The organism is Limnovirga soli (assembly GCF_013106755.1).
GTDB lineage: Bacteria > Bacteroidota > Bacteroidia > Chitinophagales > Chitinophagaceae > Limnovirga > Limnovirga soli.
In genome coordinates, this window is the sequence record NZ_WHPF01000006.1 from 173014 (window position 1) to 230684 (window position 57671).

General features: G+C 38.0%; 56 protein-coding genes and 1 other RNA gene (2 of these 57 only partly in view). 17 read left to right on the top strand and 40 right to left on the bottom strand.

What is annotated here, in order from left to right:
• From GD597_RS09685 to miaB, 4 genes are all read right to left on the bottom strand, one after another.
• A protein-coding gene (locus GD597_RS09685) for a hypothetical protein (protein WP_171607649.1) crosses the window boundary here: on the bottom strand, positions 1 to 1068 show its 5' portion. The gene continues 108 nt to the left of window position 1, outside the view; only the first 1068 of its 1176 coding nucleotides appear in the window; it begins with the start codon at positions 1066 to 1068; the stop codon falls past the left edge of the window.
• Between the two features lie 20 nt (positions 1069 to 1088).
• Positions 1089 to 1679, bottom strand: a complete 591-nt coding sequence (gene lptE, locus GD597_RS09690) for an LPS assembly lipoprotein LptE (protein WP_235954252.1) — start codon at positions 1677 to 1679, stop codon at positions 1089 to 1091.
• Complete coding sequence (locus GD597_RS09695; RefSeq protein ID WP_171607831.1) at positions 1663 to 2943, bottom strand: sigma 54-interacting transcriptional regulator; 1281 nt, start codon at positions 2941 to 2943, stop codon at positions 1663 to 1665. Before GD597_RS09695 ends, lptE begins: the two co-directional genes overlap by 17 nt.
• Positions 2944 to 3012: 69 nt before the next feature.
• The gene (miaB, locus tag GD597_RS09700) at positions 3013 to 4437 is read right to left on the bottom strand and encodes a tRNA (N6-isopentenyl adenosine(37)-C2)-methylthiotransferase MiaB (RefSeq protein WP_171607650.1); all 1425 of its coding nucleotides are present in this window, start codon (positions 4435 to 4437) and stop codon (positions 3013 to 3015) included.
• Positions 4438 to 4858: 421 nt separating this feature from the next.
• On the opposite strand from miaB, the gene GD597_RS09705 reads away from it, so the two are divergent.
• Positions 4859 to 5815, top strand: a complete 957-nt coding sequence (locus tag GD597_RS09705) for a DUF3078 domain-containing protein (RefSeq protein ID WP_171607651.1) — start codon at positions 4859 to 4861, stop codon at positions 5813 to 5815.
• Here the strand turns inward: GD597_RS09705 and GD597_RS09710 are convergent.
• The 5 genes from GD597_RS09710 to GD597_RS09730 form a co-directional block, all read right to left on the bottom strand.
• The gene (locus tag GD597_RS09710) at positions 5805 to 6191 is read right to left on the bottom strand and encodes a VOC family protein (RefSeq protein ID WP_171607652.1); all 387 of its coding nucleotides are present in this window, start codon (positions 6189 to 6191) and stop codon (positions 5805 to 5807) included. The two genes, GD597_RS09705 and GD597_RS09710, sit on opposite strands and share 11 nt — an antisense overlap.
• 9 nt (positions 6192 to 6200) lie before the next feature.
• Positions 6201 to 6716, bottom strand: coding sequence for a hypothetical protein (locus GD597_RS09715; protein WP_171607653.1), 516 nt, complete (start codon positions 6714 to 6716; stop codon positions 6201 to 6203).
• Between the two features lie 109 nt (positions 6717 to 6825).
• Positions 6826 to 7605: a (Fe-S)-binding protein gene (locus tag GD597_RS09720; protein WP_171607654.1), complete on the bottom strand. Its 780-nt coding sequence runs from the start codon at positions 7603 to 7605 to the stop codon at positions 6826 to 6828.
• 195 nt (positions 7606 to 7800) lie between these two features.
• Positions 7801 to 8235 (bottom strand): FKBP-type peptidyl-prolyl cis-trans isomerase, encoded by a 435-nt coding sequence (locus GD597_RS09725; protein WP_171607655.1) that lies wholly within the window; start codon positions 8233 to 8235, stop codon positions 7801 to 7803.
• Positions 8236 to 8309: 74 nt separating this feature from the next.
• Positions 8310 to 9359, bottom strand: coding sequence for an NAD(P)-dependent alcohol dehydrogenase (locus tag GD597_RS09730; protein ID WP_171607656.1), 1050 nt, complete (start codon positions 9357 to 9359; stop codon positions 8310 to 8312).
• 283 nt (positions 9360 to 9642) lie between these two features.
• Here GD597_RS09730 and GD597_RS09735 point away from each other — a divergent pair, with 283 nt between their 5' ends.
• Entirely contained in the window at positions 9643 to 10146 is a 504-nt protein-coding gene (locus GD597_RS09735) for a YdeI/OmpD-associated family protein (RefSeq protein ID WP_171607657.1), read from the top strand.
• 67 nt (positions 10147 to 10213) lie between these two features.
• Here the strand turns inward: GD597_RS09735 and GD597_RS09740 are convergent, their stop codons facing one another.
• The 8 genes from GD597_RS09740 to GD597_RS09775 all read right to left on the bottom strand — a co-directional run bounded on the left by GD597_RS09740 (position 10214) and on the right by GD597_RS09775 (position 17190).
• Positions 10214 to 10498: an RNA recognition motif domain-containing protein gene (locus GD597_RS09740; RefSeq protein WP_171607658.1), complete on the bottom strand. Its 285-nt coding sequence runs from the start codon at positions 10496 to 10498 to the stop codon at positions 10214 to 10216.
• Positions 10499 to 10844: 346 nt separating this feature from the next.
• Positions 10845 to 11897, bottom strand: coding sequence for an agmatine deiminase family protein (locus tag GD597_RS09745; RefSeq protein ID WP_171607659.1), 1053 nt, complete (start codon positions 11895 to 11897; stop codon positions 10845 to 10847).
• Positions 11897 to 12772: a carbon-nitrogen hydrolase gene (locus GD597_RS09750; protein WP_171607660.1), complete on the bottom strand. Its 876-nt coding sequence runs from the start codon at positions 12770 to 12772 to the stop codon at positions 11897 to 11899. Before GD597_RS09750 ends, GD597_RS09745 begins: the two co-directional genes overlap by 1 nt.
• 246 nt (positions 12773 to 13018) lie before the next feature.
• Positions 13019 to 13879, bottom strand: coding sequence for a sugar phosphate isomerase/epimerase family protein (locus GD597_RS09755; RefSeq protein ID WP_171607661.1), 861 nt, complete (start codon positions 13877 to 13879; stop codon positions 13019 to 13021).
• 231 nt (positions 13880 to 14110) lie between these two features.
• On the bottom strand, positions 14111 to 14944 hold the full coding sequence (locus GD597_RS09760; protein ID WP_171607662.1) for an energy transducer TonB: 834 nt from the start codon (positions 14942 to 14944) through the stop codon (positions 14111 to 14113).
• A gap of 42 nt (positions 14945 to 14986) precedes the next feature.
• Entirely contained in the window at positions 14987 to 15535 is a 549-nt protein-coding gene (locus GD597_RS09765) for an ExbD/TolR family protein (protein ID WP_171607663.1), read from the bottom strand.
• A gap of 49 nt (positions 15536 to 15584) precedes the next feature.
• The gene (locus tag GD597_RS09770; protein WP_171607664.1) at positions 15585 to 16256 is read right to left on the bottom strand and encodes an ExbD/TolR family protein; all 672 of its coding nucleotides are present in this window, start codon (positions 16254 to 16256) and stop codon (positions 15585 to 15587) included.
• 70 nt (positions 16257 to 16326) lie between these two features.
• A complete protein-coding gene (locus GD597_RS09775) occupies positions 16327 to 17190 on the bottom strand; it encodes a MotA/TolQ/ExbB proton channel family protein (RefSeq protein ID WP_171607665.1) in 864 nt (287 codons plus the stop codon).
• 636 nt (positions 17191 to 17826) lie between these two features.
• On the opposite strand from GD597_RS09775, the gene GD597_RS09780 reads away from it, so the two are divergent.
• Positions 17827 to 20349 carry a zinc-dependent metalloprotease gene (locus GD597_RS09780; protein WP_171607666.1) on the top strand — a complete coding sequence of 841 codons (2523 nt, stop codon included), beginning with the start codon at positions 17827 to 17829 and terminating at the stop codon, positions 20347 to 20349.
• A gap of 365 nt (positions 20350 to 20714) precedes the next feature.
• Positions 20715 to 21236 carry a ribosome maturation factor RimM gene (locus GD597_RS09785; RefSeq protein ID WP_171607667.1) on the top strand — a complete coding sequence of 174 codons (522 nt, stop codon included), beginning with the start codon at positions 20715 to 20717 and terminating at the stop codon, positions 21234 to 21236.
• On the opposite strand, the gene GD597_RS09790 is transcribed toward GD597_RS09785, so the two are convergent.
• From GD597_RS09790 to GD597_RS09805, 4 genes are all read right to left on the bottom strand, one after another.
• A complete protein-coding gene (locus GD597_RS09790) occupies positions 21233 to 22360 on the bottom strand; it encodes a saccharopine dehydrogenase family protein (protein ID WP_171607668.1) in 1128 nt (375 codons plus the stop codon). The genes GD597_RS09785 and GD597_RS09790 overlap by 4 nt on opposite strands.
• Before the next feature lie 205 nt (positions 22361 to 22565).
• Positions 22566 to 23513, bottom strand: coding sequence for a phosphate acyltransferase PlsX (gene plsX, locus GD597_RS09795; protein ID WP_171607669.1), 948 nt, complete (start codon positions 23511 to 23513; stop codon positions 22566 to 22568).
• A 31-nt stretch (positions 23514 to 23544) separates the two neighbouring features.
• Positions 23545 to 23739, bottom strand: a complete 195-nt coding sequence (gene rpmF, locus GD597_RS09800) for a 50S ribosomal protein L32 (RefSeq protein WP_171607670.1) — start codon at positions 23737 to 23739, stop codon at positions 23545 to 23547.
• Positions 23740 to 23796: 57 nt separating this feature from the next.
• Positions 23797 to 24348: a YceD family protein gene (locus GD597_RS09805; RefSeq protein WP_171607671.1), complete on the bottom strand. Its 552-nt coding sequence runs from the start codon at positions 24346 to 24348 to the stop codon at positions 23797 to 23799.
• Positions 24349 to 24525: 177 nt separating this feature from the next.
• Between GD597_RS09805 and GD597_RS09810 the strand changes: the two genes are divergently transcribed.
• Complete coding sequence (locus tag GD597_RS09810; RefSeq protein WP_171607672.1) at positions 24526 to 25605, top strand: DUF3810 domain-containing protein; 1080 nt, start codon at positions 24526 to 24528, stop codon at positions 25603 to 25605.
• A gap of 238 nt (positions 25606 to 25843) precedes the next feature.
• On the opposite strand, the gene GD597_RS09815 is transcribed toward GD597_RS09810, so the two are convergent.
• The 10 genes from GD597_RS09815 to GD597_RS09860 form a co-directional block, all read right to left on the bottom strand.
• On the bottom strand, positions 25844 to 28093 hold the full coding sequence (locus GD597_RS09815; protein ID WP_171607673.1) for a DUF5723 family protein: 2250 nt from the start codon (positions 28091 to 28093) through the stop codon (positions 25844 to 25846).
• Positions 28094 to 28554: 461 nt separating this feature from the next.
• Positions 28555 to 28914 (bottom strand): hypothetical protein, encoded by a 360-nt coding sequence (locus GD597_RS09820; protein WP_216368555.1) that lies wholly within the window; start codon positions 28912 to 28914, stop codon positions 28555 to 28557.
• A gap of 270 nt (positions 28915 to 29184) precedes the next feature.
• Positions 29185 to 30276, bottom strand: coding sequence for an alkene reductase (locus GD597_RS09825; RefSeq protein WP_171607674.1), 1092 nt, complete (start codon positions 30274 to 30276; stop codon positions 29185 to 29187).
• A 77-nt stretch (positions 30277 to 30353) separates the two neighbouring features.
• Positions 30354 to 30581, bottom strand: coding sequence for an SHOCT domain-containing protein (locus tag GD597_RS09830; RefSeq protein WP_171607675.1), 228 nt, complete (start codon positions 30579 to 30581; stop codon positions 30354 to 30356).
• A gap of 34 nt (positions 30582 to 30615) precedes the next feature.
• Positions 30616 to 31104 carry a Dps family protein gene (locus GD597_RS09835; protein WP_171607676.1) on the bottom strand — a complete coding sequence of 163 codons (489 nt, stop codon included), beginning with the start codon at positions 31102 to 31104 and terminating at the stop codon, positions 30616 to 30618.
• Between the two features lie 451 nt (positions 31105 to 31555).
• Complete coding sequence (locus GD597_RS09840) at positions 31556 to 32395, bottom strand: DUF6600 domain-containing protein (RefSeq protein WP_171607677.1); 840 nt, start codon at positions 32393 to 32395, stop codon at positions 31556 to 31558.
• 4 nt (positions 32396 to 32399) lie between these two features.
• A complete protein-coding gene (locus tag GD597_RS09845) occupies positions 32400 to 32627 on the bottom strand; it encodes a hypothetical protein (RefSeq protein WP_171607678.1) in 228 nt (75 codons plus the stop codon).
• A gap of 57 nt (positions 32628 to 32684) precedes the next feature.
• Positions 32685 to 32837 carry a lmo0937 family membrane protein gene (locus GD597_RS09850; RefSeq protein WP_171607679.1) on the bottom strand — a complete coding sequence of 51 codons (153 nt, stop codon included), beginning with the start codon at positions 32835 to 32837 and terminating at the stop codon, positions 32685 to 32687.
• A gap of 34 nt (positions 32838 to 32871) precedes the next feature.
• Positions 32872 to 33195, bottom strand: coding sequence for a cupin domain-containing protein (locus GD597_RS09855; protein ID WP_216368556.1), 324 nt, complete (start codon positions 33193 to 33195; stop codon positions 32872 to 32874).
• Between the two features lie 518 nt (positions 33196 to 33713).
• Complete coding sequence (locus GD597_RS09860) at positions 33714 to 34274, bottom strand: helix-turn-helix domain-containing protein (protein ID WP_171607681.1); 561 nt, start codon at positions 34272 to 34274, stop codon at positions 33714 to 33716.
• 523 nt (positions 34275 to 34797) lie between these two features.
• On the opposite strand from GD597_RS09860, the gene GD597_RS09865 reads away from it, so the two are divergent.
• The 5 genes from GD597_RS09865 to GD597_RS09885 all read left to right on the top strand — a co-directional run bounded on the left by GD597_RS09865 (position 34798) and on the right by GD597_RS09885 (position 37316).
• Positions 34798 to 35271 (top strand): Dps family protein, encoded by a 474-nt coding sequence (locus GD597_RS09865; RefSeq protein ID WP_171607682.1) that lies wholly within the window; start codon positions 34798 to 34800, stop codon positions 35269 to 35271.
• Positions 35272 to 35348: 77 nt separating this feature from the next.
• Complete coding sequence (locus GD597_RS09870) at positions 35349 to 35732, top strand: hypothetical protein (RefSeq protein ID WP_171607683.1); 384 nt, start codon at positions 35349 to 35351, stop codon at positions 35730 to 35732.
• Between the two features lie 184 nt (positions 35733 to 35916).
• Positions 35917 to 36528: a YceI family protein gene (locus GD597_RS09875; protein ID WP_171607684.1), complete on the top strand. Its 612-nt coding sequence runs from the start codon at positions 35917 to 35919 to the stop codon at positions 36526 to 36528.
• A gap of 89 nt (positions 36529 to 36617) precedes the next feature.
• On the top strand, positions 36618 to 36803 hold the full coding sequence (locus GD597_RS09880; protein ID WP_171607685.1) for a CsbD family protein: 186 nt from the start codon (positions 36618 to 36620) through the stop codon (positions 36801 to 36803).
• A 48-nt stretch (positions 36804 to 36851) separates the two neighbouring features.
• Positions 36852 to 37316 (top strand): sll1863 family stress response protein, encoded by a 465-nt coding sequence (locus tag GD597_RS09885; RefSeq protein WP_171607686.1) that lies wholly within the window; start codon positions 36852 to 36854, stop codon positions 37314 to 37316.
• Between the two features lie 140 nt (positions 37317 to 37456).
• Here GD597_RS09885 and rnpB read toward each other — a convergent pair.
• The 5 genes from rnpB to GD597_RS09910 form a co-directional block, all read right to left on the bottom strand.
• Positions 37457 to 37807: RNase P RNA component class A (gene rnpB, locus GD597_RS09890), an RNA gene on the bottom strand.
• 66 nt (positions 37808 to 37873) lie between these two features.
• Positions 37874 to 38899, bottom strand: a complete 1026-nt coding sequence (locus tag GD597_RS09895; protein WP_171607687.1) for a Smr/MutS family protein — start codon at positions 38897 to 38899, stop codon at positions 37874 to 37876.
• Between the two features lie 130 nt (positions 38900 to 39029).
• Positions 39030 to 40415: a serine hydrolase domain-containing protein gene (locus GD597_RS09900; protein ID WP_171607688.1), complete on the bottom strand. Its 1386-nt coding sequence runs from the start codon at positions 40413 to 40415 to the stop codon at positions 39030 to 39032.
• Positions 40416 to 40430: 15 nt separating this feature from the next.
• Positions 40431 to 40871, bottom strand: a complete 441-nt coding sequence (locus tag GD597_RS09905; RefSeq protein WP_171607689.1) for a DinB family protein — start codon at positions 40869 to 40871, stop codon at positions 40431 to 40433.
• A 164-nt stretch (positions 40872 to 41035) separates the two neighbouring features.
• A complete protein-coding gene (locus GD597_RS09910) occupies positions 41036 to 42733 on the bottom strand; it encodes an APC family permease (RefSeq protein WP_171607690.1) in 1698 nt (565 codons plus the stop codon).
• 496 nt (positions 42734 to 43229) lie between these two features.
• Here GD597_RS09910 and GD597_RS09915 point away from each other — a divergent pair, with 496 nt between their 5' ends.
• On the top strand, positions 43230 to 45509 hold the full coding sequence (locus GD597_RS09915) for a glycosyltransferase family 4 protein (protein ID WP_171607691.1): 2280 nt from the start codon (positions 43230 to 43232) through the stop codon (positions 45507 to 45509).
• A gap of 309 nt (positions 45510 to 45818) precedes the next feature.
• Here GD597_RS09915 and GD597_RS09920 read toward each other — a convergent pair whose 3' ends face one another.
• Both GD597_RS09920 and GD597_RS09925 read right to left on the bottom strand, forming a co-directional pair.
• Complete coding sequence (locus tag GD597_RS09920; RefSeq protein ID WP_171607692.1) at positions 45819 to 46352, bottom strand: DinB family protein; 534 nt, start codon at positions 46350 to 46352, stop codon at positions 45819 to 45821.
• A 44-nt stretch (positions 46353 to 46396) separates the two neighbouring features.
• Positions 46397 to 47362: a polyprenyl synthetase family protein gene (locus GD597_RS09925; protein WP_171607693.1), complete on the bottom strand. Its 966-nt coding sequence runs from the start codon at positions 47360 to 47362 to the stop codon at positions 46397 to 46399.
• Between the two features lie 154 nt (positions 47363 to 47516).
• Here GD597_RS09925 and GD597_RS09930 point away from each other — a divergent pair, with 154 nt between their 5' ends.
• Together GD597_RS09930 and GD597_RS09935 are read left to right on the top strand one after the other, a co-directional pair.
• A complete protein-coding gene (locus GD597_RS09930; protein ID WP_171607694.1) occupies positions 47517 to 48419 on the top strand; it encodes an SAM hydrolase/SAM-dependent halogenase family protein in 903 nt (300 codons plus the stop codon).
• Positions 48420 to 48578: 159 nt separating this feature from the next.
• Positions 48579 to 49028: a DUF1569 domain-containing protein gene (locus GD597_RS09935; RefSeq protein WP_171607695.1), complete on the top strand. Its 450-nt coding sequence runs from the start codon at positions 48579 to 48581 to the stop codon at positions 49026 to 49028.
• 66 nt (positions 49029 to 49094) lie between these two features.
• Here the strand turns inward: GD597_RS09935 and GD597_RS09940 are convergent, their stop codons facing one another.
• On the bottom strand, positions 49095 to 49535 hold the full coding sequence (locus GD597_RS09940; RefSeq protein ID WP_171607696.1) for a hypothetical protein: 441 nt from the start codon (positions 49533 to 49535) through the stop codon (positions 49095 to 49097).
• 200 nt (positions 49536 to 49735) lie between these two features.
• The gene (cphA, locus tag GD597_RS09945) at positions 49736 to 52360 is read right to left on the bottom strand and encodes a cyanophycin synthetase (protein ID WP_171607697.1); all 2625 of its coding nucleotides are present in this window, start codon (positions 52358 to 52360) and stop codon (positions 49736 to 49738) included.
• A gap of 534 nt (positions 52361 to 52894) precedes the next feature.
• Here cphA and GD597_RS09950 point away from each other — a divergent pair.
• The 4 genes from GD597_RS09950 to GD597_RS09965 form a co-directional block, all read left to right on the top strand.
• Positions 52895 to 54757 carry a glycoside hydrolase family 130 protein gene (locus GD597_RS09950; RefSeq protein ID WP_171607698.1) on the top strand — a complete coding sequence of 621 codons (1863 nt, stop codon included), beginning with the start codon at positions 52895 to 52897 and terminating at the stop codon, positions 54755 to 54757.
• 267 nt (positions 54758 to 55024) lie between these two features.
• Complete coding sequence (locus GD597_RS09955) at positions 55025 to 55915, top strand: cyanophycinase (RefSeq protein WP_171607699.1); 891 nt, start codon at positions 55025 to 55027, stop codon at positions 55913 to 55915.
• Positions 55916 to 55927: 12 nt separating this feature from the next.
• Positions 55928 to 56728, top strand: a complete 801-nt coding sequence (locus GD597_RS09960; RefSeq protein WP_171607700.1) for a glycoside hydrolase family 16 protein — start codon at positions 55928 to 55930, stop codon at positions 56726 to 56728.
• A 103-nt stretch (positions 56729 to 56831) separates the two neighbouring features.
• Positions 56832 to 57671: the 5' portion of a glycoside hydrolase family 125 protein gene (locus tag GD597_RS09965; RefSeq protein ID WP_171607701.1), read on the top strand. The gene runs 582 nt beyond the window's last position; 840 of the gene's 1422 nt are visible here — the first part of the coding sequence; its start codon is at positions 56832 to 56834; its stop codon lies off the right edge, out of view.

Below are 57671 nucleotides of genomic sequence, written 5' to 3' on the forward strand. Positions count from 1 at the left end.
TTTTGCCAATACCTGGGCCATAGTTTCGGTAATAACCTCTTTTGTTTCGTTAGAAGTTTGGGCAATGTTTTCTATAATACGCTCTGTATCGGCATCTGTACCTAAATCGGTAGGTTGTTGGTTTATGCGTTTCATTTGTTTTAGCCATTCGGTAAAACTTTTTACTTTATTAGCCAGTTGGTCTTGCTGCTGCCCTCCCTGTAATAATTTAATTCCCTGCGAAGCAAAATAATCTATGGTATGAAAGGGGTTTGGTTTATCAGCTACAGGTGCTTCTGAGTTAATAGTTTTTTGAAATTCCTTCAATTGCTGCTCTACCAGCTTGGAAAGATGATCACTCAGTTCCACACTTAATTCTCCCTCAGGTTCGGGTTCATCCAACGGCAAATCACCTTCATCAACCTGGTCTGTAACCTCCTGTGGCTGGTTGTCGGGCTGAATTACTTCGTTTACCAAAGCTGGCTCTATTAGCAGCTCTATTTTAGTTTGGGGTGCTTCTATTTCAGTATGTAATACAGTTTCGGGTACACTGTCTTCAGCAGGCTCCACAACCGCAATACCTTCAACATTCTGTTCAGGTACAACTTTTTCTACCTGTTGCTCTGGTTCATTAGCTATTTCAGGCTCTAATTGTTCAGCTTCTATTAGCGTATCTGCTATAAGTTCCTGCGCTGGTTCAATGTCTGTTTCTACTATTACCTCCGGTTCTTCTTCTGTTCCTGTATTTGTTGCCTCAAATATGGAAGCAGCAATATTTTCCTGAATAGCTGCTATTGCGATATTTTCCTCTGGTAAATTTTTCACTTCTTCAGGCTGATCAATCAACCTACCTTCCGGATTAACCAGGTACTGCAGCCAAAGGGTATCATTAAAGTATAAGGCTGTTTTTTTCCATTGAGCATTTGCCTTAATATCAGAGGTAGCTTGTTCCTGCTGCGCTAGTAGTAATTGACCAAAGGCAAAATAGGGATGGTTTGCCAATAAAGCAGTTAACTTATCATACTCAATATTGTGTAATGATAGTTGCTCTGATAGTTCCTGTATGATATCCTGCCCGGCTTTTATCATTTGGTGAAAATACAATTCTGTTACCAGTTAGAAAAAATACGGTTAAAAATTTCATCTGTTACATTCTTGATGATATCGTCCAGTAACTGATTTTCGGCCTGCTGTAAACTTAGTCCTGCAGAGAAATCAAAATCCCTGCTTACATCATATTCCTGAGATTTGCCATCCAATGAATTAAATAAAGTAATATGAACTGCTACTGTTAATCGGTTGGTAGCAGCCTGCTGCCTGGTGGTACCACCCTGACTGCTTAAACCTGCCGTGCTTACGTTATAGCTACTGATATAACCGCTAATCTGATAATGGGCATCGTCTTTATTGGTACGAATTAAGCGGGTTTGGTTAGAAATTTTTTGTTGCAATTGATCCGTTAATCTTGGGCTTAACTGTGGGTTTTTATAGCTGGCCCTGTTTTCAAGAAAGCTAATCTTTACTGTTTTTACCTCAGGCGGAATAGTAACATCTTTAAATGTGTATACCCCACAGGAGCTTAGAAAAAATACCATGCCAAGCACTAATAAAAAAACCACCTGCCTTCTAAACATATTAACGGTAATTATAGTTCTTTGAAGTTGCATTATTGATGGAAAGCTATTATTCTTCAATGTCATATTCTTTTAGTTTTCTGTATAATGTTCTTTCACTAATGCCCAAATCCGACGATGCATCTTTTCTTTTACCCTTATGTTTTTTCAAGGCTTTTATAATCAATTCCTTTTCCTTATCCATAATATTTAGCGATTCTTCCACATCCTCGTGTTGATGAATATCATTTTCATGTGTAAAAATTACTGGTTGTTGGGTAACCTGCGCCTGTGGCGAATATGCATTGTGTACTACTGCAGGCATAATTTGCGGCTGATAGTCATTATTGTTGTGCCCGTTATAATCATTTACCAGTGACTCTTGCGTAAAATTGGCGGCCTGGCCTGCCAATGCAGGGTTTTGCAAAATTTCAAGGAACATTTTTTTCAACTCGGTAACATCCTTTTTCATGTCGAAAAAAAGTTTGTATAGAATTTCTCTCTCATTGGAGAAATCATTATTTGCAGCCGGTGTTGGTTGATTAGCCAAAACAGGCAATCGATAGAAATTTTTCTCGGGCAAAAATTTTCTCAACTCTGGCGCTGTAATAAATGATTGGACACTTAATACAGAAATCTGCTCTGCAATATTCTTCAATTCCCTAACATTACCGGGCCAGGGATAGTTAATTAACAGGGCTTTTGCTTCTTCATCCAGTTGCACCGGTGTGGTTTTATACCGCTCTGCAAAATCAACTACAAATTTTCTGAATAGGATAGGTATATCCTCTTTTCTGTCTCTTAAAGAAGGTACCCGAATGGGTACGGTACTTAACCTGTAATACAAATCTTCCCTAAACTTACCGGTTTGGGTAAATTCCAGTAATTCGCGGTTGGTAGCGGCAATTACCCGCACATCCGTTTTTTGCACTTTTGATGATCCAACCCTGATAAACTCACCTGTTTCAAGCACCCTTAACAACCGAGCCTGTGTTCCAATAGGCATCTCCCCTATTTCATCCAAAAAAATAGTGCCGCCACTCACTGTTTCAAAGTAACCTTTTCTGCTATCTACTGCACCGGTGAAGGACCCTTTCTCATGGCCAAATAATTCTGAATCAATTGTGCCCTCGGGTATTGCACCACAGTTTACGGCAATAAAATGATTATGCTTGCGGGAAGATAATGCGTGAATGATTTGCGAAAAAACTTCCTTACCAACTCCACTCTCACCAACAATTAACACACTTAAATCCGTTGAAGCCACTTGTATAGCTGTATTCAATGCATTATGCAATGCAAGCGAATTACCAATAATGCCAAATCGGTTTTTTATACTTTGTATATCCATTGTTTTAGAATTAAACATTACCCGTATTTACATTCTCGGGTAATTATTGGCCTGCCTTACATGTTACTTTTAAACCACTGCTTCACCAATTAAGGTTGCTTTTGAACACTCATGCACTTTTACATCCACATAATCTCCTTTTGTAAGTTGTAGGTTTGCCTTAGGAAAAATAATTACTTTATTGTGAGAGGTTCTGCCTAGCCAATCCAGGTTACTACGTTTACTATCGCCCTCAATTAATACCTTATAAGTTTTGCCAACTTCAATAATATTGCTTTGATAAGATAACTGATATTGCAGGTCTACAATTTCCTGCAGCCGGCGTTTCTTGGTTTCCAATGATACATCATCTGTAAACCTACGTTCAGCAAGGGTGCCGGGGCGTTCACTGTAAAAATAAGTATAGCTTAAATCGTATTTACTATAGCTCATTATATCCATGGTTTGCAGATGATCTTCTTCCGTTTCTGTACAAAAACCAGCAATGATATCTGAACTAATACCACAATCTGGAATAATTTTTCTAATCTGGTCAACCTTGGCCATATACCATTCCCTGGTATAGGTTCTATTCATTAATTGTAATATTCTGTTACTGCCACTTTGTACAGGAAGATGTATATAGTTACAGATATTCTCATATTTTGCAATGGTGTGTAATACATCATCCGTTATGTCCTTAGGGTGCGAAGTGCTAAACCTTACCCTTAATTCAGGGCTAACCAAGGCAACTTTTTCCAACAAATTGGCAAAGTTGACAATAGTGGTATTATCATTGGCTACCCAGTAATAACTGTCAACGTTTTGCCCTAGTAAGGTTACATCCTTAAAACCGCGGTTAAATAGGTCTTTGGCCTCTTCTACTATTGAATCAGCATCACGGCTGCGTTCACGGCCACGGGTAAACGGTACCACGCAAAAACTACACATATTATTGCAGCCGCGCATAATAGATATAAATGCATTTACGCCATTACTTTGTAATCGTACCGGCGATATATCAGCATAGGTTTCATCCCTGCTTAATAATACATTCACTGCTTTTTGGCCGGTTTCGGCCTCTTCAATTAGGCCGGGTAAACTGCGGTACGCATCGGGGCCCACCACCATATCCACCAATTTCTCTTCCTCCAGCAATTTACTTTTTAAGCGCTCTGCCATGCATCCCAAAACGCCAACCAACATACCTGGTTTAGCCTGTTTTAATTTTCTAAATTCGGTAAGGCGCTTACGTACTGTTTGCTCAGCTTTTTCTCTTATAGAGCAGGTGTTTACAAAAATCAAATCAGCTTCCTCTGTGTTTAAGGTGGCGCCAAAACCTTCTTTATGTAAAATAGAAGCTACAATTTCACTATCGCTAAAATTCATGGCGCAACCATAACTTTCTATATAGAATTTTTTTCTGTAGCTGTTTTCATCTAGGGCAAATGGCGCAAAAGCTTCACCTTGCCTGGCTTCATCATGTTCTTTGGCAGTTATTTGCAGCGTATCCATTTATAAAAATCCTTGTTTTAAAATATTTGTTTATTTATTTGGTTGCCGGCTATGGTTCCATATCGGCTTTTGTTGTGTCACTCACTTGTACTCCATATCAATTTGCAGCAAAGCCTAATTGTTATTGTAATAATTGGTATCGGCCAGTGATAACAGTCTGCAAAAATATATAAAAATTGTTGTACTGACTGTTTGACAGTTTATTAACATTATTATAGGAAGCCCAAAGTAAATTTGCGGTCAAGAATAGCGTTATTCGTTTTCAGGTAAAGTATATCTTAGTGTTATGAATTTGTTGGATAGTGTTGTATTTTTTGCCGAGGCATAGGAGAACGATGCTGTGTGCGACGCAAGTAAAGCTGATAATAGAAGAATAGCCGGGTTCATAATAATAATGTGCATGTAAACCTTAAATAATCACATGAGTAAACACGCTTTATTAAGCATTGTATGTTTTGCAATGGTATTTATGTCGAGTGCGCAGGATTATATACCTGTAAAAGTGCTGCCTTCAGAAATTTTTAAAACAGTAAAAAAAGACCAGAACGATACTGCCAAATGGACCTGGAAACGGGGTGGTATGGTAAACCTGAATGTGGCCCAGGGATCGTTAAGTAACTGGGCATCGGGCGGTGATAATTTTACAATTGCAGTGGCTTCGTACCTGAATTATCATATTTTAAATAAAGGGCCCAAGCATAATTGGGACAATAGTGCCGATTTTAATTTTGGGTATATTAATACCACATCGCTTGGCAGCCGTAAAAATGATGACAGGCTTGATGTTTTGTCTAAGTATGGTTATAGTATTGATAGTACCGGAAAATGGTATTTATCTGCCTTGTTTAATTTCAGGTCGCAGTTTTTTGATGGTAATTCTTACAGTAATAATGTGGCCACTTTAAATTCTACTTTATTATCGCCGGCTTACTTATTTCTGGCCGCTGGTTTTGATTTTAAACCTTATAAACATTATTCCCTGTTCTTTTCCCCGGTTACAGAACGTATGACAATTGTAGCCAGCAAAAGACTTTCTGACAAAGGCTTATACGGTGTACCAGCCGGCAGCCATTCTATTAACCAGATTGGTGCTTTTGCTTCTACTACATTTACTTCTCCGGTGTTTAAAAATGTTGTGTATAAAGGCAAGATGGATTTGTTTAGCGATTATGGCCACAACCCGGAGAATGTTGACATGTATTTTACCAACTTCTTTAATTTCAAAATAAACAAGTTTTTATCTGCCACCTATAACCTGGATCTTATTTACGATGACGATGTAAAGTTATTTGGTAAAAACAGCGATAGTCCGGGGCTGCAATTAAAAAGCCTGATTGGCATTGGGTTTTCTATGCCATTTAATGTAATTATGAATTAGGTAAGGCAGTATTATTTAGCAGGTCTTTACCAAATTGCAGAATGTATCCATTATTATCTTTTATGGCAAATTCCCGCATGCCATATTCAAAATCTTCAATTGGATAGTAAATATGCGGCGTGTCTTTTACTTTTTCCCATAATTCATCTATATCATCGGTATAGATATAAAATGTACCAGTAAATACTGGTTTTTCGTATGGCGTGTGTTCGTTGGGCACTGCGAACATGAAATCTACGCCATCTTTACGCATATGACACCAGCCCCATTCTTCGTTGAGTTCGCTAATTTCAAAAGCAAGTTGTAACTGGTAAAATGCTACAGTAGCTTTTAAATCGCTGGTCCACAACATAGGGGTAAGGTATTTATAATGCATCCGGTATTTTTAGGCTATTTCAGGAAAACTAATCCGGTTGGCTAACCAACTTTTGCTTACCGGCTGCAACCAGTTTTGTAATAACTCCTTTTTGGTTGCTACCAGGTTATTAAAATATAAAGTGGTTGGCAAAACAAATCCATTATCAACGGCATATTTTAATTGTGCCATAGGTAATAATTGTACTTTATCTTTTATTACAAAAGCTAAAGACTGCCTGTCGAACATATTTACGCCAGAAAGCGATTCAATTTGTTTGATAATTCTAACCGAACTATCCGTACTACATCCACTTACTCCGGTAACAGTTTCATCAGCCATGATAATTACAAACTGGCCGAATAACAAATTTGCATATCCTTTAACCGGAGTGCCATGTGTTTGCCAATCCTTTACAAAAGCGTCCAGTATTTCTTCTATTTGTAACGCTTCCTGCAGGGTAAATAAACGGCTGCTTTGGTAAATCCAAACTCTTGACAAATCGTGAAAATCTTCGGGTATATGTATTTGATAGTCAAAATTCATATTCAAAATTTAAAACGGAAAATAAAATTGTTGTTGTATGGCTGCAAATGTACAACAGATAAAACCCAATTATATAACAGGCCATAATTGAATGTAAAATCTTGTGTTATTATGCTAAACTGGCTGCAATTAATTCGGCAATATCAAGCACTTGTACATCGGCTTCTTTCTCCCGGTTTTTAACACCATCTGTTAGCATGGTATTGCAAAAAGGGCAACTGGATGCAATTACCTGTGGTTGTAAAGCCAACGCCTCATCAGCCCTTTCGATATTTATTCTTTTATCGCCGGGTTCATCTTCTTTAAACATTTGGGCGCCACCGGCACCACAACATAAGCCATTACTGCGACAACGTTTCATTTCTACCAGTTCGGCATCTAATACTTCCAGTACCTTTCGGGGTGCTTCGTAAATATGATTGGCGCGGCCCAAATAGCAACTATCATGAAATGTTATGCGCTTTCCTTTAAAGTCGCCACCTTCCTTTAGCTTTATTTTACCATCATCAATTAACTGTTGCAAAAAACTGGTATGGTGTATTACTTCGTAATGGCCACCTAATTCGGGGTATTCGTTTTTAAGGGTATTAAAACAATGCGGGCATGCTGTAACAATTTTTTTTATACCATAATTATTAAGTACCTGTATGTTTTGATAAGCCATCATTTGAAACAAAAATTCGTTTCCGGCCCTTCGTGCCGGGTCGCCGGTACAGGTTTCTTCCTTACCTAAAATAGCATATTTGATGCCTACCTTATCCAGTATTAAGGCAAAGGCTTTGGTAATTTTTTGGGCCCGTGCATCAAAACTTCCTGCGCAACCTACCCAAAATAAAATCTCGGGGGTTTCTCCGTTCATCATCATTTCGGCCATGCTGGGAACTTTCATATCAAAACATTTTTTCAAAATTAGGGCAAAATAAAATGGAAAAGCAACTGCCTTTCTACCGCTGATTTTTTTACCGAAAGTACAAGTGTGCGACGCAAGTAAAGCCCCATTTACCCACTTTAGTTGGGCTAAAAAATGGATTATTAAAACAAAAAGGGCATATTGCTATGCCCTTTTAAAAAATATATTTAAATATTAGCTTATGCCTAATAATTCCACATCGAAAATAAGGGTGCTATTGGGGCCAATTTGCGCACTTACCTGACGATCGCCATAACCAAGATGTGGTGGAATAAAGAAACGCCATTTGCTGCCCACGCCCATAAGTTGCAGACCTTCTGTCCAGCCCTTTATTACCATGTTTAAAGGAAACGTTGCAGGTTGGCCACGTTGAACCGAACTATCGAAAACAGTACCATCAATTAAAGTTCCGTGATAATGACAGGTTACTTTTTGTGTGGATGTTGGTTTTGCTCCGGTACCCTCGGTTAATACCATGTATTGTAAGCCACTGGGTAATGCTACCACTGCTTCATTGGCTGTATTGGCGGCTAAAAACTCCTGACCAGCCTGTAAATTGGCAGCCGCTTTTTCATTTTTTAAATTGAATAATTTATCTGCGATACTCATGCTATTTTTTTTGCAATATTAGGTGATAAAAAGAAAATTTCCAGCAAAACACCAGTGCTTAACAATTACTGTGATTATGATTTTAGAGATGCAATATCAATTACAAACCTGTAACGCACATCGCTTTTTAAAATGCGTTCATATGCTTCATTTATGTAATCTATTTTAATCACTTCCACATCAGAAGCGATATTATGGGCTGCGCAAAAATCAAGCATTTCCTGGGTTTCTTTTATACTGCCAATTAATGAGCCGATAATACTTCTGCGTTTCATGATTAATGGAAAAGCATGTATTTGAACCGGTGTTGGTGGTACACCAACAACAATCATAGTACCATTTGTTCTTAACAAATTTAAATAAGGAATATACTCGTGCTGTGCAGATACGGTATTAAGAATTACATCAAAATGGTTTTGTAAGCCCTTCATCGTTTCTGCATCGCTGGTTAGCGCGAAATGATGCGCCCCAAGGCGGGCAGCATCTGCAGCTTTAGATGGCGAAGTACTTAACATGGTAACTTCTGCGCCAAATGCTACTGCAAATTTTACAGCCATATGGCCCAGGCCTCCCAAACCAAGTACAGCTACCCTATCTCCCTTTTTTACACCAACATGTTTTAAGGGTGAATAGGTGGTAATGCCCGCACAAAGTAATGGAGCCACACCTTCTAATGGTAATGCATCCGATACTTTAAGCGTATAATTTTCATCTGTAACAATTACAGTTGAATAACCGCCCTGACTAATGGTAACACCATCTTTTTCGTAGCCATTATAAGTGCCAGTCATCCCTTTATCGCAATACTGTTCATCGCCAGATTTACAATTATCGCATTCGCGGCAAGAATCAGTAAAACAGCCAACGCCGGCTAAATCTCCAACTTTAAACTTGGTAACATGTGCGCCTACTTTAGTAATTCTGCCAACAATTTCATGGCCGGGTACCATGGGGTAAATAGAATTGCCCCACTCATTACGTACCTGATGAATATCAGAATGGCAAACGCCGCAATACAAAATATCCATTTGAACATCGTGCGGCCCCACCTCCCTGCGATTAAAATTAAAAGGTGTTAACTGTGAAGTTGCAGACTGCGCTGCATATGCATTTGTATGTGACATGTTTATTTTTTTTAAGCTAAAACAAAAATATACTATTGAACATGGATTATGTTCTATTTATTAAATATTGATGGCTAATAACAATATATTACCTGATTCGTAAAAAAAAAATACAATTGAATGGAATATTGGCCAGGCATTTGTAAATAATGAGGCTTTACTTGCGTCGCACTCTTGTACAACAGAAATTTTACTCAGCTTTATACTCAATATCCGTAAAAAATAATTTAAGCCTTACATTTATACAGGCAATTTGCAACAATAATCAGTAGTAAAAAGGTATATGCAGCAATTCACGACTATTATACTAAAATTTGAAGAAAAGGGTGAAAAGACCGGTTGGACTTACATTGAAATCCCTACTGACATTACTGAGGCACTTTTACCGGGCAATAAAAAATCGTTTAGGGTAAAAGGAAAGCTGGACGAGTATAGCTTTAAGCAGGTAGCCCTATTACCCATGGGTGATGGAAAATTTATTATGCCCTTAAAGGTGGATGTAAGAAAAGCCATCAAAAAACGCAAAGGAGCTATGGTGCAGGTTTCACTAATATTGGATGAAACACCATTTATAATTTCTGAAGATTTATTGGTATGCCTGGAAGATGAGCCGATTGCACTTCAAAACTTTAATAAATTACCGCTAAGCCATAAAAAGTATTACACCAAATGGATTGAGAGCGCTAAAACTGCCGAAACAAAAGCAAGGCGCATAGCCGTTTCCGTTATTTCGCTTGCCACAGGGAAAACTTTTGGCGAAGCCATGAAAGCCATTAACATTAAATAAAAAATGGGAGTTCATTGCTGAACTCCCAATATTATAACAGATTAATACTAATACTGTTTTGTAACAACTACCAACGGTTGTTAGAATAAGCAGGCTTCTTAGGACGATCTTCCTTAGGTCTTGCTTCGTTTACTTTAATGGCACGGCCATCAACTGTAGCGCCATCAAGTTCTTTGATTGCTTTTTCAGCGCCTTCTTTATCAGCCATTTCTACAAAACCAAAGCCACGGCTACGGTTAGTAAATTTGTCCATGATAACTTTAGCAGATGTAACTTCACCATACTCTGCAAAAAAACCTCTTAAGTCTTCGTCTTGTACTGCGAAGCTTAAATTTGAAACATAAATGTTCATACTAAATAATTAATAAAATAAAAATGCTTGAGAAAAAACAGGCGTAACGTAACTGACTAACTATTTATTAAATATGCGTAGCAGAAATATCGATCACTAAACTGTAGAACTCAAATTGACAGTGCAAATGTAAGCTTATTACCGCAGACTGTTGGTATTATTTTTTTAAGCAGCTAAAAACAATACAATATTATCAGTATGGTTCTGAGTTGGTAATTACTACATTAACCATTTTCTATCGGATTAAATACATAACAAGTGCTTATGCCCAGATATATTCTTAAAGTACAAGAGTGCGACGCAAGTAAAGCCCTTTTCTTGTACTTCTGCAGGGCTAGTAATAAAATTACACTGCGGGCTCTTGCTGACTAAGACAATGAAAGCTACCAAGGCCCCAAATTATTTCTACTGAATCGATACCAATTACCTGTTTGTTTGGGAAACATGTCTGAATAATTTGTAATGCTTTATCATCTTTTGGGCACCGGTAAGTGGGCACAATAACAGATTGATTAGCTATGTAAAAATTGGCATATGATGCCGGAAGCCGTTGATCCTCATAAATTACCGCATCGGGCATGGGTAGCTCTACAATATTTAACTGGCGGCCATTAAGCAACCTCATTTGCTGCAACTGATGAAGGTTGTTTTGCAACAAATGATAGTTTTCATCCAGTTTATTTTCTTCTACAACCGTAATAACGGTATCATCATTTACAAAACGCACAGTATCATCAATATGCCCGTCTGTATCATCGCCAACAATACCATCGTCTACCCAAAGCACTTGCTTAACCCCGTAATAATTATATAAATACTGCTCAATCTGCTCCTGATTTAAATGCGGGTTTCGATTCTTGTTCAATAAACAGGCTTTAGAAGTAACCAATGTGCCTTTTCCATTAAACTCTACTGAGCCTCCTTCCATAATTATACCGGGATAGTACACCGGAATATTATAGTGTTGGGCAATTTTGGTTGGTATAATATCATCCAAATCGTAGGGGGGATATTTACCGCCCCAGGCATTATAATTCCAATCAACTACCACTTTTTTTATTTCAGCTTCGGGATTAATTAAAAAAGCAGGACCATGATCCCTACACCAGGCATCATTGGTAGGATGCATAAAAAATGATACATTCAACATATTGGCTCCAGCATGCTCAATATGCTTAGTGGCAAATGCCTGCATAACAGCATCTACTACATTTATACATACTCTTTCATGTTTAGCCAATTCTTGTATAAATTGGCAATAGTATGGGTAAATAGCATCTATTTTACCAGGCCAGGAAGCTTCTTTATGAGGCCAGCTTAACCAGGTGGCAGTATGCGGGGCAAATTCTGCGGGGAAATAATACCCTAAATCAGCAGGTGTGTTGGATAACGCTGTCATTAATCTTCGTCTATAAATCTTTTAGTAATAGGTTGGTAAGAATCAATTCTTCTGTCGCGCATAAAAGGCCAGTGTGTGCGGTAACGATCAGTTAATTGCAGATCTAATTCCTGCACATGTATTTCTTCTGTGGTATGTGAAGCCTTATACAATAAAGTACCAAAAGGATTAGCTATAAAGGAGCCACCCCAAAATTGCATAGAACCATCCTGCTCATAACCACATCTATTTACACTTACTACATGTAAACCATTGGCTACGGCATGGCTGCGCTGAATGGTTTGCCATGCGTTGTATTGTTCAGTATTAGTAGCTTCATCCTGTGTTTTATGCCAGCCGATAGCGGTAGGATAAAATAAAATTTCGGCACCCATTAAAGCAGTAATTCTTGCAGCTTCCGGATACCATTGATCCCAGCAAATTAACACCCCGATTGTAGCAAATTTTGTTTTAAACACTTTATAACCAAGGTCGCCTGGAGTAAAGTAGAATTTTTCGTAATAAGAAGGGTCATCAGGTATATGCATTTTGCGATATTTACCCAAATAAGTACCATCCGCGTCTAGAACAGCCGTAGTATTATGGTAAATACCCTGGGTTCTTTTTTCAAATAAGGAGGCTATAATAACTACTCCTAACTCGGCAGCCAGTTTACCCAATGCATCTGTTGAAGGTCCGGGAACGGACTCGGCCAAATTAAAATTATCGTAATCTTCTACATCACAGAAATATAGAGAAGTAAACAATTCCTGCAAACAAATAATTTGGGCTCCTTTTGCAGCAGCTTCTTTTATTTTTAATACCGCTTTCTCAAAATTTGAAATTTTATCAGCAGTGCAGTTCATTTGAACCAAACCTACCCGTACTTTATGCATATTTCACTTTTTTAAAACCTTGCAAAAATACATGAAAATGGCTTTTCCAAAAGGGAAATAACAGTTAGTACATTTTGGAGGTGGGCTTTAGTAAGTAATGCAACTATACTTGCCACGCTCGGTTCATCGTTCCGATTCTTTGTGGCATCATAAAAAAGCCAGGAATTAGTGCAAGAATTATCCAATCTTAGCATTCTTAAAAAAAAAAGGGTAGCTATTGCTACCCTTGCGATGATATTAGATTACTTACCACTTTTTAGTTTTAACATAATCCCGGCTCATTCTGATACTATCAAAAGGATCGCCTTTACAAACATCCTGTTCTACAAACCAGTGTTTTAATCCGGCGGTTTTTCTTGCAGCAAAAATGCGGTCAAAATCAATATCACCATTACCCACTTCTGCAAAAGCACCACTAGTTCTGTCTTTATCTTTCACATGCCATAGAGGAAAACGACCAGGGTTTGCCTCAAATAATGCCACAGCATCTTTTCCAGCCTTACTTACCCAATATAAATCCAATTCCATTTTAACTTTATTGCTATCAGTTTGATTCAAAAGCAAGTCATATGGCATGGAACCGCCTACATTTTCAAATTCAAAGTCGTGGTTATGGTAACAGAATTGCATATTTGCTTTGTTACAAACCTCGGCTGAGCTGCTTAGCAAATCTGGTAAAGGTTTATATAATTCTGCTGTTCTTTCTGCTGGTGGCAACCAGGCGCAAACCATATATTCCAATTTTAATTCTGCGGCATCATCTACCGCCTTTTGCCAGCCATTTGTTAGCGTAGCAGTTGCATTAGTAGTTCTGCCAGTAACATAATGTGAACTAATAGGTTTTAAACCCAGGTTGTTGCAAATAGTAGCGAATTCTTTGGCTGTTTTACCAAAAAAAGTTCCGTTATATCCAAATAACTCTATTTCGTTGTAACCCAGTTTGCTTAATTTCTCCAAAGAACCGGTTACGTCTTTGGCTAAAGCATCACGAAGTGTATACAATTGAATACCCAGTGCTTTCTTTTTGGGTGCAGCCAGCAATGTAGATGATAAACCAATACCTGCAGCAGTAAATGCAAGTGATTTAACAAATGTTCTCCTTTCCATATAGTAAGTTTTATGGACTGAATATAGTGCTTATTATTAAACAAAACGATTAGAAATGAATAAATTAATAATCCATTTTATTCATTGCTGCCATAAATGAGGAACGATGCAGTGAGTGACACAAGAGAAGATGAGTAAAGGATCAATTGCATGCCATATAAATAATACCAATAGATTGATAAATAAAAAAGCCTCCATCATGTGGAGGCTTTTTATTTATTTAAGTTTAGATTACCCTTCAGAAACCTGGAAAGTAATGCTTTGCTTTTGACGGTAAATTACGTTTCTACCATTTTGAACTGCAGGAGTCCAGGCTGGTCCTTTTTTGATAACACGTACTGCTTCTTCTTTGGTACCATAACCTGGGTCATTAAGTGCTTGTACCTCAGAGATATTTCCGTTTTTATCTACAAGAAATGAAACAATAACAGTATAGTTGGCAGGAGGTGCTCCATTATCAACTGGCACGTTACTATTTAAATTTCTTTCCAGATATTTTGTCCAGGCACCAGATCCACCTGGAAATTTAGCTTCAATTTGCACAGTTTTGAACTCTTTATCATAGTCTTCTACTTGTGCTTTTGGGGCTTCTACCTGTCCGGTACTTTGTTCTACCGGAGGTGCGATTACATCGGACTTTTCACCTTCCTGATTGATGGTACCAATTTTAGTATCATCCAATTTATCTTGTTCAGGTGGCTTTTCATCTGGCTTAACCTCTTCATCTTTTACAATTTTAGGAGGTGTAAACTTTGTAATCTCCACTTTTGGTGGTTCCACTTTTGGTGGTGGTGGAGGTGGTGGTGGCTCAGGTTTTTTCTCATCCTGCTTTACGTCAGCAAGAGAAACATCTTCCACCAGAATTTGAGTCTGTTTTTCCGGCACAACGTATTTGGCCAAAACACTTCCTAAAAAAACCAATAAACAAATGGCAAGCATGCTTGTCACTGATATGATTAGTCTTTTTTTGTAGGTTTTACGCAGGTCGTATGCCCCATACTCTTTATTTCTACCCTCGAAAATTAAATCGAGGATATCTGCGGTTAAAATTTTATTTATGTCCATTGCTCGGGAATTAATTGATTTAATTGAAATCCTGATAATATCCTAATTACCAGAACTTTGTTCTGTTATTTTAATCAACTGATCTTCATCAGGAGAGATATCAACAAGTGCATATCTTTTAATAACGTTAATTGACATTTCATCAAGAATATCAATTACATTTTTATAAGTGCTTTCATCACTTGGCTTGATAACTACCACCATATCAGAAGTATCTGTTGATTGCTTTTTTTGGATAAGAACGTCTCTGATATCTTTAAAATTAGATGCTTTGAAGTTTGTTCCAGTAGCATCTGCTTTTAAAATTCCCTCATAATAGAACACATTATTATCCTTTCCCAGCAAAATGGTAAGCGCACCAGATTCTTTAGCCTTATTCTGCTCTTCCGGAGTAGCTCTGTCATCCGGCAAGTTCAGCTTCATTGCTGTTGGCTGGCTCATTGTAGTAGTAAAGATAAAAAATGTTATCAGCAGGAAACCTAAGTCCACCATTGGAGTAAGGTCTACCCTAGTTGACATTTTTTTCCCTTTCTTGACGCCGGGGCCTTTCTTATGTTTCCCCCCGCCGCCCGAGGTATCCATTTCTGCCATGATAAAACATTTAAATTTTTAAAAATATATTTCTATTATTCAATAAAAGCTATTCTTCAGATTTTGCATCCTTACTCATTGACTGTTTCCAAAGGTCTGATCCTTGTGGAACACTCTCAGGGTTGGTAACCATTTGAAATTTAAAGAATTCATTCTTTTTAAATGCAGTAATTACATTTTTAAAAGATGGATACTTTGCAATGTTATCTCCTTTGAGCAATAAGTTAGGCTTTTGTCCTGCATAAACTGTAGCTACAGCTCTCATCCAATCTATCAATTCATTATTAGACGTGTCTTTACAAGGAATACCCGGTAAAGTTTGGTCTGTCATTTTATCAACAGGGATGGTAGCTTGCTGCTTTAATTGATTGATGGCAACCCCAATAAAAGGCGCTTTTACCAAAGCGGCTATTTCAGCATCAGTTAGTCCAAGATTTTTGGAGCTATTAATTGTAGAAATAATTTCCTTTTTATTTGCCTTATCGATGGAATTATCCCCTGTAGAAAGGAAAACTTTTCCATCTTTATTCAAAGTAATAAGTACCACATCCTTTTCAGGTGCAACTTTAGAAGCAACTGAGTTAGGTGTGCTTACCGGAACAGCCTCAGAAGGCTTAAACTTTGTAGTAAGAATGAAGAATGATAACAGCAAAAAAGCAACATCGCACATCGCAGTCATATCGACACTCGTACTTTTTCGTGGTAATTTAGGTCTTGACATTATGTAAATATTTTATAACTTCTGATAAGTAGATGCAACAACCTTTATATTCCACAAATAAATGTTCAATTTATTTGTAGTTAGCTGCGAAGCTTTGTGTTAAGGTAAAACCTGATTCATCTATACCAAAAGTGATAGAATCAATTTTAGTGGTAAACACGTTGTACATAATAATTGCAATTGCAGATGTACCAATACCTAATGCAGTGTTATACAATGCCTCAGAAATACCTTGAGAAAGTTTCTGAGCAGCTTCACCACCACCACTCTCACCAAGAGCAGAGAAAGAACGAATCATACCCATAACCGTACCCAACAAACCTAATAATGTTGCAACAGAGGCAATAGTTGAAAGGAAAACCAGATTTTTCTCAAGCATTGGAAGTTCAAGAGCAGTAGCTTCTTCAACCTCTTTCTGGATATTTAACACCTTTTGCTCAGTTGTTAATTCACCATTTGAAATCATTTCTTTATACTTACGTAAGCCGGCTTTCATAACATTACCAACAGAACCTTTCTGTTTGTCGCATTCAGCCATAGCTTTATCAACATCTTTATTGGCAAGGTGGTACTGTACTTTGCGGATAAACTCGGCAATACTGCCTGTTCCTGTAGCTCTTGTAACAGTTAAAAATCTTTCAATTACAAATGTTAACACAGTCAACATCAATCCAATCAATAAAGGCACAATAATACCACCTTCATACATACGAGGGAAGTTTCCTTTAGGACCCTGATGATCAGGCCAAAATCCCCCTTCCATATCAGGGGCAGTGAAGTTACTTGAAGCACCGAGAACATAACGCCAGATAACATACCCAAGAATGATACAGGTAAGTGGCGCAATCCAGGAAATGGAATTACTCTTTTTTACTGGTTGTACAGAAGTTGTGCTTTTAATTGCCGCAGTTGCAGCTGGTTTTGTTTCAGCCATGACACAATTGATTTTTGGTTAAAAATTTTAAGATTACAATTCTAATGAAAATTCATTTGAAATAGCAAGTTTATTTCAAATAATTTGATTGGGTGCACAAATTAAAAACTTTATTTAACGCCACCAACATGATATTTTCTTTTTTATAAAAAAACCTGCTGTTTTTTTTTAATAAACCCTTTATTGTGAACAAATCGCTTCTAATCAGTCACTTTTCTTCGAAATTTTCAGAAACCCCTATTTTAATGCGTAAATTTTACAGAATGAGCAAATCTGTAAATAACAGCTTTATTTTTTAATACCTGCAATATGGAAAAAAATTATCAGGATTCTTTTATAAAAACCATTTACTTCAATCTATTTATCAGCACTGTACCTAAACATTCTTATGCAAACGTTTGCGTTGTGATTAAATTTATTTACCCGAATAAATTTTTGTTTTTTTATTAGTTAGTCTGTGCCATAAACCTCAAGAAATGAATTGCCGGCAATATTCAAATGCGGTAGTAAACATATAAAGATTTACGAAATTTAAAACTGATTAACCGCTTAACAAATATTGCATGGGTTAATGGATTCGAAATAGCAGTATTACAATTATTCCAGTACATTTATTCTTTAAACTATTAATCATTTATGAAGAAAGTACTGCTATCTATTTTGGTTTTAGCTACTGCTACTCTCACTTTTGCGCAAAAAAAGAAAGAGGTAGTTCCCATTGTAAAATCAGATTCAATTCCACCAAAACCTGCAAAACCTCCTACCGGTCCAAAAAAATATCAGGATCTTATTACAGAAAAAGCAATTTCAAAGCCCGGTTTATTCACCGTTCATAAAATTGATGAGAAATGGTATCTGGAAATACCTGATTCAATTATGAAAAGGGAAATTATGGCAATCACCAGATTTAGTAAGGCTGCCGGCGGTGGAAATATTTATGGCGGCGAAGAGGCGAATGAACAAACTATTTCATGGGAAAGAGGACCAAAAGACAATGTTTTTCTAAGGGTTATTACTACCATAAGTGTAGCAGATTCTACCAATCAAATTTATAAGGCTGTTACCAACTCAAATTTAAATCCAATTGCTGCTGCTTTTGAAATAAAAGCATTGGGAAAAGACTCCACCAGTGTTATTATTGATGTTACTGATTTCTTTAATGGTGACAATCAGGTTATTAATATTGACCCCAGTGGTAAAAAATTCCTGAATCTGGCTAATTTGGCCAGTGACAGAAGCTATATTAAAACAATAAACAGCTACCCTATTAATATTGAAGTAAAAACAGTAAAAACCTATAATTCTTATCCCAATTTAGGTTTTGGCAGCTCACCCTTCCCATCAGCTACATTGCCTGCGGCATACGCAGCGGGCGCTGTTACATTTGAAATGAATACCTCTTTTATACTGTTGCCTAAAACGCCCATGACAAGAAGATATTTCGACCCAAGGGTAGGGTATTTTGCTGATTACTATACAGTTTTTTCCGACAATCAGCAGAAAGTTCAGGAAGATGTTTTTGTTACAAGATGGAGACTGGAACCCAAAGAGGAAGATTTGGATAAATTTAAAAGAGGTGAATTGGTTGAGCCAAAGAAACCTATCATTTATTATATAGATCCAGCTACTCCCAAGCAATGGAGACCATACCTGATTGCCGGTGTAAATGACTGGCAAAAAGCATTTGAAAAGGCTGGCTTCAGAAATGCAATTATGGCAAAAGAATGGCCGGAAAATGATACCACTATGAGTTTGGAAGATGCCAGATACTCTGTTTTACGCTATTTTGCTTCTGATATAGAAAATGCCTATGGCCCCAATGTACACGACCCACGTAGCGGAGAAATTCTGGAAAGCCATATTGGATGGTACCATAATGTAATGCAATTATTGCACGATTGGTATTTTATTCAAACCGCGGCTGTTGACCCCAAAGCAAGAACCATGAATTTTGATGACAGCCTTATGGGACAACTAATCCGTTTTGTATCTTCCCATGAAGTTGGCCATACCCTTGGTTTAAGACATAATATGGGTAGCAGTAGTAAAACCCCCGTTGAATTATTAAGAAATAAAGCCTGGGTTGAAGCAAATGGGCACACTGCCTCTATTATGGACTATGCCCGCTTTAATTATGTAGCTCAGCCCGAAGACAATATCTCAGAAGTAGGGTTATTCCCCCGTATAGGAGCCTATGATAAATGGGCTATTCAGTGGGGGTACACACCTACCAATGCCAAAGATGCTAAGGAAGATGCAAAAATTACCAATAAATGGATAATTGATAGCTTAAGCGCCAATCCACGACTTTGGTTTGGAACAGAAACCAATCCATTCGATCCGCGTTCCCAAACAGAGGACCTAAGCGATAATAATGTAAAAGCCAGCGAATACGGTATTAAAAATTTACAACGCATAGTGCCCAATTTAAATACATGGACAAAAGAGGAAGCTGATAAATACGACAACCTGTACAATATGTACAACCAGGTTACCACTCAATTTAGCCGCTATATGGGCCATGTACTTAAAAACGTTGGCGGAATTTACGAAACACCCAAAAGCGTAGAACAACAAGGCGATGTATATGAACCAACGCCTAAAACCATGCAACAGGATGCAGTAGGCTTTTTAAATAAGCAATTATTTACAACACCAAACTGGCTGTTAGATAAAAGCCTTCTAAATAAATTTAGCAATCCGGTTGCTGCAGAAACTGTTGGAAATATTCAAACCAATATTTTAAATAGTTTAATCAGCTCTTCCAGGTTAAACAGGTTAGCCATTACTGCCAACCGCTTTGGTGCAGCTAATACCTATGCTGCTGAAGATTTGCTAAACGATGTTAAAAAAGGTGTTTGGAGCGAACTTAGCACCAAAAAGCCAATTGATAATTTACGCCGTAACCTGCAAAAGTCATATGCAGAAACACTAATGGCTATTATTAACCCGGCCACACCAGCTGCCAGTGGCTTTACATTGGCGGGTTTTGGTAGCATAAACATCAAAAACACGGATATCCCATCTATTGTTAGGGCGCATTTAACCAGCCTTAGAGCAGATATTCTTGCCGCTATTCCAGGCACTACTGATAAGTTAAGCAAGTATCACCTACAAGATGTTGCAGAGCGTATTAAAAGAGCACTTGAACCAAAATAATCATACTTTTATTTTCATAAAAAGCACCCAAAAAAGGGTGCTTTTTTTTTGCTTGCAATGGCACGATTTAAGCATTTTCTCTGAGCCAGACAATTGTAGTATCTGGCAGCTTTACTTGCGTCGCACACTTGTACTTTCTGATTAAAAGGCAACAATAAAAATGTATTTGATTGATTCTAACATTATACCAATTGTAAATTCACGTGCTGTTATAATGTTTTTACTGCCCGGCAATAGGCGAACTCATAAGTGTGCGACGCAACGGATGCTTAATTATTAATCAGCTGCCTGGCTAATCATATGCATTTGTATAAACCATTTTAAAAATTATGCTACATGCCAACAAGCATTTAGTTTTGCAACCTATGAGCGATTATATTAACATTGGTAAGCTGGCAGCTGTTTTTGGGGTAACAGGTGAACTAATATTAAAACATGCACTGGGTAAAAAAATTAGTTTTAAACCCGGCGAAGCCATTTTTGTGGAAGAGAAAAAGGATGCTTACCTACCCTATTTTGTAACATCGGCCAAAGCCAAAACAGAGGATGAAACCATATTACAAATTGAAGATATTGATTCAAGGGAAAAGGCAATGATATTATTAAGAAAACAAGTATGGTTGCCACAGGAAGATTTTAGAAAAATGGTGGCAAAAAATTCACCTATTGGCTTATTGGGCTATACCATTTTGGAGGAAGGAACTGCATTGGGCATTATTGAGGAAGTAATAGAACAGCCTCATCAGGTGTTACTTAGCTTTATAAAAGAAGAAAAAGAAGTTTTAATACCCTTGCATGATGCCACTTTGGTGAATATTGATCACAAAAAAAAGGAAGTACATGTAGTACTTCCTGATGGCTTGCTGGATGTTTATTTAAATGTTTAGTATTCTGTTTTTACCCAGTTTACATTTCTTTCTTTGAGGTAGTTGAGTATATAATTAAAACAACTCTCATACTTACCAACCAATTCGGGTGGAAAAACACCTTTATCGCTGAACAATCCTGCAGCAAATGCATTTACGGCTGCGGTACAGGTATACCCTGTTGTTCTGGACATTGAAGAGGTTTGTGTTGCAGTATCGTACCTGTCAAGCATATTATATTCAATTGTTTTTTTCACACCATTGGATTTACCTTTTACTACCACTTTCATAATGGTAAATTCTTCCTCGCCGGGTTGCAGTTTCCACTCGTTTAGCAAAATGGCAGAGGTATAATGCAAAGGAATTATTTCCTGGTTGTTATACTGCATAGGTGTTTCGGCAAAAAAGCCACTGCGTTGTAATGCGATAATCATGGCTGCATGGCCGGGATAACGCAGGGTTTTCTCCTTCATATCAGGCACATGAGGCATAGTAAACAAAATAGAACGTAAACCATCAGTATTAAATGATTCTAAGGTACCTACCTCATCAAATTCCATTAAATCAATTTCAGTTAATGCCGGCTTTACCACAATTTTACCATTTTCCTTTAAACGTGCCGGGCGGGTATATTCTTCGATAACATCGATTGGTGAAAATGGTGCTTTATACTCAAATGGCTTTTTACGTGTTTTGGGCAATCCGCCAACATAGCATTCAAAGCTTTCGAGTTCCATGATTTCATTGTAGTATCCAATTACCAGGTTACTAACCCCAGGGGCAACACCACAGTCAACTATAGCAGTTATATTTCTCTCTTTTGCAAGCTTATCAAGTGATAAAGCATCTTCGGGGAAAAAAGAGATATCTACCACGTTTTTACCTGCTTCTATTACCGCTTTTAAAGTATTAAAACCCATAAAACCGGGCACTGCTGTTACTACCATATCAAAGGGCGCCAGCATGGCAGTATACGCTTCATATGCAGTAAGGTTTGCTGTAACAGTTGTGATGGATGCATTCCTGGTGGTTAAGATAGATAGTGCCTGTTCGCTGGCATCGAAAGAAGTTACTTCGTGCTGAAGGGCCAGATCTAATGCCATTGTTCTGCCTACCATACCTGCACCTAATACTGCGATTTTCATATAGCTTTATTTAAGTGGGCAAAGCTAATAAACAGAAAGCAGATTATTGGGAGATTATGTATTGCAAAAGTTGGAGCTATTTTCCTGCTTTTAATCAATAAGCTTTTGATGATATATATACAGGCGCACAAGTGTGCGACGCAAGGATGCTTAAATTATTTTCGCCAGCTGATAACAAAAAAGATAGTTATAAAAAGAGGAGGAATTAAGCTGTAACAAAGCTTTCTTTTATCTTGTTGCACAAGTCGCATTCAATCATCTTTTCTGCAGTGATGATCATGTTTTTAAAAGCTTTATCGTTACTTATGCCATGACCGATGATTACGGGTTTTGCAACACCCAACACTGGTGTACCGCCATAATTTTCGTAATGAAAACGGTGGAAATAGGGATCGTTACTTACGTTGCGGTGTTCGGCCAAATCAAAGAAAGATTCTGCCATTTTCAGGATGACATTGCCGGTAAAACCATCGCAAACAGTAACATCTACTTTATCGTGGAAAAAATCACGCCCTTCAATATTACCAATAAAATTGACTTTGCTGTTTTCCTTTAGTAAGGGGTAGGTAGTTTGTGCCAATGAATTGCCTTTACCTTCTTCTTCACCCACATTTAAGAGACCAACACGGGGATTATCGACATTATGAATATACTGAGCGTAAAGACTACCCAAAACGGCAAATTGATTTAATTGCTCGGGTTTACAATCTACATTAAGACCCACATCAAGCAATACGCCTGTATTACCATTTAATTTTGGCACAACAGTAGAAATGGTAGGTCTTAATACGCCTTCAATAGTTTTAATGGTATACATGGTACCAACCAGCATAGCGCCGGTATTACCAGCACTTAAAAAAGCATCTACTTTACCTGAAGAAAGTAAGTGAAAACCAACTGCAATAGAAGAACGTGGTTTTTCTTTTAGGGCCCTGGTAGGTGGTTCATGATAACCAATTACTTCGGGGGCATGGATTACTTTAACAGAGGACATATTGATTTGATATTCCTCCAATAAAGGCTGAACGAGTGATTCATCACCTATACAAAATATAGTAGCCGGACCTGAATTTGAGGCAAGATATAATTGCAGACCTTTAACCGCTTCCAGCGGTGCAAAATCTCCACCCATCATGTCTAATGCAATATTCATGTCCGGCAAGCTACGATTATGTGTTGAAAAACTATGCTTTTAATGGCGCTTTTTCGCTAACTACTTTACCCTTGTACATTAATTTACCTTCGCTAACATGTGCGCGGTGACGTACATGTAATTCACCAGTGGTAGAATCTGTACTTAAAGTAACTTCCTGTGCTACATAGTGAGTTCTTCTTTTTGCACTACGTTGTTGCGAATGTCTCCGTTTTGGATTTGGCATGATGCTAAATTTTATACTATCAAAAAAATGTATACCTATTATGCGACCTTACGGCCATTAATTTCCTAAATCTTTAAATTGCTCTAATCCTTTCCACACAGTACCCGTAGTGGTATCTTTTCTGGCCTCTTCTTCCATTTTACGCAATTTTTCTAATACCTCCTTATTACATTGCGGGCCACCCATTTCTTCTTCGTTACACATACGCTGCATGGGAATACTGAGGTTTACAAACTCATATATCCAATCTCCAACATATATATGACTGTCGTTTTTGCCAATATAAAAAACGTCAGGATCTTCCTCCTGTTCGTTCATTGTAGTTGGCTCATCTACCAATTTAATGGTCATTTTAAACTCATCCCACAATTGCAGGTTAAGATTGTTGCCACATCTGTCGCAGGCAACATCTGCTTTACCGCCCACATCAAATTTTAACAACATGAAAGAATTATTCTTCTCCAATTGCAGTTTTATTTCTGCAATACAGTTAGAAAAATCCTGTTGGCCATAGTGTGCAAAGAACTTCTCATTTACCTGATAATCAAATAAATGAATCCCAGGTTTTAGCCCCACAAATGCAATTTCATACTCTCTTCGATGGTTCATAGCACTTTTTTTGGGAACGCAAAGGTAATAGATTTTAATATTATAGCCAAAGTAATATCAAAGTTGAAGAAAAACTGATGCCCTTCTTTCAGAAAAAATACCTGAATAGCCACATTTTATTAATAAAATAACGGCAGTGCCTAACAAAGAAAGCCTTTTATCGGATATTTTTAAACCATGAATTGGAAAAATGGCCTAAAGCAACTGTATTTACCATTGATATTATTGGCAAGCATTTTATTTGTAACCTGGTTTTCTATAAACCCGCTTAGGGTAGAAACTTATTATTACAATGGACTTTACCCATTCATATCAGGATTGTTAAGAATAATCAGCGGCTGGCTGCCTATTAGTATTGGTGACATATTATATACAATCGCAGGCATTTGGTTTTTATTCAAAATTGTTCATTTTTTTAAGCGGCTTTTTAATAAACAAGTTACCAGGGTTTATTTATGGCAATGTTCAAAGAAAATTATCAGTTTTGGCCTTAGCGTATACCTTATTTTTTATGTGTGCTGGGGTATTAATTATAACCGGCTGGGCATTGCTTATCAACTACATATTACACCGGAAGCATATTCCACAGCAGCCCTATCGGCCTTAACGGATTCACTTATTGTAAAGGCAAATAAAGAAAGAATTGCCCTTCCCCCAACAAATAAAAGTGATGAAGCCATTTTTGAGGATGCCAAAGCTGCGTATGCCAAAGTAGCTACAACCTATCCACATCTTTCTTATAATCACCCGGCCATCAAATCTTCTCTATTTGGGCGATTTGGTAATTATGCAGGTTTTTTAGGGTATTATAACCCTTTTTCAGGAGAAGCACAGGTAAATACTACGATACCCCGATTTCTTATACCTTATACTGTCTGCCACGAAATTGGTCATCAATTGGGCTATGCCACAGAAGATGAAGCCAATTTTGCCGGATACCTGGCAGCATCTGCCTCTAATGATGTTGCCACCAGATACTCTGTTTATATTGACTTGTTTCTTTATGCCAACAGAGAGCTGTATGCCCGCGATTCGATTGCTGCAAAAACCAAATTCCAACAATTAGACACGCTTGTTAAGCAGGATTTACAGAACTATAAAACATTTTTACTAGCACACCAAAACCCGGTTGAACCTTATATTACCCTCTTGTACGGCGAATACCTTAAGGCCAACAACCAGCCTCAGGGAATGGATACCTACGAAGATGTGATAAGCTGGCTGATTGCCTATCAAAAAAAATACGGTAAGCTGTAATGATGGCTAAAATAAAAGTAATTAGCCCGGCTATGATGCGCTATGCAGCTTTGCTTGCGTCGCACACTTATACGTTCTGAGCGTTTCTCAGCCATAGGTCTGCCGCGCAATGAACCGTAAGTACAAGAGTGCGACGCAAGCGGCGATGCCATAAAAAACATCTAGCCTGGTACACAAAAAAAGAGGCCAGTCTTTTTAAAGACCAGCCCCTTTACTTCAAGTCCACTCGTACCAATAACTAATTTTTAAGTTTATATCCTACTTTTTCTTCTTTTTGATTAATGTTTCTAATGGTAACTTCTACACGCCTGTTACACTGCTGACCTTCTTTGGTTTTATTATCACATTTAGGATTGTCTTTACCAAGTCCTCTTGCCATAATTCTGGATTTTTCAATACCTGCAGACACCAATGCATCGGCTACTGATTGTGCTCTTTTTTTGCTTAGCGTTTTATTGGCTGCGGCGCTACCAACATTATCGGTATAACCATCAATGTAAAACGTAGAGTTGGGAATTTCTTCGTTCATCACTTTTGCAGCCCGCACAATTATTTCCATAGATTCGGGGCGTATGGTTGCTTTACCAAAATCAAAAAGCACATTGGTAAACTCAGCAGTAATTTGTACGGCTATTTTTTCAGGAGGACAACCTTTTGATGAGGCGGGTCCTGCTTCGTTGGGACATACATCAACATCATCGTTTACACCATCTCCGTCAGTATCCGGTGGAGGGCAACCATTGTATTTTGCAATACCGGCAACTGTAGGGCATTTATCCATTTCGTCATTTATACCATCACCATCTGTATCAGGAACAGGGCAACCTTCGTATTTGGCAGTACCGGCTACAGTGGGACATTTATCCATTTCGTCGTTAATACCATCACCATCAGTATCAGGTATTGGGCAACCAGCATATTTTGCTAAGCCAAAAACCGTGGGGCATTTATCTTCTTCATCGTTAATGCTATCACCGTCTGTATCGGGAATAGGGCAACCACCATATCTGGCTATACCAAATACGGTAGGGCATTTATCTACGTCATCAAAAAAGCCATCTGCGTCAGTATCAGGCTTCATTACTTTTTTGTAAGGAATGCCTATATGAAAACCAGTATGTATATCAGCCTGTTTGCTTGAGCCAAATAGGGCTGTAAAAAAACTACCAGAGCCTACAAAGAAGGGACCTGCACGCAACGAAAGACCTACATTAACATGTGTAAGATCATTATAATTTACAGGTACAGCTACACCAAAACTTCTTGTTTCGAAGCGAGGTGAAAGTGTATATGAATTATAAGCATACAGGTTAAGATTCTTCTTCTCGCTAAAAGCCATTTGAGCTGCAGCTGTAACAAAGAATTTGTTGTTTATATTATAATCAGCACTAACCTGCAAAGTTGTTGGCAATACCACTGTATACTTATCACCATTGCTGGCTGTTTGAACAAAGTAGGCGCTGGTATCTAAAATAGGCTTATAATTACTTATAGGCTGATCTTTAAACTTGCTTAACAAAAATTGCTGACCAGCAGGTATATTAACTGAGTAACTGGCAGAAGAGGCAGCACTTTTTTCAAATTTAATATTACCTACATCCAATAAAGCCACACCTACTTTTAATTTATATTTATTGGCAAAACGGTCATCAACATATTTATTGTTGTCTTTTGTCATTTCATAAGGTCTGAACTCGTATACCAAGCCCAAATCCACACCAATACCATGACCATTGAATTTAAAGAAATCTTTGAACTGATAATTTCCCAGGTTCGCATCAGTAGTATTGATATCAATATTACCAATGGTATTGGTTAGGTAGGTACCATTTACGCCATTGGCAACGGTGCCATTTAAACTATTCATACTTAGGTATGCGTTGGCTGTTCCGGAAAGATATTTAACACTAAATCCACCTTTCAGAAAATTCATACTTTTCTCTTTACTAAAAACTGTTGACAAAGAGAATCCAAGTTCGCTCCATGCTGCAGCATTAATAACAGAGTTGCTGGCAGTAAAGGAAGTAGGATACGCAACTCCTGAACTAGCTGAACCACCATCAATAAATGATTGTGCCAAACTGCCATCAATATTTCTGGCGTTTGAAAATACACGTGCCCTCGTAGTAATAGCAATAGCAGTTCTTTTACTGGCATTAAACATTACGGATGGGCCATAAAAATCGGTATTGATTAAGCTGTTTAAATTTGGCTTGTTGCCACCAAACAAATAACGTTTTAGTGAATCTGAATTAAAAGTGCGGGTAACATCTTTAATACCCAAAGAAGCCTGATCGTTACCAACAAAACCATTCACCGAAAACAGATTAATATCAAATTTGTAACGGCTGTCTGCAATATTTGCAGGGTTAAAAAACACACCATTAACTCCCGTATAGTTGCTATTACGATAACCAGGGTAAGTTTGTGCCAGCAGGCATTGCGGAATAATAATACTCAGCAAAATTGCCAGATAGATTTTTTTCATAAATTTTATTTTACATTTTTTTGAGTGATCCTTTTCGGCCGTGGTATAAAAATTATACTACATAAAAAAGGAAAGGACTTTTACTCGTTCAATGGCACCTATTTTAAGGAAGCATTTTAGGCCACCTTTTAACTATGCTTTTGAACAAAGTAATGGAAGTAATTAGCCGAAGAGTAGGCACTAACGCAATTTGCGTTGTTATTATTTACCCTTTATTTATTGGTTTTGGGTTAAATAAATATCTATACAAAGGTGCAATATTTAACAGCAGGCTTTGTTATATAACTTTATGTTTTAGTTACATAATTCACTCCTGTATTTCAAGTTATTGGCAGAATTCGCAGGGTTAATTTTTAGAAAACGAACAGAACATAATTGTTAGGGTGTAAAATAGGTTCAGGAATAAACATACCGGAAATGGAATAACTTTTTTCTAATTCTGCGGGTATTTATTGAAGGAATTATTCCCAATGATCTTCATCCAAATCATTATGTTCATCGCCACCTAAGCTATAATAATTGTTTTCTTCATCTTCATCACCATTTACTTCCTGTTCATCGTCTGTTTCTGCACCAGGCACATCCAAATCGCTGCCGGATACATCATCTTCAAAATTTTTCTCATTTTCTGCACTGCCTGTCTCCTCTTCATTTAGAGATTTATTGGCAGTAATATTTTCCGGATCTACATCGTCCATTTTCTGAGACTGATTATAGATATCATCGCCTGCAGGATAATAGGGATAACCAATCAGTGTTATCACCCTGGCTTTGTCTGTTGAGTTTTTTTCAGGCTTTGGGCTATCAGTATTATTTTCCATAAAAGTTAAAATTGTTTAGAGTAGTAAGTTGTACTAATTAAGCCATAATAGCATTACACAATTCTATATTTTAGTTGTATTATTTACATATTTCCCCGGCGTACATAAGTATATAATTAATCTAACCTATTGACACATTGCTCTTTGCGGCAAAGCCTTACTGCCGCACAAGTGTGCGACGCAAGCATGCCTTATTTCTGGAAAAAAGCCTGGTCAAAAAAAACAATTACACAAACAGGGAATAAAAGCCTCTAAGAAAATTTCTACTTTTTAATGAGGTGGATGGTTTGGATAATTTGTATAGCCATTTTCACCTGGGGTATAAAATAAATCCATAGTTGGCAACGCTGCCAATGTCCAATTATTTTCAAACCTTTGCACCAAATCAGGATTATTAATAAATGGGCGGCCAAAAGCTACCAGGTTACAGAGACCGCTTTCTATATCGGCTTCTGCCTTTTCCTTATCGTAGCCACCACAAAGAATGATGGTATTTTTAAAGTTCTTACGTGTGAGCTGCTTTATGGCCAAAGGCACTGAAGGAGAACCCATGGATGAATGATCTACAATATGTATATAAGCTATATCCAGATTATTAAACTGTAATGAAAGATAATTGTAAGTGGCTTCAATTTCAGGATACAAGGGCATATCACTGGCCACACCATAGGGCGACAAACGAATACCTGTTTTATTTTTACCGATGGCATTGGCAACAGCAGTGGCTACCTCTATTACAAAACGGCAGCGATTTGCGATATTACCTCCATAATTATCTTTCCGTTTATTTGTAACCGGTGATAAAAACTCTTCTAATAAATATCCATTGGCACCATGCAGCTCCACACCATCAAAGCCTGCCTTTATTGCATTTAAGGCCGCTGTAACATATTCGGCTTTGGTAAGAATAATGTCGTTGGTGGTCATTTCTTTGGGAATGGGATAATCCTGTAACTTGGCGGCATCTGTCCACATTTGGCCTGCTGCTTTTATAGCAGAAGGTGCCAATATTTGGGCTTCATCACTCATGTTTAATGGATGACTTATTCTGCCGGTATGCATAAGTTGCAGTATTATTTTTGCTCCACCCTTATGTACTGCCGAGGTTATTAAACGCCAGCCTGCCACCTGCTCTTTGGTAAATACACCCGGAATTCTGGCATATCCCAACCCGTTTAAAGATGGAGAAGTACCCTCGGTAATTATTAAACCGGCTGAATTACGCTGGCCGTAAAACTGTGCCATTAACTGATTGGGAATATTATCAATTGCCCTGCAACGCGTCATAGGCGCCATTACAATATGATTTTGCAATGCTACACCGCCAATAAGGGCCGGCGAAAATAATTGGTATGTTTTCATATAAATAAGTAGGGAATAAAATACAATTTGTTAAGAAAGTTTAACTACATAAAGATTTAGTAACCCGAACCCCTCAGTTATTTTGATTTTACCAAATCATTTTCCAAAATGGCTTTTTTTTCTTTGTATTCCTGTGTGGTAAACTGGCCTGCAGCAAAACGCTGTTGCAAAATATCTAAAGGCGTATCTTTTCTGCGGCGCTGGCCGGGAACATCGTATGGCACAACAAAAATCCATACAATTAATACCACCCAAATAATCCACCAAATAAGGTTCATTCCCCAATAATAATTCTCGTATATCATAATGCATTTTTTTGTGAAGTCATAAAATTTTCTATCAGGCCTGTGCTGTTTCTTTTAGGTGTGATCGTAAAAACCAGGCCATTTTTTCATGGTCTTCCATTAAGCCGGTTACAAAATCACTGGTACCAAAATCTTTGTATTCGTTACCAAAGCGGTGTACATTTTCCCTGCAATGAATAATAATACTTTCATGATCCATTAACAGCTCTTTAATATAGTTGTTGCTTGTATTGCCATCCACAACTATTTCAGCTAAGTGGGTAATGGCTAGAAATGATTTTAGAGAAGCATCAGCATAATGCCCCAACGAACGTATACGCTCGGCAACCTTATCAATCATTTCATCCAGCTGTGTAAACTGCACCTCAAAAAATTTATGTTTTTCGTAAAAATGAATACCCTCAATATTCCAGTGTGCATTTCTTGTTTTGGTATACAATACATACTCATCGGCTAAAAGCACGGCCAGCTCGTTCGCAACTGCCTGGCGGTTGTTTTCTGTAATTCCAATAGAAGGTTTCATAATTTTAGGTTTTGTTTGATGAATTTGAATTTTGAAAAAAGTAGTTTAATACAAGCAGTAGTTATTATGGCATCCAGGTTGCGTCGCAATCACTTTAACTTTATATCATTACTCAGCAATAGTTTCAATTAAAGTGTTAGGAAAATATTTCGCTCATCGCCAGAATAAAAAATAAAAGAATACCCGGTTGAGTATTCTTTATAGTGCCTTTAGTTTTATGTATCGTGCACTGATTTTCCAATGTTTAGGGTTAATTATTTTTTTTGCAGAATTTATATCCGTGGTACATAAGGAATTCCTGGCTTACCCAATGTACCTATTGCTGTATTTGTTGCCGTACAAGTGTGCGACGCAAGTAAAGCATGAAAGTAGTATTGCAGACCGGCTCATTATTCTTTAGAAAAAAACATTTTTGCACCTGTTGACCTGCCATACTGCTACAGCTTTTATTTTAATCCTTTTTAATAGCTTTCTTTTTAACGGCTGCGGGTTTAACTTTTTTTAGCTCCACAACTTTTGCAGGCGCATCAGGCTTACCATTGGGATTATTTTTTTGTACCTGAGGCCGGTAAATATGCAGTTCGTTTTTGTCAACTTTTTGTCCGGGAATATTATTCTCCCGTATAACAACCGGCTTAACAGGTTTGCCTGTAACTCTTTGCACATCGGCCTTATCGGGTCCGGCTATATAAGTAACATGGCGGCTATTATCCACATGTGTATTTACAATTACTGTAGACTTTTTTATTATGGAAACATTTTGCGTTCTATTAATATAATACCGGTTAATATCCGGCCTTTGAATATCTCTGTCACGCACAAATGTCCAGTGTTGGTTAGGCTCGTTATAGCCCTTTCCAATAGCAATATTCACACTAATGCCCGGCCCCATGGGTGCCCAACCAAAATAACCGGCAGATCGTCTCCAACTTACCCAGGCAGGAGCCCATTCAGTATCGGGTATCCATACCCAACCGTAGTAGTTATCTCTGGTCCACCGGCCATAATGAAAAGGAGCCCAACCCCAGGAATAATCAGATATCCAGGTCCAGCCCTCCTCGGTAAAAATCCAATGGCCATCTGAACTATATGGGCTAAATGTGGCATGCACCCTTGGTATCCAGATATATCCATAATCGGGGTGCCTTGCCCATTTACCATGCGGGCTTAACTGATCGTAAAAAAGCTGCAGGCTAACGGTAGCTTGTTGTGCATGGCTTGCTTGTGGTGTAGCACATATAACTGCGCTCCATATAACAGCCAAAAAGAAGAGTTTAATAAGGGTTCTCATACAATTATTTTGTAGTATGTGTATTTTGCTGGGTATGGTTTTTAGCAAATGCCGTTGTATTGGTATTCACAGGCATCACAGGTTCTGTCATACCAACCACAATTACACGTTTAGGACGAACAGGGCGCACCGGTCTTGGATGACGTGCTCTGTACTCAACTGAGCAGGATGTAAACGAAACTGCGGCCAAAAACGTAATTGCAGCCAAGCTGAATTTTTGAAAATTTTTCATTGTTGTTTTTTTATAATTCTACGAAAGATGTACTTTAAAAAATGAATAAGTCATTTTTTAAATGCTTTTACCCTGAATAACCCTTAGTATAATGGCTATAATGGCAATAACAAGTAAAACATGAATAAGCCCGCTGGCATAGCCGCCAAAAAAGCCAATAGCCCATACCAGTATAAGTATTACGGCAATGCCGTATAACAAATTTCCCATGATTAAATTTTTATTGAAGTGATTAAAGCAAAACTTATTCGTAAGCACTTTTAATGATGGTTGCAATCATTTTAAACTGCTCATTAGGTTTTATATAATAAAATGTATTGGCTGGTATAATAATAGAATAACCTGTTTCAAGCATGTGAAGATTACCATCAATTACTAATTCTGCCCGGCCATCAATAATTTGTATAAATGAATCGTGCGGTGATTTTTTCTCTGCCAACCCCTCTCCATCTGCAAATGAAATAACATTTATGTTACCAGTAGTTTTTTCAATGATCGTTTTACTCACCATAGCTTGTGGTATATATTCAATTATTTCAATACTTATAGAGGACCTGATTTTTTTCATCTCATTTTTTTCCATAAAAATTATACACTTATTTCTCTGTAAAACTGGTAGAATATCGGCAGGTACTAAACCTGCCGATTATGTATAAAAGAAACCCCTGATTGAATATGCATTTAAGCACCTGACCATGCAGTTTAATTCCATTTTTTTACAGTTAATTATTATGATACCAGCCATACATTCATTTGCAACTTTACTTGCCACGCTCGGTTCATGGTTCCCCCCTTGTGGCAGCAAAACCATATTAAAACAGTTTTAACTGTTAATGATAATATGGCAAATAGAACCGCCGCATTTCAACTGCTAATTATAAATACTATACCGGTTTGAAAGTGTGGTTAGCAACAGCCCTGATAATAAGAAATAATAGTATTATCGTTAACAGTGAAATACTTTGGTGTTTTCAATCAGAAAAAAAGTAATCGTAATTGCTATTATTTTGATACCTAAATACAATTCAAAAGTAGCGCTGTTGGGGCGGTCAATCATTACACAATTGTAGTTAATTCTTACATCATTTACAGATTGTCTAAAGTACCGCGTCTGATGATTTTTAGTTGCTTAAAGTGAGAAGGAGTTAAGCCTGTAACTTTTTTAAACTGGTTAGACAAATGCGCTACACTACTGTAGTGTAATTTCCAGGCAATTTCGGTGAGGTTTAATTCATCATATACCAATAGTTCTTTTACACGTTCAATTTTATGGGCTATTATAAAATGCTCAATAGTAGTGCCTTGTACTTCTGAAAAAAGATTGGACAGATAGGTGTAATCGTAATTTAATTTTTCGCTTAAATGGTCTGAAAAATTGGTAAGCAATCTTTCATCGGCATAATGAATGGATTCTACTATAACATTTTTAATTTTTTCAATCAGCATGCTTTTCTTATCATCCATTAATTCAAGGCCCCATTGTAACAGCGCTGCTTTTAATTGGGCATATTTTTCGGCAATAATTTCTTCGCTGATATGAGCTTCGCCCAATTCAACTTTTAAAGTATGTAGCCCTAATTTTAAAAGCTCATCCTTTACAATCATTTTGCACCTGATGCATACCATATTTTTGATATAGAGTTTCATATTGTTGTTTTCATAATTAGCCCATAACTATGTTTATTTTTTAAGGATACTGGTTACTTGAAAATTTGGTTGTTGTGAATTTATACTACTTAATGTACGGCAAATGCAAATAAAATTTTTGAATGTTGCAACATAAACATTTGCTATTATCAGTATAGATTAAGTCTTGATACCAAATAGAGATTCTTAAGATGGAATTATTTTGTACTAATACCTTTTGCCGCAAAGCATTACAGGCGTACAAGTGAGTGACACAACGATGCTGAATAACTGTGCCAGAGCCGGTTAACCAATTGTATTTTTTATTTTGATTTAACCGCCTTAATATTTTTGAATTAACTACCAACAAGTAAATCTACTTCATTTAGGCGCGATAACAGTTAAATACGTGAATCATGTAACTCTTTTACGCAATTGTGTAATGCCGGTGACTAAATTTAATTTCAACTTTATGGGTACAAATCTGCATGAATAAAGAAGATAAATTAAAGCAGAAATTTTACCACTTAAAAAGTAAAGAAATATGAAAACGAATATTGGCATTTCGGAAAAGAACCTAAAGGGCAGTGCAATACTGCTTTCTTCTGTATTGGCCAACGAAATGACGCTATATATAAAAACCAGAAAATTTCACTGGAATGTAGCCGGTGAAAGTTTTATGGAATTGCACAAACTATTTGAAAACCAGTATAAACAACTGGAAGAGTCTATTGATGAAGTAGCGGAGCGTATTGGAAAACTTAGCCAGCCAACCATTGGTACCATGAGTGAATTTTTAAACCTGTCTGCTGTAAAAGAAAGTCCGGGCCAATATGCCTCGTCAAAAGAAATGCTGTTGGAATTATTAAAAGACCACGAAACGGTTATTATTCAATTAAGAAAAGATATTGAAGAAAGCGGTACTACAAATAAAGATGCAGGCACCGCTGATTTTTTTACGGGCTTAATGGAACAACATGAAACAACTGCCTGGATTATAAGAAGATATCTTAATTAAGCAATACCATTTTGTGTTGGCCTAACGATTGCTTTAACTCACTAATATAAAACAGCGCCTACAATTAATTATCAAATATGAAAACATTAAAAAAACTAGGTATATGGATGGATCATGCTTCGGCACATCTGATGCCTTATGCAAATGAAGTAGACACCACCACTACCATTGATACTGAATTTACATACGAAGAAAAACAGGAAAGCAGGGCAAAAGGCGAAAAACTGATGCATAATAAAGAACAGGGAGAGCAGGCAGCATTTTATGAAAAACTGGGTGAAATTATTAAGACCTATGATTCGGTTTTACTGTTTGGCCCAACTAATGCCAAAACAGAATTATTTAATATTTTAAAAGCGGATGATCATTTTAAGAATATCAATATCGAGATAAAGCAAAGCGACAAAATGAGTGAAAACCAGGAACATGCTTTTGTTAGGGATCATTTTTCCGCTACATAATACCTGAGCTTGTATAATTTAAAACAACTAAACCATCATACAAATGCTTACTTCTTTATTGGGCCTTGCATTTACTGCAGCCGGAATGCTTTTTTCTAATTACTGTAATTCAGTAAAAAGGGAAAAAAACACCAAAGTGGTAAAGACAATATTGTAATAACTATTTGTTTCAAAAACCATCATCATGACAAACGAAATCAAATGGGCAATAAACCAGGTGAACAGTGATATTACTTTTGACGTAAGGCACCTGATAGTACCTCATGTATCAGGCGCTTTTAAAACCTTTGATGCCAATATTTATACCACCGGAAAAGATTTTGCAACAGCTGAAATTGAACTGTGGATTGATGCCGCCTCCATTACTACTGGTGAAACAAAGCTGGATGAGCATTTAAGAAGCAGTGAATTTTTTGATGTGGCCAATTACCAACAAATAAAATTTGTATCAAACCCGGCAGGGAGAACAGAAGAAGGTGAAAATGGGATTCAGGAAATATGGGGTGAGCTTACCATAAAAGGTATTACTGAATATATAAAACTAGACGTAGCGTTTGGCGGTTGCTATATGGATACTTACGGAAAAGAAAAGGCTGACTTTAAAGTTACCACTAAAATAGACAGACGTAACTGGGGGCTTAACTGGAATATAAATACTGAAACTGCCGGTTTTATTGTAAGCGATTATGTAAATATAAGTTGCGATGTAGAATTAATGAATTTAGGAGAAAGAGCATTGGTAATGGAGTTTGAATCTGTAGGTATTCAACACAATAGCAAGGCTGACCATATGTGAATGATGTAATTATTAATTGCAATTGTGTAATGTTTACCCGGTTTAAAGGCACCACCTTTACACCTTTAAATACAATAAAAATATTAACCATGAATACTACAGAAGTAAAAGGCAACTGGAACGAACTGAAAGGTAAACTAAAACAGAAATTTGCCACTCTTACCGATAACGACCTGATGTTTGAAGAAGGCAAAAGAGAAGAAATGATGGGCAGGCTGCAGATAAAGCTGGGCAAAACAAAAGAGGAATTACACGAAATCATTTCTGATCTCTAATCCAGGCCCCCGATTTAAATTATATTAAAAACACTACAAAAATTTATCGTGAAAAAAACACTTGCAATATTCATAGTTGCCGCATTTACAGCAGCAACAGCTTTGGTTAGCTGCCAGTCGCCTGAAAAAAATGTGGACAATGCTGAAGAGAAAGTAACCGATGCAAAAGAAGACTTAAAAGACGCCAAACAAAATGCTGCTGATGAAGCTATAAAAACAGCCAGTGTAGAGGAATGGAACATGTTTAAAAGCGAAGCAGAACTAAAAATAAAAAATAATAAAACCCGTATTGAAGACCTTAAAACCAAGATGAACAAAAAAGGTAAAAGTATGGATATGGAGTATGAAAATAGAATTGATTCTCTGGAACAGAAAAACATGGATTTACAAACCAGAATGGATAATTACGAACATAGTAAAACAGATTGGGAATCTTTTAAAACTGAGTTCAATCACGACATGGAAGGTTTAGGCCAGGCTTTAAAAGATGTTACGGTTAACAATAAAAAATAAGTCATATTTATACCCCTACCCTTTTATCATAAGCAGGTAACTATACAGCGCAACAGTTGATTGGTTACCTTTTTTTATGCCTTGAATTTCCCCTTACATTCTCCAATAAAAATGCCGCTGCACAATTAAGTGCAACGGCATGTACTACAAACCTCGTAAGCCGGATTCTGTTTTAACACTATCATTTATCTGCCTGCAACATTACTGTTACAGTGTTGCTGCCTACCCTGTACCTTGAACGGGCCGCTCTTAAAACGGTACTATACGTGGCATTACAGCACCCAAGGTTTACCCATGCCTTGCATTACTGCCCGGCATTGTGAGCTTTTACCTCACATTTTCACCCTTACCTGCTTTGCAGCGTGGCGGTAATTTTCTGTGGCACTTTCTGTTCCTGTTTGCACAAGACCCGGCTGTTCACCGGTGGGTTGCCCTGTACTGTCCAGACTTTCCTCACCAAACAAGTTTGGTGCGATAGTTCGGGCCTGTAGCATAACGAAGGTAAATTTTTTATGCAGACTGCAGCAGCTTCTGCCTAATTGCTATTGTAACACTCACTAATATTGAAAGAAAATTTCTGTGGCACCATACCCAAAACGGTGATCGTATTGGTTTATAAAATAGCGCACTTCCTTTTTGGTTTTAAGAATATCATGAATCTCATCCCTTAGTTTACCGCTACCCACCCCATGTATTACAGTAAGGCTTTGCTGCTGATGCGCAGCTGCAAGATGATACCATTTTTCAAACTCCTTTAACTGCATAGACAATATTTCAAAATTGCTCATATGCTGCCAGTTATCTGATAATTTTTCCATATGCAGGTCTATTACACTGCGGGCTGGCTCCAGATTTTTACGGGCAATCTTTGCCTCGTAAGCGGCATATTCTTTTGAAGCATTGGCAGATACAGGCGGCCTGTTATCAAAAGTTTTGTCCGGGTAATTATCAAACAATTTAAAAGAAATAGTAGGCTCATTGCGCTGCTTCATTTCTTCCACTTTTTGAAACACCTGCTTGCCTTTTAATTTTAAACTGGTTTCATAAAAATCAGCTTTCTTTTTATCAGGTGTTACTAAAGCAAACTCTACAAATAGCGTGGGGTTATCATTCAGGTCGGCAAAAGCTATATCGTGCAGGTAAAAATCATGAAACCCGGTTATTTCATTGGTTAATTCAAAACTTACTTCACCTTGTGCTTCCTGCTCATAAACAAAAGTATAAGCCCTGGATGTTTTGTTTACCAGATGCACTTTAAATAAATCCACCACCTCATCTCCAAATTCATCAACTGAAAATTTGGGTAATAAACTAATCCAAACACCTTCTGCCGTTTGTATTTCAGTAGGTTTAGCCTTTTCTTTCCGTACATCTTCAATAAACTTCTTTTCTTTCTTTGGCTGCAGAATGGCTTTCTTTTCGGTAAATCTTTTAAAATAAGGAAAATCTATTTGGTCCATATACGAGGGAAACTTAACCCCACGCACCTCAATCATTACCATTTTGTCGCTAATTAATTCTACCACCTTTCCTTCTTCATTGGTATGCAACACCACAATTTCGTCACCAACCTGATATTTCATTGTATAAAAACTATTTAATTTCTCTGCAAAGGTACGCAGTTATTTTTTGGGTACCCTACAACAGATACCAGTATCAGCTTTACTTGCGTCGCACGCTTGTACTGCAACAAAAAATGCAGCAAAAAAGTTATTATTTAACGGCCGCTATAATATTTTGTAAAAATCCATTTTCATCAAAGCTGCCATCCAGGGTTAAACCCAGTCTTACAATTACCAATTTTTTTGAAGGAATAATATATACAAATTGCCCGGCATACCCGTCACAGTAAAACATATCTGCCGGTGCTGCAGGGTAAACCCTTTTTGTTGCATCACTCCCGCTAAAGCCATTTAACCAAAACTGGTACCCATAATTTTTAGAACTATTGGTGGCAGGCGCAGTAACGGTTTGTTGTACCCAGCCTTCTGGTAATATACGTTCATTATTTACCATACCATCATTCATATATAAAAGCCCAAAGCGGGCATAATCCCTTGCCGTAGCCATTATATACGAAGAACCAACATAAGTGCCCGAAGCATCAGGCTCAAATAAAGTATGGTACATGCCTGCCTTATAAAACAAATCCGTAAAAGGGTAAGCAGCATATTCCAGCTCTCCCACTGTTTGCCTGATAATACGGGCAATAACATTACTGTTGCCACTGGTATAACTAAAGGTAGAGCCGGGAGCATTTAATAATGGATGGGATGCAGTAAAAGCAGCCATATCTGCTTCTTTATACAACATATTGGTTACATCGCTGGCCCCGGAATAATCTTCCATAAAATCAAGACCACTTTGCTGGTTCAATAAATTTTTTAGGGTAATAGCATGTCTTGGATCAGTGGCCGCTTTCCATTCAGGCACAGGGGCAGGTTTATTTACATCCAGTTTTCCCTGGCCAACAAGGGTACCTATCAAGGCACTGGTTACACTTTTTGCCATACTCCAACCATAAAGCTGTGTGTTCTTATTTATTCCATTGGCATACTTTTCTGCCAGTAATTGTCCGTTATAAACTATAGCAACTGCCCTGGTACGCACCTGTTTGTCAGCAAAAGGTTCTTCAAATGCTTTGCTAATAGCCATATCCAGTAAAGCTTTATCAATACCAGCAGGAATACTATCTACCAGCTTATCTCCCATTGGCCAGGCAATGGTATCTGTATTAAATACTGGGGCTGGCGGAATATTAAAAACTTGTTTCCTAATCGTTTCTTCGGGCAATCCATTTATAACGGAGGCGCCAATACCAGATCTGTAAATGGCTTTACGTTTAGCCAATCCAAAAACAGAACCTGTTACTGAGGAATCTTTCATATCTATCTCAAAGCTGCCCAACGATAATGGCATATCGCCCAGTTCTTCTTTAATAATAATATCTGAATTACGGTGCGATACAAAAACACCGGTACACACAGCCTTGGCGCCAAACCCACTGATGATGGGGAATGATACCCAGGCATAATTAATAACCCAGCCAAACCCGGCCAGTAACACAACTAAAAATACACGTTTAAATATCTTTTTCATGTGTTGATTTTGAAATTACAAGTCAATAATTTGTTGCAAATGGTGTTGTAAATGAGATACATAATCATCACTTATAAAAGCGAGTGTATATATCCCTTCGCCCAGTTGAACTGTATTTTGTAAACTGTGAGCAGGTATATATTTAAATATATGTAGTATATGCTGGTTATATAAAAGCCAAAGATTAATGATATCTGTCCAGGACCTGCTTTGCCATTGCTGTACGGATACCCAATTTTCCTGCTGGTATGTAGGAAACTGAATAAAATCGCTTGATTGCATACGCACAAAACGCTGGTGGTTATTGGCAGCGGAATCTATTAGGTGGCCCAATATTTCTTTTTTGCTCCATTTTTGAGGTAGAGGTTTTACAGTAGCGAGTTCATCACTAATACCTGCCAGTTTTTGGGGTACGTTGTTTAGTATTTCTTCCAAACCATAAAATGCAGGTATCATAAACCCAATATTTTGCAGGTGAGTAATTTAAATGTAATGGCTTTAGGGTAAATACTTACCCAGGCTTGGCTGTATACAGATGCCATGAAAACAGAACCCCGCAGTGTGCGACGCAAGTAAAGCCCCAATTATGAACTATCACTTTGGCTCAAACAAAAGGAACATTAGTTTTTGGCCAATTTGCTCTTTTTATACCCGTATAAAAAATAAAATATAAGGCCTAACAATAACCAGGAACCAAACCACGCCCAATTTTCGGCCGACATGCCCGTAAGCAAATACAGGCAGGTGGTTAAACCCAGCAATGGAATTAAGGAGAAGTTTTTAAACAATGAAAAAATGGCCAGTAATATTGAAATTATCCAAAACAATAAGGTGGTTACATTTAACGACATATTATCATCACTAAATGTTAGCAGGTTTGTAAAATAATTATGGTTGTATAAAACCAATATAGCCGCTGCACCAAATATTATAGCAGGAAATATGAATTTCGCATTTACATAAGGCATATTGAATTTGCCTGCTGTTTTTTCTTTGCGGGGTATTAACAATACGCCACCGCAAACCAGTACAAAAGCAAACAATGTGGCAATGCTGGTAAAATCCAGCACAAATGTTTTATCGGTAAAAATAATAGGAACGCCTACCAGCAAACCGGTAATAATAGTGGCAAAAGAAGGCGTTTGATATTTGGGATGTATTTTTTGAAATGCAGGTGGTAGCAGGCCATCGCGGCTCATGCTCATCCAAATTCGTGGTTGCCCCATTTGAAAAACAAGCAATACACTTGTCATAGCTACTACAGCGGCAATAGACACCAGAAACTGCATCCAGCCCACATTTTTTACTTCAAATATTTTTGCCAGTGGGTCTCCAACACCGTCAAATTCGCGATAGTTTAAAACGCCAGTGAGTACAAGAGTTAAAAGTATATATACCACCGTACAAATCACCAATGAAAGTATCATACTGCGTGGCAAATCTTTTTGCGGATTTTTACTTTCTTCGGCCATAACGCTAATGGCATCAAAACCAATATAGGCAAAAAACACACCGCTAACCGCGCCCATAACACCCGAAAAACCATTTGGCATAAACGAGGGTATGCCTGCATCGTTGGCAGGTTGCCAATTGGCTGTGTCTACATAATAAGCGCCAACTACAATTACCAATGCCACAATGCACAATTTTAAAATCACCATTACATTGCTAAAATTGCGTGATTCCTTTACCCCTATATAAACCAGTATGGTAATAAGCACATTTATCACAAGCGCTGGTAAGTCAACAATCATTCTTAAACCTCCAATAACCGGGGCCGAATTCCAGGCATCTACCAAATCTTTATTGGCGCTACCTTCAATAAAAGCCTTTTTAGCCTCAATATAGCTGCACTCCAGATAATTGGGTATATGTCCACCAATCCTATCCATAAAAGAACTAAAATAATCGCTCCACGAAAAAGCCACATAAATATTACCAATTGAGTATTCCATTATCAATGCCCAGCCAATTACCCAGGCAAACATTTCTCCAAAAGATGCGTAAGCATAGGTATATGCACTACCGGCTACAGGTATACGACTGGCAAACTCGGCATAACACATAGCAGTAAAACCACAGGCAACAGCACACATAATAAATAATAAAACCACTCCGGGACCGCCATTAAAAACTGCCTGACCAAGACTACTAAAACTTCCTGCACCAATAATGGCTGCAATACCAAAAAATGTAAGGTCCTTTAAGGTAAGTACCCGGCTTAAACCACCACCGCCATGATGCGCATCGGCTTCCATAGTAGCAGCATCGCTTAAAATTTTATCAATATTCTTTGTTCTAAAAAGAGAATTACTCATGCAAAACTGGTTTGGTATAAAAGGTTAAAGTAGTAAAATTTATTGAAACCTATCATTCGTTTTAATGATTGGCATTTATTAAATAATTAAACACTACAATGCCCAAATAAGAATATAGATTAAACTAAAAATGCAAAAAAATAAATGATGTATCCGGCTATAGGTGCTTTTATTAAGCATCCTTGCGTCGCACTCTTGTACTGCTGTAAAAATGGCATCAAAAATTATGGTTTATCTGTTCTAAATTATACTTTACCCTAATCTCCAGTCAATTATCACCAATTCTTCCAAAACAATACAAAAACCTTAAAAAAACCGGCAGATGCTTATTAAGCATCATTTTTTGGACAATTTCAAAAAATAATCCACCTTAAAATTTGATTAAATTAAAAAAAGCCATAACTTCATTTTAACTGTGATATTACCACACATAGTAAGATAATATCACGGTTCATTTTTTCAGTACCTAACGTTGTAAAAACTTAATCCAATAATTATGAAAATTGCAGTCATTGGCAACTTTCTGCCCCGTCGCTGCGGCATTGCCACATTTACCAACAACTTTGTACAGTCTGTTTTACAGGCAGGCAAATTAAACAATGAGCAACCAGAAATTTTTGTGGTTGCTATGAATGATCAAGATCAAACCTATGCTTACCCTGACATTGTAACCCACACCATCAGACAGCAAGAACCAGAAGATTACCTAACTGCTGCAGATTATATCAATGCTTCCGGCGCAGATATTTGTGTATTACAGCACGAATTTGGTATTTATGGTGGCGATGGCGGCGTTTATGTTTTAGCATTGGTACAAAAATTAAAAATGCCCCTGGTAGTAACTTTTCATACGGTTTTAAAAACACCTTCTTTCCACGAAAAGAATATAGTACGCAAACTGGGCGAAACCGCCAGGCAATTGGTGGTAATGAGCAAAATGGCTGTTACTTTTTTAACCGGCATCTATAGAATACCTCCTCAAAAAATTCAGGTAATTCACCATGGCGTTCCCGATTTTAGCCATGTTGAAAAAGATGATGCACCCAAACTACATTTCGAAGGCAGAACACTACTTAGCACATTTGGCTTTTTGGGCCGTAGTAAGGGAATTGAAACCGTTATTAATGCCCTGCCATCCGTTGTAGGCAAACATCCTGAAGTATTATATGCCGTTGTAGGTAATACACACCCCAATGTGGTAAAACATGCCGGTGAAGAATATAGAAACAGCTTAAAACAGCTGGTATCCAAACATCATTTAGAAAACAATGTGGTTTTTATTGATGAATTTTTACCCGAAAACGAGTTGGAGAAATACCTGCAACACGTAGATATTTATGTTACGCCCTATTTAAACGAAGCACAAATTACCAGTGGTACTTTGTGTTATGCCATTGGATCGGGCACTTGTGTGGTATCTACACCCTATTGGCATGCACAGGAACTACTTGCAAATGGCCGGGGCGAACTTTTTGGCTTTGGCAATACAGGTCAGCTGGCTGATATTATAAATAATCTGCTCGACAATCCGGAACACCTGCAGCAAATGAAACAAAAGGCCAGGACATTTGGTAAAAAAATGTACTGGAAATTTATAGGCCAGCAATACCTGCACATGATGCAAAGAGTGGCAGAAACAGATGCATTATTATTAAGAAAATTTATAGTAAACAATATTTCTGCCCTACCTGCTTTTAGCCTGGAACATATTAAACGATTAACCGATGATACCGGCATTATTGAACATGCCAATTATCATATTCCCAATTTTAAAGAAGGCTATTGTATTGATGATAATGCCAGGGCACTAATTCTTGCATTAATGGTGCATGAATTAAACCTGGATAAAGATGCCCTACAACTGGCAGATAAATACCTGCGCTATATTAAATTAATGCAGCGTGAGGATGGATTCTTCCATAATGATTATAGTTACGACAGGAGATTTTTAGATGAAATTGGCTCAGAAGATGCTTTTGGCCGAACCATTTGGGCAATGGGTTATATGATTCATCAGGCGCCTACTGATGCTCACCTGCAGTTTGCAAAAGACATTTTCTTCCGCTCATTTCAGCACATGGAAAACATACATTCCCTGCGTGCAATGAGCAATATTATTATGGGCTTACATCATTTTCTAAAACGTTATCCCGATAATGAAAGCGTATTAAAAGTATTACGCACTTTAACCCACCGTATTAAAGAACATTTTTATTCTGAGGCCGATTTACAGTGGAAATGGTTTGAACCTATTTTATGTTACGATAATGCCCTTTTACCATTGGCACTATGGCTTTCTTATGGTGTTACCCAGGATGCAGAAACCCTGCGTATTGCCGAAGAAACTACCCAGTTTATAGAATCTCATACCAAGGTAGACGATCATATTACCCTTGTAGGCAATAATACCTGGAGTAAAAAAGGCGAAGCAAAAAGTGTATACGGCCAGCAACCCATCAATGCCATGGCAATGGTAATGATGTACCAGCAGGCATATAATATTACCGGCAATAAGGAATACTATAAAAATATGTACCTGGCTTTCTCCTGGTTTACCGGCAACAACGATCTTTTTATTCCCCTGTTCGACGAAGAAACCGGCGGCTGCTGCGATGGCATAGAAAAACATGGAGTAAACAGAAATCAGGGTGCTGAAAGCAATATTGCTTATCAATTATCCTATTTAACCGTAATGAATGCCGCGAGGGAAGAAGAAAAAAAGCAGGTGGTGCATGAGAAAAGGCACCATAAAGTAAGTCTCACTTTTATTGAATAAGTTTTTCAATAAATAACTTTAAAAGCTGTATAAAAATCAAGGTGTGCCATCTAATTTTTATACAGCTTTTTTTATGCATTTTTTTGAGCCAAACAATAAAACAGATGGTGGCTTTACTGGCGTCGCACACTTGTACATTCTATACCTGACCAGGCTTTTAGCTTTTAGCTTTTTGCCGTTTGCTATTTGCTATTTGTCAACTGCCGATATTTATTCTGCTGCACAAGAGTGCGACGCAAGTAAAGCTAAATAGTTGCAACTGGCTGGGCCCAATAAAGCACCTTGCATTATGTCGGTTTGCACTATTGCTTATGCTGGTTTATAAGAAAGCAATTCCTTAATATTGGTTTTGTGATGGTCTACATGGTAAGCAGTAAAGTATAGCATTTCGCGAAGGGTAACCTTGCCTAATAATGGATGCGGCAATATAAAATCATCCAGATCTTCTTCAGAATATTTGGCCACCTTTTTTATAAGTGCTGCAATGGTGGCTGTTATGCTTTTACAAATTCTTTTTTTTCTTTTAAAACTGATAGCCGGAGGAATATACCGGGAGGATGCTTTACCCCCTTCGGCCAGTTTATCAAAATAACGATGCACCAGTCCGGCATACGATCTTGACTGGCGGTTGGCTTTGCCAAAAACAAGGTCTAACACAAAAATGGGTATGGCAAAAGCCATGTTTACCGGTTTAATGGAGCGCAGAATATGATCTGCCTGCTGACCGGGAGTCCATTTATTATCTGTGGTGAATAAAAAATCTTCCTCGCTCATTGCCTCAATCATTTGCACAAAAGCAGCATAATTGTCTTTTAAATGAGTAATAATTTCCTTTTTATCCATAGAAAATTTTGTTTATCAATGATGGTTTTACCTAATCATACCAGCTATTGTTCCCGCTGAATAAGAAAATCAGCCAATTGTATCAAGGGCTTTTTGCGTACTGAAACAACAGCGGTATCTTCCAGGTGTTGCAAAGCCTTATCCAGATATTGCTGTTTTAAAGCCCATGCCCATTCGTCTACATTGCAGGCTTTAAAAATGGCCAGCACTTTGCTTACTTTATCGGCAGGGTTTTCCTGCATCAGCTGCAAAAGTTCCTGCTTTTGCGCCGGTGCAGCTACTTCCAGTGCGTGAATGAGTAAAAAGGTTTTTTTGTTTTGTTTTATATCGCCACCAAGGTCTTTTCCAAATTTTTCTGGATCACCAAAAGCATCCAGGTAATCATCCTGTATTTGAAATGCAATACCCAGGTTTTTACCAAAGTTATACAGGTGCTGGCAGTTACCATCACTGGCGCCACCCAACATGGCACCCATTTGCAGGCTGGCCGCCAGCAAAACAGATGTTTTTAATTCAATCATGTGAATATACTCCTCCAGCGATACAAAGGGTAATTTCTCAAAATCAATATCCAGTTGCTGTCCTTCGCACACTTCACGGGCTGTTTTATTAAACAGGTGCAATATTTTGTTCAGATTAGCTCCCTTTATCTTATTCAGGTAATCATATGCTACCACCAGCATAACATCGCCACCCAATAAGGCGGTATTAATGCCATATTTGGTATGTACGGTTTGCATATTACGGCGCAAAGGGGCTGCATCCATAATATCGTCGTGTATTAATGTAAAATTGTGGAACAGCTCAATTGCCGTTGCCACATGGTAAGCATCCGGATGTATTTCACCAAATAACTCATTACCCATTAAACACATTACGGGCCTTACTCTTTTACCCCCCAGTGATAAAAAATAATTGCAGGAGGCATACAGGCTTTCTGGTGCTGCAGGAAAATGACCAATCTCAAATCTTTGCTTAAAATCTAATGCTAAGGCTTCAAAAGAATGCATTGTATGATATTCGTGTTTCTGCTAAAGTAGCAAGCTTATGCTGTTTGAAAAAATGAATATTGCAAAAACTGTTTTCAACAATTGGTTTATACAATTGCTTAACTTATTTGATTGCCCTTCCGCCGCAACGTATTTTTGCAAAAATTCCAGAAAAATGCTGATAAAAAAATATGGCTTTTTACTATTGTTAAGCTTTTTTGTCTTTTCAGTAGCCAATGCGCAAAACAAAATTGTAGTATTTCAAAGCGATTTTGGGTTAAAAGATGGTGCCGTATCGGCCATGAAAGGGGTGGCAATGGGCGTTTCTGCTGAACTTAAACTATTCGATCTTACCCACGAAATTCCCGCTTACAATATTTGGGAGGCCGCCTACCGCCTGCAACAAACTGCCGGGTACTGGCCTGCAGGAACCGTTTTTGTTTCTGTGGTAGACCCCGGTGTGGGCTCTTCCAGAAAATCGGTGGTGCTAAAAACCAAAAATGGCCAATTCATTGTTACGCCCGATAATGGCACCCTTACCTTAATTGCCGAAAGCCAGGGCATTGATGAAATAAGGGAGATTGACGAAAATAAAAACAGGCGCAAAGGTTCTTCAGAATCCTACACTTTTCATGGCCGCGATGTATATGCCTACACTGCCGCCCGTTTGGCCGCAGGGGTTATTAGCTTTGAAGAAGTAGGCCCTAAAACAGGTAAAAAAGTTGTAAGTATCGATTATCAAAAAGCAGATTACGAAAAAGGTGCTATCAAAGGTTTTATACCCATTTTAGATATTCAGTATGGTAATATTTGGACAAATATTGACATCAATACCTTTAAAAAACTAAAACTTAAATACGGCGATAACTTACACGTTACCTTTTACAACAAGGGAATAAAGGTATACGAAGAAAACCTACCCTATGCCTCAACTTTTTCGGCGGTTGAAAAGGGCAAACCGCTTTGTTATTTAAACAGCCTGCTAAATGTATCTTTTGCTTTAAACGAGGATAATTTTTCAACCACTTATAAAGTGTATAGCGGACCCGATTGGACCCTAACTATAAACAAACAATAATCGCCTTTTACAAATGTTTGGCCAGGCAGTAGTAGAATAATGTAACTGCCGTTGCGTCGCACACTTGTACGTTCCGGTTAGGGCGCAGCAAAAACAACCTAAAATTAATGTGGGGGCTACAGTAGATATATTACATTTAAATATCAAAACCATGTAACCATGACAACCATATTTGAACCAACAGCCTACCAAAAAATATTAAACCGGCTAAACCAATTACAGGTAAATAGCCAACGCCAATGGGGTAAAATGAATGCAGCCCAAATGCTGGCTCATTGCCACGCAGCTTTAATGGTAACTTCAGGTAAAACACAGGCGCCGAGACTATTTATAGGCCGCCTGCTGGGCCCCATTTTTAAAAAATCTTTTCTGGGTGAAAAGCCCATTAAAAAAAACAGCCCAACAGATAAAAGTTTCATCATAACAGATGAACGTGATTTTAATACCGAAAAAGAACAGTTACTGCAACTGTTACATGAGTTTGTAAGCGCTGGCGAAGCCAATGCTACAAAAGCGGTGCATCCATTTTTTGGTAGTTTAACCCCGCAGGAAAGAGGTGCTTTGGTATATACGCATTTAGACCACCACCTGCAACAATTTGGAGTATAAAACAGATGTCATAAAAAAACCTTGCAGTCTATCTGCAAGGTTTTTTTATGGTAAATCTTAAATGGCTTATGCGTGTGCAGTAACGGTTTCTTCCTTCTCGCCAATAAATAATGGGTATTGGGCAGATAAACTTACCAATATTGAAAAAGTAGCAATACCTGCAAATACACCTGTTGCAGATCCCTTAGAGGCGTAATCAGCAAAAACATCACTAAAAACATCGCAGGCAACAAATGTGGCTGCAATGGCAATTATAGTAATAACCCAAAACAACGTATCGGGCTTTACTTTTTTACGCAATTGAGCCAGTAAAAATACGATTACTGCTACAGGCACAAATAATAATGCACTTACACTTGAGGCAAAGCCCAATGTTTGTAATATAGAAGTAAACGTATAATCTGTATCGGTTAAAATATGAGAGCTACATACGATGGTGTTTACAAAAATGGCTATAAACACAGTTCTTACAGTAAATAAAACAGGTATTGAAAATGTTGACTTCATGTACAATTTTTTGCTAAAGATAGTAATTAGTTAAAAAAACCATGTTATAAGATAATTAAAGGACCAGCCGTACAAGAGTGCGACGCAAGAGCTGATGCCATAAAATACCAAGGCCAGGCCCAACAATTTTTATAAGTTTTGAATGCAGAAAAAAGCTTTCATGCATGTAACAATAGGCCTCCTTCTGCATTCAAGATTATTTATAAACTGGCGTCCTCTTTTTCTTTCAGGGCCTTTATTAAATCAAGTGCTTCGGCTACTACATCGCACATAATAGTTACCAACGAGCCTTGTTTAGCCGTATTATAGGCGTGCATAATGGCTTCTTTTTCGTTGTAAATTATGGTAAGTGGTATATCTTTTACCCTGGTTTCGTTTATACCTTCTACCAACAGGTTTACAATTTCTTCGGCGGTGCGGCCACGCAGGTTTTTATCCTGGCGAATAATAATTTCGTCAAAATGTCTGGCAGAAATTCGTCCCAGCTCTTTTATGTCTTCATCTCTTCTATCGCCTGTACCGCTTATAATACCCACTTTGGGGCTACCATCCATTTTGCTAATAAAATCGCATAGCAACTCCAGTCCCGCAGGGTTATGCGCAAAGTCAACCAAAAATTTAAAATGTTTAAATTCAAACAGGTTTAAACGCCCTGGCGTTTGGGATGGAGATGGAACAAAAGTGCTTAAAGCCGTACGTATATCCTCAATAGAAATTTCTTTAAACAAGTAGGTTGCCAGCATGGCAGGCAGGGTATTCATAATATTATGTAATGCTTTACCTCCATAGGTTATAGGTATTTCGCTTACTTTCATTACACGAATTTTCCAGGTACCTTTTAAAATGGTTACATAGCCATTTTCATAAACGGCACCATATCCGCCGGTGGCGCAATGCGCTTTAAGTTTGGGGTTATTTTCATCCATACTAAAATAAGCCACATTGCATTCCAGCCCTTTGTTCATATTATATACCAACTCATCATCGGCATTTAAAATAGCAAAGCCATGCTTAAAAGTGGTTTCGGGTATAACTGCTTTTACACGGGCCATTTGTTCTAAACTATCTATACCGCCAAGTCCAAGGTGATCGGCAGTAACATTGGTAACAATACTTACATTACAATTTTGAAATGCCAGACCACTTTTTAATAAACCGCCACGGGCACATTCCAATACAGCAAAATCAACAGTGGGATCTTTTAATACAAATTGTGCACTTAATGGGCCGGTACAATCGCCCTTCATCAACATTTGGTTTTGAATATATACCCCATCGCTGGTAGTATAACCCACTTTTTTACCGGCAGTTTTACAAATATGTGCTGTAAGCCGGGTGGTAGTAGTTTTACCATTTGTACCAGTTACTGCAATAATGGGTATTCGGCCGTTACTTCTGTCGGGGAACAACATATCAATTACGGGTTCTGCCACATTTCGGGGCAAACCTTCGGCTGGTTCAATATGCATTCTAAACCCAGGTGCTGCATTAACTTCCAATATGGCGCCACCATTTTCTTTAACTGGTGTACGCAGGTCTTTGGCCATAATATCAATACCACAAATATCCAGTCCAATAATCTTGGCTATACGTTCACACATAACAATATTGGCCGGGTGTACTTCATCTGTAACATCATTTGAAGTACCGCCTGTTGATAGATTGGCCGTAGGTTTCAGCAATACCAATTCATCTTTTGCAGGAACAGTTTCCAGGCTATAGCCTTTTTCATCCAACATTTTTTGGGTAAACTGGTCAATAGTAATTTGTGTTAGCACTTTTTCGTGACCATAACCACGGCGTGGGTCTTTATTGGTTTCATCAATCAGGTATTGAATGGTATTAATACCATCGCCTACCACACTTGCCGGAGTTCGTAGTGCGGCACAAATAAATTTGTAATTAATTACCAGAATCCTAAAGTCAAAACCAGTAATAAATCTTTCCACAATTGCACTGCGCCCATATTTCTGGGCAGCTTCCAATGCGGTAACTGCCTGCTCCCATGTGGTAATATTGGTAGTATTACCCTTTCCATGGTTCCCATCAATTGGCTTAATAACCAATGGATAACCATATTTATCAATAGCATCTTTTAAACCAGCTTCACTGCGAATAACAGTGCCGCTTGGTACGGGTATTTCCGCCGCCTCCAAAAGGTTTTTGGTTTCTTCTTTATCGCAGGCAATATCAACGGCAATATTACCGGTAGTACTGGCAATTGTGGCCCTTATTCTTTTTTGATGTACCCCATAACCCAGTTGAACCAAACTATGCTTATTTAAACGTATATAAGGAATGCCTCTTTTTGCAGCTTCCTCTACAATACAACCGGTAGAAGGGCCCAAACGGGTATCTTCCCTTATCTCCCGCAGATTTTGAATATCACTACCCAAATCATATGCAGCATTATCCACCAGCGCCTGTGCAATGCGCACTGCCGCTTTAGCTGTATACACACCTGCATCTTCTTCCAAATAGCTAAATACCACATAATAAATACCATGCTCACCGGTAGTACGGGTGCGGCCAAAGCCACAATCCATCCCTGCCAGGGTTTGCAATTCAAGGGCAATATGTTCTATTACATGTCCCATCCAGGTGCCTTCATCTACCCGCATAAAAAAACCGCCGGGTACACCTTCACTGCATCGGTGCTCGTACATAGAGGGAAACATTTGCTCCAGCCTTTCCCTAAATCCTGTAATAGTATTGGTAGGCCGGGATTCCAGCTCTTCCAGATTTAAACGCATCTGAATAAGTTTAAGGCGGCGTACACTCCAGTAATTAGGACCTTTCAATACTTTAATGTCTTCAATTTTCATAGTGCTTATTTTACAGTTTTGGTTTTTTAAAATGCAGGCTGTACCCGGCAACAGTAACTATCATTAAACATCCTTGCGTCGCACTCTTGTGCGGCAATAATGCTATGCAGCCAATCCCATTTTGATAATTAAAATGCCAGTCAAATAAATAGCCCTCCACAATAACTACAGAAAAAGGAAGATAGTAAAAAATATCAGAAGCCAGGAAATATGCGCATGCTTTCGTATAACTTACAATTATTCTAATAATAACGACCCGCTTTCCTTTAGGTATAAATCAACCTTAAAATCAACTTTACTCAAGTTCTTTTCTAGGAAAATTCTATCAAAATCAACAAATTTGGGCCAGCATACAACAGAAAAAAAATATTGCCGTTAATTTATAAAAGGTAAATTTTCTTTAATATAAATAACTATATTTGAAAGAACGAATCTAAAACGCCGTATCCAATAACCAAAAATTCATATTCTTTTCGTATCCTAATAGTGCTGAAAACCAGCCACTACTTTGAACCTTAATTAAAATCCAACCAAATGACAATCACTGTAAACCGAAAACCAGTCTACTTTTCTGCCAACCCTAAAAGAGTAATTGTTCGTTTTTTTATGCCAGGCGGACCAGAAAGAGCGAAAAAAATTATTAAGCGCCTGATGGCATTATCAGAAGAAGACACCTTAAAAGTATTAAACCAAACACTGCGTGATTTTTCAAACAGGCACCGTAATATAACACGAGTGTTCGCTAAAAATTTCGACAGGGTATTATCCATAGCAAAAGAAGAGGGCTACGATGCAGATAATTTTTCTAAAGAAAGAAAATTATTAATGGGCGCCTATTTCACACACGAATACTCTATTGAATCCGCCGCATTTTTTAACCCATCCATGGTATTAGATCCTGATCAGGCCAATCTGGAAAAAGGGCAAACCAGGATTATAGTTAGCTTCCGCGCTACGGGTGAGGGCCATATTTCTTCGCTGGAATTCAGGGGCGGCACACTAGACAAGCACAATAACCTGGAATTCAAACAATCAGGCAAACTGGTTGAAGAAGCCGAAACCATACAGGTACATATTTACAACAAGCCAAAATTCTTAGAGAAATTAAAAGATATGCATATTGATAACCCGGAGGTTATTGATAAAATACTGGGCCGGTTTGGCGATAATTTTTATTTCAGGGAATTAAGGCAAAGCATTGCAGAATATACCCATAACAACACCATTACCATTTTAGAAGAACAGGTATTGGAAGCTATAAAATGGATTGCCAATGCACAATATGAAATAACTTTCTCTATGGATACTGCCATATCTGAGAGAGTGATTTTCCCCGTTTCAGATACAGAAAGTAATGGTATTGAAGATGCCCGTTTTATAAAATTTACCGATGACGATGGTAAAGTAATGTATTATGGCACTTACACAGCCTACAACGGTTTTGCCATTATGCCACAATTAATTGAAACCAGCGATTTTTATACATTTAAGGTAAAACCCATTTATGGTAAATATGCCCAAAACAAAGGGATGGCTTTATTTCCAAGAAAAATAAATGGTAAATATGCCATGCTTTCCAGAAATGATGGCGAGAACAATTTTATTATGTTTTCTGACCAGCTTACCAACTGGAACAACGAACCTATTCTGGTACAGGAACCATTTTTCCCATGGGAATTTGTACAGGTAGGTAACAGTGGTTCCCCTATTGAAACACCACATGGCTGGCTGGTAATTACTCACGCCGTAGGTGCCATGAGACGTTATTGCCTGGGAGCTATTATGCTGGATAAAAATGACCCTACAAAAGTGATTGGCCAGTTATCCGAACCTTTATTGGTAGCCAATGAAGACGAAAGAGAAGGCTATGTACCCAATGTTGTTTATTCCTGTGGCTCTATTATCAATAACGATGAAGTGATTATTCCTTATGCAATGTCTGACTGCAGTTCAGGTTTTGCAACTGTAAATGTGCGGGAACTGATTGAAAAAATGATACCCGATGCATATGTTGTAGATACAACCAGTATTAAAAAAGATGCACATAAAATTTTATTGGTAGATGATGATGAACTATCTCAGTTGATTGTTACAGATATTCTAACCAATGAAGGATACGAGGTAGTAGTGGCGGCAGACGGTTTACAGGCTATTATGCAAATAAGCAAACATAGTTTCGATCTTATTTTATCTGATATTTCTATGCCCAATTTTAACGGGTACCAGCTATTAGATTTTTTAAATTCCGGCAAAATTAAAATACCGGTTGTGTTCTTAACCAGCCATGTAAGTCAGGAAGATGAAATTAAAGGTTTGCGTATGGGCGCAGCTGAATACCTTAAAAAACCAGTTGACGCCGAATTGCTCTTATTGAGAATTAAAAATATTATTAACTAACTTTTACATAGGGGTAACTGTTGAAAAGGTGTGGGTGTTTGCCTGCACCTTTTTCATTTTAAGTGCCAAGCTTCCATTGTCGCATAGAATTGTTGGCGTACAAGAGTGCGACGCAAGAAAAGCTGCAATACATTATTAGCCGGGATAATAAGCAATACACATTTGTATTTATTTTCCTCATGTTATACACCAATGTTAACCAATAGTACCTGTTTTGGCGGCACAATACCCAATTCCCTTATTTTTGTACGAATCACTTTTTAAAGCATGAGCACTCCAAAAGGAAAACTTATAGCAATTGGCGGGGCCGAAGACAAAGGCTCTGAACTGGATAAAGACGACCTTCAACTTAGAAATCATAATTTTTTTGAAGCCGGTATTTTGCGTCGTATTGTAGACGAAGCTGGTGGTATAAATGCCCGGATTGAAGTTATTACCACTGCCTCTACCATACCATACGAGGTGGGTGAAAATTACCTGGATGCCTTTGGCAAAATTGGCTGTACCAATATCGGCCTTATGCATATTAGAAACCGCGAAGACGTGGCCAATGAAGACTTTAACCGGCGTATTCGCCAATGCGATGGTGTGATGTTTAGTGGCGGTAATCAATTAAGGCTTACCGCCGTTTTTGGCGGTACCGCTTTTCTAAAAACCATTCATTACCGGTATCAAAATGAAAAATTTGTGGTAGCGGGCACCTCGGCTGGTGCCATGGCAATGAGCAGCACCATGATTTATGAAGGCAATGCCTCCCGTGCCCATCTTAAAGGAGAAGTGAAAACCACTACCGGACTGGGTTTTATGGATAATGTAATATTTGATTCGCACTTTGAAAAAAGGGGCCGTTTTGGCCGACTGGCACAGGTAGTGGCCGCTAACCCAGGTTGCATTGGCATTGGCTTAGGCGAAGACACCGGCATGCTGATTACCTATGGCGATCACATGGAAGCCATTGGTAGCGGACTGGTAATTATTATTGACGGGCACGACATTAGTCACACCAATATTGCCGATATACATGAAGGCAGCCCACTTAGCGTAGAAAACCTGAAAGTGCATTTCTGTGCCAAAGGAAATGGCTATATGGTAAAAGACCGGAAGTTTATTGAACGCATGGGTAAGGAAACAACCCCTATCATGACGGAAATTTATTAAACCAATCACTATATGAAAGCCTTGCCATTATTATTGTTGCTTTGTAGTACCTCTATTTTATTGCACGCCCAAAATTCAAAAGATAAAAAATGGAAACTGGTTTGGGAAGAAAATTTTAATGGAAGTCAATTGGATACCAGCATCTGGAACTACGAAGTAAACGATGAAGGTGGTGGCAACCACGAGTTGCAATACTATACAGCCCGCAAAGAAAACAGCTATCTTGAAAATGGCCTATTACATATTAAAGCCATTAAAGAACCCTATTTAACTCGGCAGTATACCTCTGCCAGAATTACCACAAAAGGCAAAGCAGATTTTACTTTTGGCAAAATGGAAATAAGGGCAAAAATACCAGTAGGCCGGGGTATGTGGCCCGCCATATGGATGATGCCCACCGACAGCAAATTTGGCCATTGGCCCTGGAGCGGAGAAATAGACATTATGGAAACCAAGGGCCAGGAGCCTGATTCGCTCTATGGCACCATACACTTTGGCCCGGCATACCCCAACAATCGTTATTTAGGCAGCAAGCTGGTACGCGTAACGCCTGATGGCTGGGGCGACGATTTTCATACCTATGCCATAATATGGCAAAAAAATAAAATAGAATGGCTGGTAGATGGTGTTAAATTTCACGAAGGCACCATTGCCAATGTAACAAACATAAAAAATGTGCCATATCCGTTTAATGAGCGTTTTCATTTTATATTAAACATGGCCGTAGGCGGCGATTTTCTAGGCAACCCCGATGACAGCATTTTACCAAAAGAGTTTTTGGTAGACTATGTTAAAGTGTACCAGGAGCAATAAAATAATTTGTAGCCCGGCATCAGCACAATAATGAAGCCCGGTTGCGTCGCACTCTTGTGCGTTTAGCCCATATGCAGCAAAACAATAACTAATTTATTATACCATGCAAAGAAGAACTTTCATTCAACAGGCATCACTGGCAACAGCCGCATTGGCCATTAACAAAAATGCAAATGCCCGAGATTATGCTGATTTTCCTGTGGTACGCACGGCCAGCGCCAACAGAAAATTTACCAGTACAGCTGTTGAACAATTAATTGCAGAAGTTAAATCAAATATTGGCAATAAAGAATTAGGCTGGTTATTTGAAAACTGCTTCCCCAATACACTGGATACCACCGTTGATTTTGAAATAATAGAAGGCAAACCAGACACCTATGTAATTACAGGCGATATAGATGCCATGTGGCTTCGCGACAGCACAGCTCAGGTTTGGCCCTATGTACCACTTTGCAAAAACGACAAACCTTTACAGGAGTTAATAAAAGGCGTAATTCACCGTCAGGTAAAATGTATTTTAAAAGATCCCTATGCCAATGCTTTTTATAAAGACGAAAGCAAAATCAGCGAATGGAAAGCCACTGATATTACCGATATGAAACCCGGCATACACGAACGTAAATGGGAGATTGACAGCTTATGTTATCCCATCCGTTTAAGTTATGGTTACTGGCAGCAAACCGGCGATGCATCTCCCTTTGATGCGCAATGGGTATCGGCTATGAAATTAATTGTGCAAACATTTAAAGAACAGCAACGCTTTCATGGCCAGGGGCCTTATACTTTTCAACGTAATACAGCCTGGGCAACTGATGGTGTGCCATTAAGCGGCTATGGCTATCCAGTAAAACCAAATGGTTTAATCTGCTCTATGTTTCGCCCAAGTGATGATGCCACAATTTTTGCCTACCTGATTCCGAGTAATTTATTTGCTTTTAGGGTA

Excerpts from the sequence above, each read along its gene's own strand:
- lptE (WP_235954252.1), bottom strand. The coding sequence starts at position 1,679 with ATGACATTGAAGAATAATAGCTTTCCATCAATAATGCAACTTCAAAGA.
- GD597_RS09695 (WP_171607831.1), bottom strand. The coding sequence starts at position 2,943 with ATGGATATACAAAGTATAAAAAACCGATTTGGCATTATTGGTAATTCG.
- miaB (WP_171607650.1), bottom strand. The coding sequence starts at position 4,437 with ATGGATACGCTGCAAATAACTGCCAAAGAACATGATGAAGCCAGGCAA.
- GD597_RS09705 (WP_171607651.1), top strand. The coding sequence starts at position 4,859 with ATGAGTAAACACGCTTTATTAAGCATTGTATGTTTTGCAATGGTATTT.
- GD597_RS09710 (WP_171607652.1), bottom strand. The coding sequence starts at position 6,191 with ATGCATTATAAATACCTTACCCCTATGTTGTGGACCAGCGATTTAAAA.
- GD597_RS09715 (WP_171607653.1), bottom strand. The coding sequence starts at position 6,716 with ATGAATTTTGACTATCAAATACATATACCCGAAGATTTTCACGATTTG.
- GD597_RS09720 (WP_171607654.1), bottom strand. The coding sequence starts at position 7,605 with ATGAAAGTTCCCAGCATGGCCGAAATGATGATGAACGGAGAAACCCCC.
- GD597_RS09725 (WP_171607655.1), bottom strand. The coding sequence starts at position 8,235 with ATGAGTATCGCAGATAAATTATTCAATTTAAAAAATGAAAAAGCGGCT.
- GD597_RS09730 (WP_171607656.1), bottom strand. The coding sequence starts at position 9,359 with ATGTCACATACAAATGCATATGCAGCGCAGTCTGCAACTTCACAGTTA.
- GD597_RS09735 (WP_171607657.1), top strand. The coding sequence starts at position 9,643 with ATGCAGCAATTCACGACTATTATACTAAAATTTGAAGAAAAGGGTGAA.
- GD597_RS09740 (WP_171607658.1), bottom strand. The coding sequence starts at position 10,498 with ATGAACATTTATGTTTCAAATTTAAGCTTCGCAGTACAAGACGAAGAC.
- GD597_RS09745 (WP_171607659.1), bottom strand. The coding sequence starts at position 11,897 with ATGACAGCGTTATCCAACACACCTGCTGATTTAGGGTATTATTTCCCC.
- GD597_RS09750 (WP_171607660.1), bottom strand. The coding sequence starts at position 12,772 with ATGCATAAAGTACGGGTAGGTTTGGTTCAAATGAACTGCACTGCTGAT.
- GD597_RS09755 (WP_171607661.1), bottom strand. The coding sequence starts at position 13,879 with ATGGAAAGGAGAACATTTGTTAAATCACTTGCATTTACTGCTGCAGGT.
- GD597_RS09760 (WP_171607662.1), bottom strand. The coding sequence starts at position 14,944 with ATGGACATAAATAAAATTTTAACCGCAGATATCCTCGATTTAATTTTC.
- GD597_RS09765 (WP_171607663.1), bottom strand. The coding sequence starts at position 15,535 with ATGGCAGAAATGGATACCTCGGGCGGCGGGGGGAAACATAAGAAAGGC.
- GD597_RS09770 (WP_171607664.1), bottom strand. The coding sequence starts at position 16,256 with ATGTCAAGACCTAAATTACCACGAAAAAGTACGAGTGTCGATATGACT.
- GD597_RS09775 (WP_171607665.1), bottom strand. The coding sequence starts at position 17,190 with ATGGCTGAAACAAAACCAGCTGCAACTGCGGCAATTAAAAGCACAACT.
- GD597_RS09780 (WP_171607666.1), top strand. The coding sequence starts at position 17,827 with ATGAAGAAAGTACTGCTATCTATTTTGGTTTTAGCTACTGCTACTCTC.
- GD597_RS09785 (WP_171607667.1), top strand. The coding sequence starts at position 20,715 with ATGAGCGATTATATTAACATTGGTAAGCTGGCAGCTGTTTTTGGGGTA.
- GD597_RS09790 (WP_171607668.1), bottom strand. The coding sequence starts at position 22,360 with ATGAAAATCGCAGTATTAGGTGCAGGTATGGTAGGCAGAACAATGGCA.
- plsX (WP_171607669.1), bottom strand. The coding sequence starts at position 23,513 with ATGAATATTGCATTAGACATGATGGGTGGAGATTTTGCACCGCTGGAA.
- rpmF (WP_171607670.1), bottom strand. The coding sequence starts at position 23,739 with ATGCCAAATCCAAAACGGAGACATTCGCAACAACGTAGTGCAAAAAGA.
- GD597_RS09805 (WP_171607671.1), bottom strand. The coding sequence starts at position 24,348 with ATGAACCATCGAAGAGAGTATGAAATTGCATTTGTGGGGCTAAAACCT.
- GD597_RS09810 (WP_171607672.1), top strand. The coding sequence starts at position 24,526 with ATGAATTGGAAAAATGGCCTAAAGCAACTGTATTTACCATTGATATTA.
- GD597_RS09815 (WP_171607673.1), bottom strand. The coding sequence starts at position 28,093 with ATGAAAAAAATCTATCTGGCAATTTTGCTGAGTATTATTATTCCGCAA.
- GD597_RS09820 (WP_216368555.1), bottom strand. The coding sequence starts at position 28,914 with ATGGAAAATAATACTGATAGCCCAAAGCCTGAAAAAAACTCAACAGAC.
- GD597_RS09825 (WP_171607674.1), bottom strand. The coding sequence starts at position 30,276 with ATGAAAACATACCAATTATTTTCGCCGGCCCTTATTGGCGGTGTAGCA.
- GD597_RS09830 (WP_171607675.1), bottom strand. The coding sequence starts at position 30,581 with ATGATATACGAGAATTATTATTGGGGAATGAACCTTATTTGGTGGATT.
- GD597_RS09835 (WP_171607676.1), bottom strand. The coding sequence starts at position 31,104 with ATGAAACCTTCTATTGGAATTACAGAAAACAACCGCCAGGCAGTTGCG.
- GD597_RS09840 (WP_171607677.1), bottom strand. The coding sequence starts at position 32,395 with ATGAGAACCCTTATTAAACTCTTCTTTTTGGCTGTTATATGGAGCGCA.
- GD597_RS09845 (WP_171607678.1), bottom strand. The coding sequence starts at position 32,627 with ATGAAAAATTTTCAAAAATTCAGCTTGGCTGCAATTACGTTTTTGGCC.
- GD597_RS09850 (WP_171607679.1), bottom strand. The coding sequence starts at position 32,837 with ATGGGAAATTTGTTATACGGCATTGCCGTAATACTTATACTGGTATGG.
- GD597_RS09855 (WP_216368556.1), bottom strand. The coding sequence starts at position 33,195 with ATGAAAAAAATCAGGTCCTCTATAAGTATTGAAATAATTGAATATATA.
- GD597_RS09860 (WP_171607681.1), bottom strand. The coding sequence starts at position 34,274 with ATGAAACTCTATATCAAAAATATGGTATGCATCAGGTGCAAAATGATT.
- GD597_RS09865 (WP_171607682.1), top strand. The coding sequence starts at position 34,798 with ATGAAAACGAATATTGGCATTTCGGAAAAGAACCTAAAGGGCAGTGCA.
- GD597_RS09870 (WP_171607683.1), top strand. The coding sequence starts at position 35,349 with ATGAAAACATTAAAAAAACTAGGTATATGGATGGATCATGCTTCGGCA.
- GD597_RS09875 (WP_171607684.1), top strand. The coding sequence starts at position 35,917 with ATGACAAACGAAATCAAATGGGCAATAAACCAGGTGAACAGTGATATT.
- GD597_RS09880 (WP_171607685.1), top strand. The coding sequence starts at position 36,618 with ATGAATACTACAGAAGTAAAAGGCAACTGGAACGAACTGAAAGGTAAA.
- GD597_RS09895 (WP_171607687.1), bottom strand. The coding sequence starts at position 38,899 with ATGAAATATCAGGTTGGTGACGAAATTGTGGTGTTGCATACCAATGAA.
- GD597_RS09900 (WP_171607688.1), bottom strand. The coding sequence starts at position 40,415 with ATGAAAAAGATATTTAAACGTGTATTTTTAGTTGTGTTACTGGCCGGG.
- GD597_RS09905 (WP_171607689.1), bottom strand. The coding sequence starts at position 40,871 with ATGATACCTGCATTTTATGGTTTGGAAGAAATACTAAACAACGTACCC.
- GD597_RS09910 (WP_171607690.1), bottom strand. The coding sequence starts at position 42,733 with ATGAGTAATTCTCTTTTTAGAACAAAGAATATTGATAAAATTTTAAGC.
- GD597_RS09915 (WP_171607691.1), top strand. The coding sequence starts at position 43,230 with ATGAAAATTGCAGTCATTGGCAACTTTCTGCCCCGTCGCTGCGGCATT.
- GD597_RS09920 (WP_171607692.1), bottom strand. The coding sequence starts at position 46,352 with ATGGATAAAAAGGAAATTATTACTCATTTAAAAGACAATTATGCTGCT.
- GD597_RS09925 (WP_171607693.1), bottom strand. The coding sequence starts at position 47,362 with ATGCATTCTTTTGAAGCCTTAGCATTAGATTTTAAGCAAAGATTTGAG.
- GD597_RS09930 (WP_171607694.1), top strand. The coding sequence starts at position 47,517 with ATGCTGATAAAAAAATATGGCTTTTTACTATTGTTAAGCTTTTTTGTC.
- GD597_RS09935 (WP_171607695.1), top strand. The coding sequence starts at position 48,579 with ATGACAACCATATTTGAACCAACAGCCTACCAAAAAATATTAAACCGG.
- GD597_RS09940 (WP_171607696.1), bottom strand. The coding sequence starts at position 49,535 with ATGAAGTCAACATTTTCAATACCTGTTTTATTTACTGTAAGAACTGTG.
- cphA (WP_171607697.1), bottom strand. The coding sequence starts at position 52,360 with ATGAAAATTGAAGACATTAAAGTATTGAAAGGTCCTAATTACTGGAGT.
- GD597_RS09950 (WP_171607698.1), top strand. The coding sequence starts at position 52,895 with ATGACAATCACTGTAAACCGAAAACCAGTCTACTTTTCTGCCAACCCT.
- GD597_RS09955 (WP_171607699.1), top strand. The coding sequence starts at position 55,025 with ATGAGCACTCCAAAAGGAAAACTTATAGCAATTGGCGGGGCCGAAGAC.
- GD597_RS09960 (WP_171607700.1), top strand. The coding sequence starts at position 55,928 with ATGAAAGCCTTGCCATTATTATTGTTGCTTTGTAGTACCTCTATTTTA.